Source organism: Kitasatospora sp. NPDC096204, from assembly GCF_044763205.1.
Taxonomy (GTDB): domain Bacteria; phylum Actinomycetota; class Actinomycetes; order Streptomycetales; family Streptomycetaceae; genus Kitasatospora.
The window spans coordinates 59,042-114,276 of sequence record NZ_JBIWFT010000012.1 but is presented as its reverse complement, the minus strand read 5'-3'; the positions used below and the strand labels follow the sequence as shown (position 1 = coordinate 114,276).

53 protein-coding genes and 1 riboswitch (1 of these 54 cut by a window edge) are annotated in these 55,235 nt (G+C 74.5%); of the genes, 26 read left to right on the top strand and 27 right to left on the bottom strand.

The features are described 5' to 3' along the window. Window positions 1-2, top strand: a 2-nt sliver of a protein-coding gene (locus ACIQ87_RS15730; protein ID WP_402406296.1) for a DUF2530 domain-containing protein. The gene continues 337 nt to the left of window position 1, outside the view; a 2-nt sliver of its 339-nt coding sequence is all that appears in the window; its start codon lies off the left edge, out of view; the stop codon is cut by the window's left edge — 2 of its three bases fall inside, at window positions 1-2. A 52-nt stretch (window positions 3-54) separates the two neighbouring features. Continuing rightward, on the top strand, window positions 55-2,514 hold the full coding sequence (locus ACIQ87_RS15725) for an HAD-IC family P-type ATPase (RefSeq protein ID WP_402406294.1): 2,460 nt from the start codon (window positions 55-57) through the stop codon (window positions 2,512-2,514). Between the two features lie 57 nt (window positions 2,515-2,571). Here the strand turns inward: ACIQ87_RS15725 and ACIQ87_RS15720 are convergent, their stop codons facing one another. Both ACIQ87_RS15720 and ACIQ87_RS15715 read right to left on the bottom strand, forming a co-directional pair. Further along, a complete protein-coding gene (locus ACIQ87_RS15720) occupies window positions 2,572-5,868 on the bottom strand; it encodes a sacsin N-terminal ATP-binding-like domain-containing protein (RefSeq protein WP_402406291.1) in 3,297 nt (1,098 codons plus the stop codon). Between the two features lie 205 nt (window positions 5,869-6,073). Continuing rightward, entirely contained in the window at window positions 6,074-6,955 is an 882-nt protein-coding gene (locus ACIQ87_RS15715) for a DUF3027 domain-containing protein (RefSeq protein ID WP_402406496.1), read from the bottom strand. 528 nt (window positions 6,956-7,483) lie between these two features. On the opposite strand from ACIQ87_RS15715, the gene ACIQ87_RS15710 reads away from it, so the two are divergent. The 4 genes from ACIQ87_RS15710 (at window position 7,484) to ACIQ87_RS15695 (ending at window position 11,134) form a co-directional block, all read left to right on the top strand. Then, window positions 7,484-8,884, top strand: coding sequence for an MFS transporter (locus ACIQ87_RS15710; protein WP_402406494.1), 1,401 nt, complete (start codon window positions 7,484-7,486; stop codon window positions 8,882-8,884). A gap of 73 nt (window positions 8,885-8,957) precedes the next feature. Beyond that, window positions 8,958-9,488, top strand: a complete 531-nt coding sequence (locus tag ACIQ87_RS15705; protein ID WP_402406289.1) for a hypothetical protein — start codon at window positions 8,958-8,960, stop codon at window positions 9,486-9,488. A 10-nt stretch (window positions 9,489-9,498) separates the two neighbouring features. Next, the gene (locus tag ACIQ87_RS15700) at window positions 9,499-10,290 is read left to right on the top strand and encodes a futalosine hydrolase (protein WP_402406286.1); all 792 of its coding nucleotides are present in this window, start codon (window positions 9,499-9,501) and stop codon (window positions 10,288-10,290) included. Next, window positions 10,283-11,134, top strand: coding sequence for a 1,4-dihydroxy-6-naphthoate synthase (locus ACIQ87_RS15695; protein WP_402406283.1), 852 nt, complete (start codon window positions 10,283-10,285; stop codon window positions 11,132-11,134). The genes ACIQ87_RS15700 and ACIQ87_RS15695 overlap by 8 nt, the downstream gene beginning before the upstream one ends. 28 nt (window positions 11,135-11,162) lie before the next feature. On the opposite strand, the gene ACIQ87_RS15690 is transcribed toward ACIQ87_RS15695, so the two are convergent. Then, on the bottom strand, window positions 11,163-11,546 hold the full coding sequence (locus ACIQ87_RS15690) for a cold-shock protein (protein ID WP_360348240.1): 384 nt from the start codon (window positions 11,544-11,546) through the stop codon (window positions 11,163-11,165). A 469-nt stretch (window positions 11,547-12,015) separates the two neighbouring features. Here ACIQ87_RS15690 and ACIQ87_RS15685 point away from each other — a divergent pair, with 469 nt between their 5' ends. Then, window positions 12,016-12,255 carry a hypothetical protein gene (locus tag ACIQ87_RS15685; RefSeq protein ID WP_402406282.1) on the top strand — a complete coding sequence of 80 codons (240 nt, stop codon included), beginning with the start codon at window positions 12,016-12,018 and terminating at the stop codon, window positions 12,253-12,255. Between the two features lie 21 nt (window positions 12,256-12,276). On the opposite strand, the gene ACIQ87_RS15680 is transcribed toward ACIQ87_RS15685, so the two are convergent. Continuing rightward, entirely contained in the window at window positions 12,277-12,909 is a 633-nt protein-coding gene (locus tag ACIQ87_RS15680) for an HAD family hydrolase (protein WP_402406279.1), read from the bottom strand. A 99-nt stretch (window positions 12,910-13,008) separates the two neighbouring features. On the opposite strand from ACIQ87_RS15680, the gene ACIQ87_RS15675 reads away from it, so the two are divergent. From ACIQ87_RS15675 to ACIQ87_RS15660, 4 genes are all read left to right on the top strand, one after another. Beyond that, the gene (locus tag ACIQ87_RS15675; protein ID WP_402406277.1) at window positions 13,009-14,052 is read left to right on the top strand and encodes a FecCD family ABC transporter permease; all 1,044 of its coding nucleotides are present in this window, start codon (window positions 13,009-13,011) and stop codon (window positions 14,050-14,052) included. Further along, window positions 14,049-15,095, top strand: a complete 1,047-nt coding sequence (locus tag ACIQ87_RS15670) for a FecCD family ABC transporter permease (protein ID WP_402406274.1) — start codon at window positions 14,049-14,051, stop codon at window positions 15,093-15,095. The genes ACIQ87_RS15675 and ACIQ87_RS15670 overlap by 4 nt, the downstream gene beginning before the upstream one ends. After that, complete coding sequence (locus ACIQ87_RS15665; RefSeq protein ID WP_392882489.1) at window positions 15,095-15,913, top strand: ABC transporter ATP-binding protein; 819 nt, start codon at window positions 15,095-15,097, stop codon at window positions 15,911-15,913. Before ACIQ87_RS15670 ends, ACIQ87_RS15665 begins: the two co-directional genes overlap by 1 nt. Window positions 15,914-15,996: 83 nt before the next feature. Beyond that, the gene (locus ACIQ87_RS15660) at window positions 15,997-16,983 is read left to right on the top strand and encodes an ABC transporter substrate-binding protein (RefSeq protein ID WP_402406271.1); all 987 of its coding nucleotides are present in this window, start codon (window positions 15,997-15,999) and stop codon (window positions 16,981-16,983) included. A gap of 3 nt (window positions 16,984-16,986) precedes the next feature. Here the strand turns inward: ACIQ87_RS15660 and ACIQ87_RS15655 are convergent, their stop codons facing one another. After that, entirely contained in the window at window positions 16,987-17,841 is an 855-nt protein-coding gene (locus ACIQ87_RS15655; RefSeq protein ID WP_402406269.1) for a DUF6597 domain-containing transcriptional factor, read from the bottom strand. Window positions 17,842-17,906: 65 nt separating this feature from the next. On the opposite strand from ACIQ87_RS15655, the gene ACIQ87_RS15650 reads away from it, so the two are divergent. Beyond that, window positions 17,907-18,494: a TIGR03086 family metal-binding protein gene (locus tag ACIQ87_RS15650; protein WP_402406266.1), complete on the top strand. Its 588-nt coding sequence runs from the start codon at window positions 17,907-17,909 to the stop codon at window positions 18,492-18,494. Window positions 18,495-18,620: 126 nt separating this feature from the next. Here ACIQ87_RS15650 and ACIQ87_RS15645 read toward each other — a convergent pair whose 3' ends face one another. After that, a complete protein-coding gene (locus ACIQ87_RS15645) occupies window positions 18,621-19,496 on the bottom strand; it encodes a LysR family transcriptional regulator (RefSeq protein WP_402406263.1) in 876 nt (291 codons plus the stop codon). A gap of 99 nt (window positions 19,497-19,595) precedes the next feature. Here ACIQ87_RS15645 and ACIQ87_RS15640 point away from each other — a divergent pair, with 99 nt between their 5' ends. Continuing rightward, a complete protein-coding gene (locus ACIQ87_RS15640; protein WP_402406260.1) occupies window positions 19,596-19,955 on the top strand; it encodes a nuclear transport factor 2 family protein in 360 nt (119 codons plus the stop codon). Between the two features lie 246 nt (window positions 19,956-20,201). Here ACIQ87_RS15640 and ACIQ87_RS15635 read toward each other — a convergent pair whose 3' ends face one another. The 4 genes from ACIQ87_RS15635 to ACIQ87_RS15620 all read right to left on the bottom strand — a co-directional run bounded on the left by ACIQ87_RS15635 (window position 20,202) and on the right by ACIQ87_RS15620 (window position 24,414). After that, window positions 20,202-21,002, bottom strand: coding sequence for a hypothetical protein (locus ACIQ87_RS15635; RefSeq protein ID WP_402406258.1), 801 nt, complete (start codon window positions 21,000-21,002; stop codon window positions 20,202-20,204). A gap of 200 nt (window positions 21,003-21,202) precedes the next feature. Then, window positions 21,203-22,333, bottom strand: coding sequence for a fatty acid desaturase family protein (locus ACIQ87_RS15630; protein WP_402406255.1), 1,131 nt, complete (start codon window positions 22,331-22,333; stop codon window positions 21,203-21,205). A 486-nt stretch (window positions 22,334-22,819) separates the two neighbouring features. Next, the gene (locus ACIQ87_RS15625) at window positions 22,820-23,452 is read right to left on the bottom strand and encodes a TetR/AcrR family transcriptional regulator (protein WP_402406253.1); all 633 of its coding nucleotides are present in this window, start codon (window positions 23,450-23,452) and stop codon (window positions 22,820-22,822) included. A gap of 188 nt (window positions 23,453-23,640) precedes the next feature. Then, on the bottom strand, window positions 23,641-24,414 hold the full coding sequence (locus ACIQ87_RS15620; protein ID WP_402406251.1) for an SDR family NAD(P)-dependent oxidoreductase: 774 nt from the start codon (window positions 24,412-24,414) through the stop codon (window positions 23,641-23,643). A gap of 177 nt (window positions 24,415-24,591) precedes the next feature. Between ACIQ87_RS15620 and ACIQ87_RS15615 the strand changes: the two genes are divergently transcribed. Beyond that, a complete protein-coding gene (locus ACIQ87_RS15615) occupies window positions 24,592-25,227 on the top strand; it encodes an NAD(P)-dependent oxidoreductase (RefSeq protein ID WP_402406248.1) in 636 nt (211 codons plus the stop codon). A 77-nt stretch (window positions 25,228-25,304) separates the two neighbouring features. Here ACIQ87_RS15615 and ACIQ87_RS15610 read toward each other — a convergent pair whose 3' ends face one another. Beyond that, complete coding sequence (locus ACIQ87_RS15610) at window positions 25,305-26,240, bottom strand: hypothetical protein (RefSeq protein WP_402406246.1); 936 nt, start codon at window positions 26,238-26,240, stop codon at window positions 25,305-25,307. Window positions 26,241-26,408: 168 nt separating this feature from the next. Here ACIQ87_RS15610 and ACIQ87_RS15605 point away from each other — a divergent pair, with 168 nt between their 5' ends. Beyond that, complete coding sequence (locus tag ACIQ87_RS15605; RefSeq protein WP_402406244.1) at window positions 26,409-28,910, top strand: helicase-associated domain-containing protein; 2,502 nt, start codon at window positions 26,409-26,411, stop codon at window positions 28,908-28,910. 11 nt (window positions 28,911-28,921) lie between these two features. On the opposite strand, the gene ACIQ87_RS15600 is transcribed toward ACIQ87_RS15605, so the two are convergent. Continuing rightward, window positions 28,922-29,176 carry a hypothetical protein gene (locus ACIQ87_RS15600; RefSeq protein ID WP_402406242.1) on the bottom strand — a complete coding sequence of 85 codons (255 nt, stop codon included), beginning with the start codon at window positions 29,174-29,176 and terminating at the stop codon, window positions 28,922-28,924. A gap of 125 nt (window positions 29,177-29,301) precedes the next feature. On the opposite strand from ACIQ87_RS15600, the gene ACIQ87_RS15595 reads away from it, so the two are divergent. After that, on the top strand, window positions 29,302-30,939 hold the full coding sequence (locus ACIQ87_RS15595) for a DNA repair helicase XPB (RefSeq protein WP_402406240.1): 1,638 nt from the start codon (window positions 29,302-29,304) through the stop codon (window positions 30,937-30,939). Between the two features lie 6 nt (window positions 30,940-30,945). Here ACIQ87_RS15595 and ACIQ87_RS15590 read toward each other — a convergent pair whose 3' ends face one another. Beyond that, on the bottom strand, window positions 30,946-31,107 hold the full coding sequence (locus ACIQ87_RS15590) for a hypothetical protein (protein ID WP_402406238.1): 162 nt from the start codon (window positions 31,105-31,107) through the stop codon (window positions 30,946-30,948). Between the two features lie 335 nt (window positions 31,108-31,442). On the opposite strand from ACIQ87_RS15590, the gene ACIQ87_RS15585 reads away from it, so the two are divergent. Beyond that, entirely contained in the window at window positions 31,443-33,494 is a 2,052-nt protein-coding gene (locus ACIQ87_RS15585) for a HelD family protein (RefSeq protein WP_402406235.1), read from the top strand. Window positions 33,495-33,549: 55 nt separating this feature from the next. Here ACIQ87_RS15585 and ACIQ87_RS15580 read toward each other — a convergent pair whose 3' ends face one another. The 3 genes from ACIQ87_RS15580 to ACIQ87_RS15570 all read right to left on the bottom strand — a co-directional run bounded on the left by ACIQ87_RS15580 (window position 33,550) and on the right by ACIQ87_RS15570 (window position 35,721). Beyond that, complete coding sequence (locus ACIQ87_RS15580; protein ID WP_402406233.1) at window positions 33,550-34,236, bottom strand: copper homeostasis protein CutC; 687 nt, start codon at window positions 34,234-34,236, stop codon at window positions 33,550-33,552. 136 nt (window positions 34,237-34,372) lie between these two features. Beyond that, entirely contained in the window at window positions 34,373-35,341 is a 969-nt protein-coding gene (locus ACIQ87_RS15575) for a hypothetical protein (protein WP_402406230.1), read from the bottom strand. Continuing rightward, entirely contained in the window at window positions 35,338-35,721 is a 384-nt protein-coding gene (locus ACIQ87_RS15570) for a PadR family transcriptional regulator (RefSeq protein WP_402406228.1), read from the bottom strand. The genes ACIQ87_RS15575 and ACIQ87_RS15570 overlap by 4 nt, the downstream gene beginning before the upstream one ends. Window positions 35,722-35,786: 65 nt before the next feature. Here ACIQ87_RS15570 and ACIQ87_RS15565 point away from each other — a divergent pair, with 65 nt between their 5' ends. Continuing rightward, on the top strand, window positions 35,787-36,419 hold the full coding sequence (locus tag ACIQ87_RS15565; protein WP_402406225.1) for a hypothetical protein: 633 nt from the start codon (window positions 35,787-35,789) through the stop codon (window positions 36,417-36,419). Here ACIQ87_RS15565 and ACIQ87_RS15560 read toward each other — a convergent pair. The 5 genes from ACIQ87_RS15560 to thrC form a co-directional block, all read right to left on the bottom strand. Further along, window positions 36,416-36,772 carry a hypothetical protein gene (locus tag ACIQ87_RS15560; RefSeq protein WP_402406222.1) on the bottom strand — a complete coding sequence of 119 codons (357 nt, stop codon included), beginning with the start codon at window positions 36,770-36,772 and terminating at the stop codon, window positions 36,416-36,418. The two genes, ACIQ87_RS15565 and ACIQ87_RS15560, sit on opposite strands and share 4 nt — an antisense overlap. 113 nt (window positions 36,773-36,885) lie before the next feature. Further along, window positions 36,886-38,508: a chaperonin GroEL gene (gene groL, locus ACIQ87_RS15555; RefSeq protein ID WP_316526858.1), complete on the bottom strand. Its 1,623-nt coding sequence runs from the start codon at window positions 38,506-38,508 to the stop codon at window positions 36,886-36,888. A 323-nt stretch (window positions 38,509-38,831) separates the two neighbouring features. Next, window positions 38,832-39,035, bottom strand: a complete 204-nt coding sequence (locus tag ACIQ87_RS15550) for a cold-shock protein (RefSeq protein WP_030289665.1) — start codon at window positions 39,033-39,035, stop codon at window positions 38,832-38,834. A gap of 534 nt (window positions 39,036-39,569) precedes the next feature. Then, window positions 39,570-39,848, bottom strand: coding sequence for a MoaD/ThiS family protein (locus tag ACIQ87_RS15545; protein WP_392882536.1), 279 nt, complete (start codon window positions 39,846-39,848; stop codon window positions 39,570-39,572). Window positions 39,849-39,875: 27 nt separating this feature from the next. Further along, entirely contained in the window at window positions 39,876-41,156 is a 1,281-nt protein-coding gene (gene thrC, locus ACIQ87_RS15540) for a threonine synthase (RefSeq protein WP_402406220.1), read from the bottom strand. A gap of 16 nt (window positions 41,157-41,172) precedes the next feature. Further along, window positions 41,173-41,307, bottom strand: a riboswitch (SAM riboswitch). 111 nt (window positions 41,308-41,418) lie between these two features. Here thrC and ACIQ87_RS15535 point away from each other — a divergent pair. Further along, window positions 41,419-42,456, top strand: coding sequence for a glucosyl-3-phosphoglycerate synthase (locus tag ACIQ87_RS15535; protein WP_402406218.1), 1,038 nt, complete (start codon window positions 41,419-41,421; stop codon window positions 42,454-42,456). A 38-nt stretch (window positions 42,457-42,494) separates the two neighbouring features. Beyond that, entirely contained in the window at window positions 42,495-43,961 is a 1,467-nt protein-coding gene (locus tag ACIQ87_RS15530; RefSeq protein ID WP_402406216.1) for a trehalose-6-phosphate synthase, read from the top strand. Here the strand turns inward: ACIQ87_RS15530 and otsB are convergent. Next, window positions 43,948-44,787: a trehalose-phosphatase gene (gene otsB, locus ACIQ87_RS15525; protein WP_402406213.1), complete on the bottom strand. Its 840-nt coding sequence runs from the start codon at window positions 44,785-44,787 to the stop codon at window positions 43,948-43,950. The genes ACIQ87_RS15530 and otsB overlap by 14 nt on opposite strands. A 101-nt stretch (window positions 44,788-44,888) precedes the next feature. Further along, a complete protein-coding gene (locus ACIQ87_RS15520) occupies window positions 44,889-45,116 on the bottom strand; it encodes a DUF3263 domain-containing protein (RefSeq protein ID WP_392882548.1) in 228 nt (75 codons plus the stop codon). 102 nt (window positions 45,117-45,218) lie between these two features. On the opposite strand from ACIQ87_RS15520, the gene ACIQ87_RS15515 reads away from it, so the two are divergent. Continuing rightward, window positions 45,219-45,569 (top strand): cupin domain-containing protein, encoded by a 351-nt coding sequence (locus tag ACIQ87_RS15515; protein WP_402406210.1) that lies wholly within the window; start codon window positions 45,219-45,221, stop codon window positions 45,567-45,569. A 57-nt stretch (window positions 45,570-45,626) separates the two neighbouring features. On the opposite strand, the gene ACIQ87_RS15510 is transcribed toward ACIQ87_RS15515, so the two are convergent. Next, a complete protein-coding gene (locus ACIQ87_RS15510; protein ID WP_402406208.1) occupies window positions 45,627-46,907 on the bottom strand; it encodes an extracellular solute-binding protein in 1,281 nt (426 codons plus the stop codon). 324 nt (window positions 46,908-47,231) lie between these two features. Between ACIQ87_RS15510 and ACIQ87_RS15505 the strand changes: the two genes are divergently transcribed. Beyond that, a complete protein-coding gene (locus tag ACIQ87_RS15505) occupies window positions 47,232-48,179 on the top strand; it encodes an ROK family protein (protein ID WP_402406207.1) in 948 nt (315 codons plus the stop codon). Further along, window positions 48,176-49,372 (top strand): N-acetylglucosamine-6-phosphate deacetylase, encoded by a 1,197-nt coding sequence (gene nagA / locus ACIQ87_RS15500; protein WP_402406206.1) that lies wholly within the window; start codon window positions 48,176-48,178, stop codon window positions 49,370-49,372. Before ACIQ87_RS15505 ends, nagA begins: the two co-directional genes overlap by 4 nt. A 72-nt stretch (window positions 49,373-49,444) precedes the next feature. On the opposite strand, the gene ACIQ87_RS15495 is transcribed toward nagA, so the two are convergent. Both ACIQ87_RS15495 and ACIQ87_RS15490 read right to left on the bottom strand, forming a co-directional pair. Then, window positions 49,445-50,443, bottom strand: a complete 999-nt coding sequence (locus ACIQ87_RS15495) for a hypothetical protein (protein ID WP_402406205.1) — start codon at window positions 50,441-50,443, stop codon at window positions 49,445-49,447. A 170-nt stretch (window positions 50,444-50,613) separates the two neighbouring features. Continuing rightward, a complete protein-coding gene (locus ACIQ87_RS15490; protein WP_402406203.1) occupies window positions 50,614-52,401 on the bottom strand; it encodes a diguanylate cyclase domain-containing protein in 1,788 nt (595 codons plus the stop codon). A 371-nt stretch (window positions 52,402-52,772) separates the two neighbouring features. Between ACIQ87_RS15490 and ACIQ87_RS15485 the strand changes: the two genes are divergently transcribed. Beyond that, window positions 52,773-53,300: a flavin reductase family protein gene (locus ACIQ87_RS15485; protein ID WP_402406202.1), complete on the top strand. Its 528-nt coding sequence runs from the start codon at window positions 52,773-52,775 to the stop codon at window positions 53,298-53,300. Between the two features lie 26 nt (window positions 53,301-53,326). Here ACIQ87_RS15485 and arfB read toward each other — a convergent pair whose 3' ends face one another. Then, window positions 53,327-53,761 (bottom strand): alternative ribosome rescue aminoacyl-tRNA hydrolase ArfB, encoded by a 435-nt coding sequence (arfB, locus tag ACIQ87_RS15480; protein ID WP_402406200.1) that lies wholly within the window; start codon window positions 53,759-53,761, stop codon window positions 53,327-53,329. Between the two features lie 135 nt (window positions 53,762-53,896). On the opposite strand from arfB, the gene ACIQ87_RS15475 reads away from it, so the two are divergent. Both ACIQ87_RS15475 and ACIQ87_RS15470 read left to right on the top strand, forming a co-directional pair. Continuing rightward, window positions 53,897-54,394 (top strand): hypothetical protein, encoded by a 498-nt coding sequence (locus ACIQ87_RS15475; protein WP_402406199.1) that lies wholly within the window; start codon window positions 53,897-53,899, stop codon window positions 54,392-54,394. Between the two features lie 134 nt (window positions 54,395-54,528). After that, window positions 54,529-55,104: a TerD family protein gene (locus ACIQ87_RS15470; RefSeq protein WP_402406198.1), complete on the top strand. Its 576-nt coding sequence runs from the start codon at window positions 54,529-54,531 to the stop codon at window positions 55,102-55,104. Window positions 55,105-55,235: the final 131 nt, after the last annotated feature.

The following is a 55,235-nucleotide window of genomic DNA, read 5'->3' as shown; positions in this document are numbered from 1 at the left end:
GAATAGTCCTTTAGTAGCACGCACCGGGCATAAGGCACCCGTAGAGTCGGTGCCATGACGCAGCCTGCCCAGCCAGCGGAAGAGCGGCCGAGCGACCGAGACCGCCCGGACGGAGCGCACCCCCTCGGCCTGCTGCCCGGCCGGCGCGGCGGCCTGACCGCCGCCGAGGTGGCCGAGCGGGTCGCGCAGGGCCGGGTCAACGACGTCCCCGTGCGGTCCAGCCGGTCCACCAGGGAGATCGTCCGGGCCAACGTCTTCACCCGCTTCAACGCCATCATCGGCGTGATGTTCGGCATCATCCTGATCGTCGGTCCGCTCCAGGACGGCCTGTTCGGCCTGGTCATCGTGGCCAACACGGCGATCGGCATCATCCAGGAGCTGCGCGCCAAGAAGACCCTGGACAGCCTGGCCCTGATCGGCGAGGCCCGCCCGCAGGTCCGCCGGGACGGCGCCGTCCAGCAGGTCGGCGTCTCCGAGATCGTCCTCGACGACACCGTGCTGCTCGGCATCGGCGACAAGGTGATCGTGGACGGCGAGGTCACCGAGGCGGACGGCCTGGAGATCGACGAGTCGCTGCTGACCGGCGAGCCCGACCCGGTCCTCAAGCAGCCCGGCGACCACGTGATGTCCGGCAGCTTCGTGGTGGCCGGCGCCGGCGCCTTCACCGCCACCAAGGTCGGCCGCGAGGCCTACGCGGCCCAGCTCGCCGAGGAGGCCAGCAAGTTCACCCTGGTGAAGTCGGAGCTGCGCACCGGCATCGACAGCATCCTGCGGATCATCACCTACCTGCTGATCCCCACCGCCCTCGGTCTGATCATCAGCCAGCTGGCCGTCGAGGGCCGGGACTGGCGGGAGGCCGTACGGCGCATGGTGGCCGGCATCGTGCCGATGGTCCCCGAGGGCCTGGTGCTGCTGACCTCGGTCGCCTTCGCGATCGGCGTGGTCCGGCTCGGCCGCAAGCAGTGCCTGGTCCAGGAGCTCCCGGCGATCGAGGGCCTGGCCCGGGTGGACACCGTCTGCCTGGACAAGACCGGCACCCTCACCGAGGGCGGCATGGACGTGATCGACCTGCGGGTGCTCTCCGACGGGGAGCCCGCCGCCGTCGCCCCGGAGACCGTCAAGCACGCGCTGGCCGTGATGGCCGGCGCCGACGCCCGGCCCAACCCGTCCATGCAGGCGGTCATCGACGCGTACGGGCGCGGCGACGCCGACGCCTCCTCGGGCCGCGACGGCTGGCGGGTGATCGAGGCGATGCCCTTCTCCTCCGCCCGCAAGTGGAGCGGGGTACAGCTGCTGGAGCCACAGGGCGGCGAGGCCAGCTGGCTGCTCGGCGCGCCCGACGTGCTGCTGCCCGCCGGGCACCCGGCCCTGGCCGAGGTGGACGAACTGGGCGCCCGCGGCCTGCGGGTGCTGCTGCTCGGCCGCACCACCGTCCCGCTGGACGCCCCCGACCCGGCCGCCGACCTCACCCCGCTCGCCCTGGTGGTGCTCCAGCAGCGACTGCGCTCGGACGCCGCCGAGACCCTGCGCTACTTCGAGGGCCAGCGGGTCCGGGCCAAGGTCATCTCCGGCGACGCGGCGGTCTCGGTCGGCGCGGTGGCCGGCCACCTGGGCCTGCCCGGCGCCGACCACCCGTTGGACGCCCGCACCCTGCCCGCCGACCCGGAGGAGCTCGCCGAGACCGCCGACCGGACCAGCGTCTTCGGCCGGGTCACCCCCCAGCAGAAGCGCCAGCTGGTCGGGGCGCTGCAGTCCCGCGGCCACACCGTCGCGATGACCGGCGACGGCGTCAACGACGTGCTCGCGCTCAAGGACGCCGACATCGGCGTGGCGATGGGCACCGGCTCGGACGCCACCAAGGCGGTCGCCCAGATCGTGCTGCTGAACGACTCCTTCGCCTCGCTGCCGTCCGTGGTCGCCGAGGGCCGCCGGGTCATCGGCAACATCGAGCGGGTCGCTTCACTCTTCCTGGTGAAGACCGTCTACTCCGTCCTGCTGGCCCTCCTGGTGATCTTCACCCATTCGCCGTACCCGTTCCTGCCCCGGCACTCCACGGTGCTGTCCTCGCTGACCATCGGCATCCCGGCGTTCTTCCTCGCGCTCGCCCCCAACAACGAGCGGGCCCGCACCGGCTTCGTGAAGCGGGTGCTGCGGCTGGCGATCCCCGGCGGCGTCATCGCCGGCACCGGCACCTTCGTCGCCTACACGCTCGCCCGCACCGACCACGCGACCGACCTCAAGGCCGACACCAGCGTGGCCACCCTGACGCTCTTCCTGATCGCCATCTGGGTCCTCGCCATCGTCGCCCGCCCGTACAACTGGTGGCGCCTGCTGCTGATCGGCAGCATGTGCGGCGCCTTCGCGCTGGTGCTGGTGGTGCCCCCGCTGAAGACCTTCTTCGACCTCTCGCTGGTCGGCTTCCGCGACCCGCTGACGGGCGTCGCCATCGCGGTGGTCTGCGGCATCGCCCTGGAGATCACCTGGCGCGTCATGAAGCGCCGCGGCATGGAGTGACGCCGCACGCGGTGCCCCCGCGGGCCCGCCGCTCGGGGCGGGCCCGCGGGGCGCGGCTCAGCCCTCGAAGTCCCGGGCGGCCGACAGCTCGTAGGCGCGGTCCGGCTCGCTGAGGGCGGCCAGCACCTCGAAGCGGCGGTGCCACTGCCCGACCGACCAGGCCAGCCCGGCGGCGAGGCCCTCCGGGGTGGCCGCGTGCAGCAGCCCGGGCACCGGCGGCACCTCGAACTCGTCGTCCTCGTCGCCGGCCTCGGCCAGCTCCGGGTCGTACGGCGGCTCCGGGGCCCGCGCCCCGGTGTCCCAGCGCCAGTCCACCGCCGCCTCGCCGCCGTCCGGCCCGACGACCAGCAGCTCCTCGTGCTCCTCGTACGCCACCGGGCAGCCGGGCAGCAGCTCCCGCACCACCGCCGGCACCCGGTGCAGCGCGCCCTCGGACAGCACCCGGCCGCCCGCCACCTCGCTGGCCAGCGACACGTGCAGCCGCTCGGCGAGGTCGGCGGCCAGCGCCGGGGCGACCGGCAGCAGCGGGTACGGGTGCAGCAGCTGGACCAGGTCGGGGGCGTCGGCGACGACCGCCTCGGCGGCGTCCACCACCACGGTGTGGGCCGGCCGGCGCCCGGTCTCCGGGTCCAGCGGCGGCAGCGCCCGCACCACGTCCAGCGGCTCGATCCGCTCGCGGTCCACCCGGGCCAGCGCGGTGTGGATGCCGTGCAGCTGGCGGTGGCCGACCTCGGCGTCCGGGTCGGTCATCCGGTCCAGCACCTCGTCGGGACCGTGCGGCTCGGCGAGCAGCGCGGCCAGCGTGGTGCGCACCCCGAGCGCGTGCAGGAACTGCTCGTCCAGGGTGGTGCGGGCCTCGTCGTACAGGCCGCGCAGCAGCGGGTCCGCCCCGGCCGCGCGCAGGCCGGCCGGCTCCCGGCCCGCCAGCACCGGGTGGTCGCGCAGCCACCACGCGGTGTACGGCGGCAGGTCGGCGTACGAGCCGTCCGGCAGCAGGGTGCGCACCGGGCCGACCACGGCGTCCCGATACGGCGGGCGGGCCAGCGCGGCGAGCGCCTCCGGCCAGGCGTCGTCGTCCACCAGGTCGAGGTCGCGCACGGCCAGCAGCTCGGCGGCCACCGGCGGGACGCCGATCGCCTCGTCGGCCTGCAGCGCCTCCAGCGCGTCCTCGGCCCACTCGGCGAGCCCGTCCGGGGCCTCGTCCAGCAGGCCGGTGGGGTGGCCGCCGGCCGCGCGGTCGGCGGGCGCGGTCGGGTCGAGCCGCTCCAGGTCGTCCGGGTCGAGCACCACGTCCTCGGCGCGCACCAGCACGAAGTCGGCCAGCACGCCGACGGCGGCGAGCACCTCCGGGCCCCAGCGCTCCAGCAGCTCGTCGTCCACCCAGCCGGCGTCCTCCTCGCGGGCGAGCGCGGCGAACGGGCTTCCGGGCAGCACGAGTTCGCCGGCCCGGGCGGGCTCGCCCTCGTCGTCGAGCAGCGCCAGCCGGGCCAGCCACGGGTGGGCGCCCGGCTCCGGCGCGGCGACCTTCACCAACGCCAGGACGGCGTCGGCGAGTTCCAGCGCCGCGTCCAGGTCGTCCTCGGCCAGCTCGTAGGAGCGGGCGACGGCGGCCCGCACCTCGGGGGTGTCCAGCACCCCGGCCGGGGTGGCGGTGCCGGCGCCGAGCTTGGCCAGCAGCGGGTGGGCCGCCTCGGGGTGGGCCAGGCGCAGGTCCAGCGCGGCGAGCGCGCCCGCCAGCGACTCGGGGTAGCCCGGGAAGGCCGCCCAGTCGGCGTCCTCGGAGGGCAGCAGGACGCGCCGCGGCCCGGTGACCGTCCGCCCGTCGGCCAGCGGGACGGGCAGCGCGCCGAGCGCCTCCGGGTCGGCCGCGCCGAGCGCCGCGTAGAGGTTGCGCCACCACGCGGGTTCGCGGTCCAGGCCGCCGAGCTGGTCCACCACCTCGGCCAGCGGCACCCGGCGCACGTTCAGCACCCGCAGCTCGGTGCGGCGCTCCAGGCCGGCCGGCAGCAGCCCGGGGAAGATCGGCGAGAGCGCCTCGACCACCGAGCCGTCCGCGCCCTCCAGCAGCGTCGCGTCCCGGGGCCGCAGCGCGGGCGTGCCCTCCTCGACCGGCGCCGGGTGCGGCAGGAACGGCGTGCCGGGCAGCCGGGACAGCACCGCGGCGCGCAGCGCGTTGTCCAGCGCGCCCTGGCCGAGCGGGACCGGAACGAGACCGAGGGAGCCGAGATCGGCGCCGCGGGCGCGCAGCAGCTCGGCGTAGCTGTCGGCGGCGCGCTCGGTGAGGAAGTCGGCCAGCGGGCCGGGGGCGACGTGCCGGCGGGTGGAGTCCAGCGGGTAGGAGGCGATCAGCAGCGCGGGCAGACCGACCGGCTCGTCGCTGGGGGTCGGCGCGTGCAGCACGGAGGCGATCGCGGGCCGCTGCGGGGCGCCGTCCGGGCCGACCGGGACGGCCCAGGTCACCGTCCAGTACGGGCGGGAGCGTTCCTCGGTGGGCCGGTCGAGCAGCAGCTCGGCCGCGAGCGTGCCGGAGGCGCCGACGGTCTGCCAGACCGTCCGCCGCGGCCGGCCGCCCGCGTCGTCGGTGACGGTGACCTCGGTGACCCCGTCCGGGCGGGCCTCGGCGGCCTCCCGGGTGAGCGTGCGGGTGCCGTCCGGGGTCTCCACCACGACCTCGCGCAGGCCGGGCAGGGTGAGCAGCAGCGCGTCGTCGATCCCGGCCAGCAGACGGCGGGTCAGGTCCTCGGCGGCGGCGTCCCGCAGCGGCAGTACCACCACCGTGTCGTAGCCCGCCGGGGCCGGCCCCTCGGCCGCGAACGGCAGCCGCAGCAGCGGCACGTGGCCGTCCCGGCGGCGCAGCTCGTCGGCCAGCTCGGGCTGGGCCCCGGCCAGCGCCCGGGCCTCGCCGAGCGACCAGCGCACCCCGCCGGTGGCGCTCAGCACGGCGGGCTCGTCGGTGACGGCGAGGACGGCGGCGAAGCCGACCCCGAACCGGCCGACGGCGGGCTCCTCGCCGCGCTTGGAGGAGGCGCGCAGGGTGGACAGCGACTCGACGGCGGCCTCGTCCAGCGGGGCGCCGGTGTTGGCGGCGGCGAGCACGCCGTCGGCGAGGGTCAGCCGCAGCCGGCCGGGGCCCTGGCCGGCCCGGACCGCGGCGTCGGCCGCGTTCTGTGCCAACTCGACCACCAGGCGGTCCCGGTAGCCGCCGAGTGCCAGCTCCTCCTCGGCGTTGGCGTCCTCCCGGAACCGGGCCGGCGAGGCGGCCCAGGCGGCCAGCACCCGTCGGCGCAGCGCGGCGCTGCCGAAGGGGTCCGCGAGGTGCTCGTCCGTGCCGCTGCCGATGATCCGAGGTTCCACTGGACCTGCCGCCTTCCGCTGCCCTGTTCGTCGTAGGGCATTCTTCCCTGCCCCACTGACTGCTCCCGACCACGCACCCCGCCGTCGGCGGCCCCGGCGGCCCTCCCACCGCCCGAATAGCACCTCCGCCCGGAAAACACCGCCGCCCGGAAAACACCGCGGCCCGCGCCGGTCGGTGACCGGGCGGGCCGCGGAGGGCACGGGCTCAGGAGTGGCCGAGCTCCTCGGCGGGGGCGTCGGGCTCGACGGAGCCGGAGGCGCGGTCGGGGTGCAGCGGCAGCGGCTCGACCACCAGCTCGTCCAGGATCAGCTCGGACGGCGCCGGCGGGGCCGGGATCACGGCCGCCTCGGAGTGCCCGCCACAGCCGTACGCGAAGGAGACGATCTGGCCGTCGGCCGGGCCGAACTCGTTGCCGCACACGCCGAAGGCCTGCCCGAGCGAGCCGCCGATCGGAACCAGGAAGCCACAGCTCGCGCACGAGGCCGGGGCGGCCTGCGCCATCGCGGTCTGCGGGCCGTGGGACTTCTCCCAGCGCTCGGCGGCCAGGTGCATCCCGAGCCGGGAGAGCACCCGGCTGCGGCCCAGGCCCAGTTCCTCGGCGACGGCGTTGATCCGGGCGCGGGCCGGGGCGGGCTGGACGTGCGGGTCGGTGACGACCATGTCGTCCTCGTCCGCCAGAACGGCCGCGGAGTTCGGCGCGGGCTCGTCCTCGCCCGTCCAGCCGGGCTCCAGCCGCAGGTCGTCGGCGCCGGTGGGCAGCAGGTCGCCCGGGCCCATGTCGCCGGGGCGCAGCCGATCGCTCCACGGCACCCACTCCGGGGCGAGCACCGCGTCGTCGCCGGGCAGCAGCACGACCTCGTCCAGGGTGACGTTCTTGGCGCGCGGCGCACGCGCGACGGTGACCGCCCAGTGCCAGCCGCGGTAGGCCGCGTCAAGGCACTCGAAGGTGTGGGTGACGACGCGGTCGGCGTCCGCCTGGACACCCAGGTGCGGCCCGACGGCCTCCGCACCGACGGCCTCCTCGGCGGCCTGGCGGGCGAGTTCGACGGCCTCGGCACAGAGCCGGTCGGGGGTACGGCTTCGCATCGCAGCACTCACGGCGTCGATTCTCTCCCAGTTCTTCTGTCGCCCACGGCGTGTTGCCTGTTCCGTCGCGGCTAGGTGTCCCTCGTCCATTCTGCGCGACCTGGAGCCCCCTCGGGTACCGGCCGCGCCGCTCGACCGGCCTGCCGGCGCCCCGGCGCTCCGGCGGGTCGACCCTGGGCAGGCTACCCGCCGGTCGGTGCCCCGGCACAGTCCGGGGCGGACACGGCCGTTTCCGGGCCGCGCCGAGCGGGGCCCGGTCCCGCGTCGACTCGGCGATTCTGGGGCAGGATGGGGCTTGTGGCGGACCCCGAACCGTCGCAGCACGTACTGCGTGTCCCGCAGGCCGGCAGCCCCGACCAGACGGACGCCGTGCCGCGGCAGCAGCCTCCGGTCCCCGGCGCGGGCGAACCGCCGCCGGCGGACGGCGCCGAGGCGTCCGCCGAATCCGCGGCCCGGTCCGCGGCCGGGCCCCCCGACACCCTCGACGCCCTCGACCCGGCCCCGGCGGAACCGCGGGAGCCTGAGGAGCTGGAGGAGCCGGAGGAGCCGGAGACCCCCGAGCCCCGCCGGCACTTCCTGGTCCGCACCGCCTCCGCCGCCGGCTCCCGCACCGGCAAGGTGGTGCACGGCACCGGCCGCCGGATCCGCCGGGCCACCGCCGCCGAGGGCGCGGGCGAGTCCGGCCTCGCGAAGCTGATCGAGCTGCACGCGCTCAACTCCTTCGGCGACATGCTGATCACCGTCGCACTGGCGTCCACCATCTTCTTCTCGGTGCCCACCGCCGAGGCCCGCGGCCGGGTCGCGCTCTACCTGCTGATCACGATGGCCCCGTTCGCGCTGCTGGCGCCGGTGGTCGGCCCGCTGCTGGACCGGCTGCCGCACGGCCGCCGGGCCGCCATGGCGACGGCCATGCTGGCCCGGGCCGTGCTGGCCTGGACGATGGCAGGGGTGATCGCGGGCGGCGGCATCGCGCTCTACCCGGAGGCGCTCGGCGTGCTGGTCGCGTCCAAGGCGTACGGCGTGGTGCGCAGCGTGGTGGTGCCCCGGCTGCTGCCGAGCCGGCTGTCCCTGGTGAAGGCGAACTCCCGGGTAACCCTGGCCGGGCTGCTGGCCACCGGCGTGGCGGCCGCGGTCGGCGGGCTGCTGCACCTGCTCGGGCCCGGCTGGCCGCTGCGCGGGGCCTTCCTGGTGTTCGTGATCGGCACCCTGATGGCCTTCCACCTGCCGCCCGCGGTGGACTCGGCCAAGGGCGAGCAGCGCGCCGTCCTGCACGCCGAGGTGCACGGCGAGGGCTCGCACCTGATCCCCCACAGGCCGCCGCCGGTCAAGGCCTCGCTGCGCACCGTCGGCCCCTCGGTGATCCTGGCGCTGCGGGCGATGTCGGCGATGAAGTGGCTGGTCGGCTTCCTGGTGATGTTCCTGGCCTTCCTGCTGCGGGAGGAGCCGATCGGCGGGCTGCGGCCGACCGCGGCGCTGGGCCTGGTCGCACTGGCGGCCGGGACGGGCAACGCGCTGGGCTCGGTGCTCGGCTCCTGGCTGCGCACCCGGGGCCCGGAGGCGACGGTCACCGCGATGCTGCTGCTGGCGACCTGCGTCACGGCGGCGGCCGCGCTCTGGTACGGCGTGGTGACGGTGGTTCTGGTCGCCGGGACGGCCGGGACGGCGGCCTCGCTGGGCAAGCTGGCGCTGGACGCGCTGATCCAGCGGGACGTCCCGGAGGCGGTGCGGACCTCGGCGTTCGCCCGTTCGGAGACCCTGATGCAGCTGTCCTGGGTGGCCGGCGGCGCGGTCGGCATCCTGCTGCCGCTGAACGGGAAGCTGGGCCTGTCGATCGCCGCCGGGGTGGTCGGCGTGGTGCTGCTGTGGACGCTGCGCTCGCTGTTCCGGGTGGGCCTGCGGCGGCACCCGGCGGCGCCCCGGGTGGCCTGACCGGGGCCCGGTGACAACACGCGGTGCCGACCCCCGCGTCGCGTGATCGGCCAGGCCCGGTAGATTCTGACGCATGAGCCTCAATTCCCGTGCCATCGCCGCCCTCGGCGCCGTCGTCGTGGTCGGCGCCGCCACGGTGGGCACCTCCGTCGCCATCGCCGCCGGCCAGACCGAGCACAGCTCCCACCGTGCCACCCTCACGGTCGGCAACTCCTCGATCGTCGCGGACCCGCTGTGCTGGAACGGCGGCAGCCCGATCACCGAGGACCTCCAGGAGCAGTGCCAGGACAAGGCCACCGAGGCCCTCAAGAACGGCACGCTGCCCACCAGGGACGTGGTGGGCAGCGACCGGGTCGGCGTCGGGGTCTCCCCGAACGTGGCCGAGACCGGCTGGTGGGCCTTCACCAACGGCGGCTCGACCGGCCAGGGCGGGCGCTTCAGCCTGTTCTCGTACGCCAAGGGCCCGACCTGGTCGGGTTCCCAGCAGGCGAACAAGGTGCTGAACGCCAGCGGCAAGACCCTGGTCACCGTGGTCGAGGGCGACAAGAACTCGGACAACCCGGTCGCCGTCTGGTACTTCCAGCTGAACACCCAGGACAGCTGACGGTCCTGCGATGACCGCGCACGCCGTCACCGACGGCCAGGACGAGCAGTCGGGCCCCGCGCGGGCCCGGCTGCTCGTCGTCGTCGCGGTGGCCGCCGAGGCCGAGGCCGTGCTCCGCGGCCTGCCCGGCGGGTCCGCCGCGCTGCCGCTGCCCGGCGGCACGCTGCACCGGGCCGAGCGGGTGCCGGTGGACGTGCTGGCCGCCGGGGTCGGCCCGGCCGCCGCCGCGGCCGGCGCCGGCGCCGCGCTGGCGGCCCACCCGTACGCCCTGGCCGTCTCGGCCGGGATCGCCGGCGGCTTCGCCCCGCTCGCCCCGGTCGGCGCCACCGTGCTGGCCGACGCGATCGTGGCCGCGGACCTCGGCGCCCAGACCCCCGACGGCTTCGCCGACGTCACCGAGCTGGGCTTCGGCACCGTCCGGCACACCCCGCCCCCGGCCGCCGTCACCCTGGTCGCTCGGGCGCTGGGCCCCGGCCTCGCCGTCGGCCCGGTGCTGACCGTCTCCACCGTCACCGGCAGCGCCGAGCGGGCCGCCGAGCTGGCGGCCCGCCACCCGGGCGCCGCCGCCGAGGCGATGGAGGGCTTCGGCGTGGCCGAGGCCGCCGCCCGGTACGGCGTGCCGGCCCTCGAACTGCGCACCGTGTCCAACCCGGTGGGCCCGCGCGACCGGTCCGCCTGGCGGATCGGCGAGGCGCTGGCCGCCCTGGAACGGGCCTTCGCCGCGCTGCCCGTCCGGGAACTGGCCGCGGCGCACGAACCGGCCGCGCGGCACGAACCGATCAAGGAGGCCGGCCGTGGCTGAACGGCTGAGCATCGCGTACTCGCCCTGCCCGAACGACACCTTCGTCTTCCACGCCTGGGCGCACGGCCTGGTGCCGGGGGTGGACGCCCCCGAGGTGACCTTCGCCGACATCGACGTCACCAACGGCCAGGCCGAACGCGGCGAGCTGGACGTGCTGAAGATCAGCTACGGCGCGCTGCCCTGGGTCCTGGACGAGTACACCCTGCTGCCCTGCGGCGGCGCGCTGGGCCGCGGCTGCGGCCCGCTGGTGCTCACCCTGCCGGGCGTGGACTCCCCCGCCGACCTCGCCGGGAAGACCGTCGCGGTGCCCTCCGAGCGCTCCACCGCCTACCTGCTGTTCCGGCTCTGGGCGGCGCGGGCGGTGCCGGGCGGGTTCGGCGAGATCGTCGTCCTGCCGTTCCACGAGATCATGCCCGCCGTCCGGGACGGCCGGGTGGACGCCGGCCTGGTGATCCACGAGGCCCGCTTCACGTACCGGCAGTACGGCCTGCACAGCCTGGCCGACATGGGCGAGGCCTGGGAGCGGGAGACCGGCCTGCCGATCCCGCTGGGCGCGATCGTCGCCAGGCGCTCGCTCGGCGCCGAGCGGCTGCGGGAGATCTCCGACGCGATCCGCGCCTCCGTCCGGCAGGCCTGGGCGGACCCGGCGGCGAGCCGCGAGTACGTGCTGGCGCACGCCCAGGAGATGGACCTGGCCGTCGCCGAGCAGCACATCGAGCTGTACGTCACCGAGTTCTCCGAGGACCTCGGCGAGGAGGGCTACGCGGCCGTCCACGCGCTGCTCACCCGGGCCGCGGCGGAGGGGCTGGTGCCCCCGCTCGACCCGGGTGCGCTCGCGTTCTAGCCGGCTCGCGTTCCCGCGTGCCCGTCGGTCAGACGTCGAACTGGTCGGCCACCGCGCGCAGCAGGCCGGCCAGCTTCTGGCCGGTCGGCTTGGCGGGGTAGCGCCCGCGCTGCAGGCCGGGCAGCACCGCGTCCAGCGTGGTGATCAGGTCCTGGACGATCGGTGCCATGTCGTCGGCGCTGCGGCGCTGGGCGGCGGCCACCGAGGGCAGCGCGTCCAGCAGCTGCACGGCCATCGCCTGGTCCCCGCGGTGGCCGGCGACCACGCCGAACTCGACCCGCTGACCCGGCTTCAGCGACGTGACACCGGCGGGCAGCGCCTTGGTGTGGACGAAGACGTCGCCGCCGTCGTCGCGCGACAGGAAGCCGAAGCCCTTCGTCTCGTTGAACCACTTGACCTGGCCGGTGGGCATCTCGAACAGTCCTCGAATGGGTGTGAGGGATCCCGGCCCTGGCCGGGGATCACTGGGTGGTGGGGAAAGGCGACCGACCCCGCTTCGGCGCCCGCGGGCGCTCGTGGTCGGTCGCGGTCAGGAGCAGACTAACCGTCCGTCACTGCCTCATCCGCGTTCCGCGAGGGATCCGCGTTCCGAGGCCCGGTCGGGGCGGCGGGAACGGGATCTCGCGGTCACGGGCAACCCGGCGTCGGCACGGCCGTGGCGCGGCTCCGCGCGGTCCATCGGCTCACACCCCCGGGTCTGAGGACGCGGGGCGCACCTGTAGCGCCCCTCGGCATCCCGTGCATACCCCCGCTCAACAGGGATCAAAACGTTCAGCTGCCGGGAAACTGCGCAACGTGACCGACCCGCTCCGGTGGACCCGCCCGCGGGCCGCTCTGCCAGACTGGGATCAGTCCCGACCGGCCCGGAGGAGTGAGCAGACGTGAGCAGCCAGAGCGCCGACCCCGGTGACGTATACGTCAAGGCCGGGGCGATCGTCTTCGGCCTCGGGACACTCGCCACCCTGGTCACCTTCGTCCCGCTGTTCCTGCACCTGACGCCGCTGCCGACGGCCGCGTACTGGCTGAGCATGCTGATGCCGGCCGGCTTCCTGGCCGCGCTGACCGGGCTGCTGCTGAACGCCCGGGCCCAGCGCCGCCGGACCGGGCCCGTCGGCTCCTGACGGCCGCCGCGGGCCCGCGCGCTAGCCCCGCTCGGCCAGGTGCCCGGCGAGCCAGTCCGGGAAGCCGGTGAGGTCCGCCAGCACCACGTCCGCCCCCGCCTCGCGCAGCTCCCGCGCGTTGTACGGGCCGGTGGGCACGCAGACCGCGAGGGCGTCCGCGAACCGGGCGCCCCTGATGTCGCCGAGGTGGTCGCCGACGTAGACGCTCGCGCCGTGCTCGCGCAGCGCCACGCCCTTGGTCTCCGCCCACAGGTCGCCGATCACGGTGTCCGCGGCCAGCCCGGCGTGCTCCAGGTGGAGGCGGGCGTTCGGCTCGTACTTGCCGGTGATCACCGCGACCCGGCCGCCGTGGGCGCGGACCGCCTCGACGGCGGCGTGCGCGCCGGGCAGGGCCACGGTCGGCGCGAAGGCGTGGTCCCGGTAGAGCTCGCGGTAGCGGTCGACGGCCCGCTCCACCTCGTCCTCCGGGAACCAGTTGCGCATCTCGTCCAGCAGCGGCGGGCCGAGCCGGGTGACCACCAGGTCGGCGTCGATGTGGGTGCCGGTCTCGGCGGAGAGCGCCAGGTAGGTGGCGCGGATACCCGGCCGGGTGTCCAGCAGCGTCATGTCGAGGTCGAAGCCGACGGTGAGCGGAGCGGGTGAGGTCGCGGGCATGCCGTCAGGCTACCCAACGGGGGCCACGGGCCACGAGGCAATTTGCCCGGGCTTCACGGGGGAACTTAGGTTTACCTGAGTTGTCTGCGGAGAGGGCCCATGACCGACACCAGCGCACCGCCCGGCGCGCCCCGCGCGCCGTACCGCGCGCCGCGGCGCCGAACACTGTGGTTCGCCGCCGCACTCGCCGTCCTGGCCGCCGCGGTGCTGCTCAGCCTGGCGGTCGGCAGCCGGACCATCCCGTTCGGCGGCACGCTGGACGCCCTGCTGCACGGCGGCGACACCGCCGACGCCGTGGTGGTCCGCGAGCTGCGGGTGCCGCGCACGGTCGTCGGGCTGGCCGTCGGCGCGGCACTCGGCCTGGCCGGGGCCGTCATGCAGGGCCTGACCCGCAATCCGATCGCCGACCCCGGCATCCTCGGCGTCTCCCAGGGCGCGGCGGCCGGTGTGGTGGTCGCCATCTCCGGCTTCGGCGTCTCCACCCTCACGGGGTACGTCTGGTTCGGCTTCGCGGGCGCGGTGATCGCCACCGTGCTGGTGTACGGGCTCGCCGGGCGCGGCCGGGGCGGGGCCACGCCGATCAAGCTGGCGCTGGCCGGCTCGGCCGCGTCCGCCTTCATCGCCTCGCTCAACACCCTGGTGCTGACCACCGACGCGGCCACCATGGACCAGTTCCGGTTCTGGCACGTCGGCTCGCTCTCCGGACGGACCTCGGACGTGGCCTGGCAGCTGCTGCCGTTCCTGGCCGTCGGCACAGTGCTGGTGGTCGCGGTGGCGCGCGGGCTGGACGCGCTGGCGCTCGGCGACGACACCGCCAGGGGGCTGGGCGCCAGGACCGGCCTGACCCGGGCGGTCGGCGCGCTCGGCGCGACCGTCCTGACCGGCTCGGCGGTCGCGGCGGCCGGCCCGATCGCCTTCGTCGGCCTCGCCGTCCCGCACGCGGCCCGCGCGGTGGCCGGCGCCGACCACCGCTGGATCCTCGCCTTCTCCGCCGTCCTCGGCCCGGCGCTGCTGCTGCTCGCCGACACCCTCGGCCGGGTCCTGTTCCCGCCGTCCGAGGTCCCGGCGGGCGTGATGACGGCCCTCGTCGGCGTCCCGGTGCTGGTGGCCCTGGTCCGCCGCCGGAAGGTGGTGGCGGCATGACCTCGGTGTCGCTGCGCGGCTACTCGACCGTCCGGGCCGGGCGGGCGTCCTTCCTGGTGCACCGGCGCTCGGTGGCCGTCACCGTCGGGCTGCTGGTGGCGCTGGCGGCGACCGCGGTGGCCTCGCTCTGCCTGGGCGAGTCCACGGTGGCGCCGGGCGAGGTGGTCAAGGTGGTGCTCGGGCAGCCGAGCCCGCACGAGCTGGTGGTCGGCGAGTTCCGGCTGCCCCGGGTGGTGGTCGGACTGCTGGTCGGCCTGGCGCTCGGGCTGGCCGGGGCGCTGATCCAGACCGTCGCCCGCAATCCGCTGGCCAGCCCCGACGTGGTGGGCGTGACCTGGGGCGCCACCGCGACCGTGGTCGGCCTGACGGCGTACGGCGTGGTCGGCTCGACCGGCCAGGCCCCGTACGCGGCGGTGGCCGGCGGTCTGGTGGCCGGGCTGCTGGTGTACGCACTGGCCTGGCGGCGCGGCCTGCACGCCCAGCGCTTCGTGCTGATCGGCATCGGCGTCAGCGTCGCGCTGTCCTCGCTGACCTCCGTCTTCCTCACCAAGGGCGACGGCTTCCAGGCCCAGGCCGCCAAGGTCTGGATGACCGGCAGCCTGAACGGCGCCGGCTACGACCAGGCCGACCGGCTCGCCTGGGTGCTGCTCGCGGCCCTGCCGGTCGCACTGTGGGCCGCCCGCGCCCAGCGGTCGATCTCCTTCGACGACGCCACCGCCGTCGGCCTCGGCCTGCGCCTGGACCGGATCCGCCTCGGCATGGCGCTGCTGGGCATCGTGCTGGCCTCGTGCGCGGCCGGGGCCGCCGGGCCGGTGGACTTCGTCGCGCTGATGGCCCCGCAGATCGCGCTGCGGCTGGCCCGCTCGGCGCAGGTCCCGCTGTTCTGCTCGGCGCTGACCGGCGCGCTGGTGGTGGTCCTCGCCGACCTGGTCGCCCGGCGGCTGCTGGCCCCGACGGAGCTGCCGGTGGGCGTGGTGACCGGCCTGGTCGGCGCGCCGTACCTGATGTGGCTGCTGATCCGATCCCGACGTGGAGGTTCCTGATGTCCGATCACCGCCTGGAGGCCCGGGGCCTCACCCTGGCCTACGAGGCGCGCACGGTCGTCGAGGGCCTGGACGTGAGCGTCCCGGACGGGCGGGTGACGGTGATCGTCGGCCCGAACGCCTGCGGCAAGTCGACCCTGCTGCGGGCCCTCGGCCGGCTGCTGAAGCCGGTCCGGGGCGCCGTGCTGCTGGACGGCGAGGAGCTGGCGCGGATCCCGACCAAGCGGATCGCCCAGCGGCTCGGCCTGCTGCCGCAGTCGCCGACCGCCCCCGAGGGCATCTCGGTGGCGGACCTGGTCGCGCGCGGCCGCCAGCCGCACCAGAGCTGGTGGCGGCAGTGGTCGCCGGAGGACGAGGCGGCGGTCGCGGAGGCGCTGGAGCGCACCTCCACCGCCGAGCTGGCCGAGCGGAGCATGGACGAGCTGTCCGGCGGCCAGCGCCAGCGCGCCTGGATCGCGATGGCGCTCGCCCAGGGCACCGACATCCTGCTGCTGGACGAGCCGACCACCTACCTGGACATCGCGCACCAGGTGGAGGTGCTGGACCTGGTCCGCCGGCTGAACGTCGAGCGCGGCCGGACCGTCGTCGCGGTGCTGCACGACCTCAACCAGGCCGCCCGGTACGCGGACCACCTGGTGGCGATGCGGGACGGCCGGGTGGTGGCGCAGGGCGCGCCCGGGGACGTGGTGACGGCCGAGCTGGTGCGGGAGGTGTTCGGGCTGGACTCGGTGGTGGTGCCGGACCCGGTGACCGGCACGCCGCTGGTCGTGCCGGGAGCCCCGTGGTCGGCGCTCACCCCGGACGGTGCTCCCGCCTGACGGCGTCCTTAACAGCACTTCAGCTGCCATTTCGGACATAATCGACGGCACCCCGACCCCGCCGCGACGCCAGAGGACCGCCGATGCCCCGGATCTCCCGCCGCACCCTCCTCACCGGCCTCGGCGCCGCCGCGCTCGCGACGGCCACCGGCTGCACCGACCGCCACCCGGCCCCGGCGGCCACGGAGGGCCTCGCCCCCGGCGCCACCCCTTCCCCGGCCCCGCTGCCGCCGGTGACGGTGGACGCCGCCACCGGGCCGGTGGTGGTGCCGGGCGCGCCGATGCGGGTGGTCGTGCTGGACACCGACGTGCTCGACTCGGCGCTGACCCTCGGCATCACCCCGGTCGGCGCCGCACTGCCGGCCCGCAACACCAGCTACCCCGGGTACTGGCCGGCCTCCCGGACGGCCGGGATCCGGCTGGTCGGCCCGGCGGGCGCACCCGACCTGCCGACCGTACGGGCGCTGCGGCCGGACCTGATCCTCTCCAACCAGGCCCGCGACGGCGACCGCTACGAGCAGCTGCGGGACATCGCCCCGACCGTGCTCACCCAGACCGCAGGGGCGCCGTGGAAGGCCGACTTCCAGCTGCACGCCGAGGCGCTGAGCCGGGAGGCGGCCGCGGCGGCCTTCGCCGGCTCGTACCAGAGGCACGTCGGGCAGGTGGTGCAGGCGCTGGCGGCGGCGAAGCTGTCGGGACGCAAGGTGAGCCTGGTGCGGTTCGTGGAGGGCGGCGGCATCCGGCTGTTCGGCCGGCAGAGCTTTCCCGGCACGGTGCTCGCCGACGCCCAGGTGGGCCGGCCGGACGCGCAGAACGTCGACCAGTCGGACTTCGAGATCCCGGCGGACCAGATCGCCAGGGCCGACGGCGATCTGCTGCTGTACGCGACGTACGGCGATCCGGGGCTCTCGGGCACCAGCGCGGTGCTGGCGAGCCCTGGTTGGCAGGCGCTGGGGGCGGTCAGGGGGCACCGGGCGTTCCCGGTGAACGACCAGCTGTGGTTCCAGGGGATCGGGTACACCGGCGCCAACTACATGCTGGACGAGCTGCAGCGCTTCCTCGGCGCCTAGACCCTAGGGCCGGCGCGCCCCCGCGTAGCGGGCCGGGGAGACGCCGACGGCGGCGGTGAAGTCCCTGGTGAGGTGCGCCTGGTCGGCGTAGCCCAGCTCGGCGGCGAGCCCGGCCAGGTCCAACCCGCCGTCCGCGGCGGCGCGTTCGGCGGCCTCGTGGAGGCGGGCGCGGCGCAGCACCCACTTCGGGGAGGCGCCGACGTACTCGGCGAACAGGCGCTGGAGGCGGCGGACCGTCAGGCCCAGCTCGGCGGCCAGCTCGTCCACCCGGCGGAGGTCCGGTGTGCCGGTGATCCGGTCCACCATCGCGGCGACCTCGGCGGCGGCCGGGTCGGGCGCGGGCAGCCGGGGGCGGAGGAAGGCGTCGGCGAGGGCGGCGAGGGCGGCGGGGCCGTCGGGCTCCCCGAGGATCTCCGCGTTGAGCCGGTCCGCCCCGGGCCCGAAGTACTCGGCGGCGGGCACCGAACGGTCGGCCAGGTCGCTCACCGGGTGCCCGGCGAGGGCGCGGAAGGCGCCGGCCCGGAAGCGCACGCCCAGTACGTGCCCGGCGCCCTCCAGGCGGCGGACGAAGAGCGAGCGGTCCACCCCGTAGACGCGTGCCCGCGGGGCCTCGAAGACCAGGTGGACGTTGGGGTGGGAGAGCACCTTCTGCTCGTACGGGGGCAGGCCGTGCAGGTCCCACCGGACCAGCCAGTAGTACTCGACGGACCGCGCCACGGCCGGGTCGGGCGCGAGCCGGTCCACGGTGATCAGCTCGGCCGCCCGGGCGGGGTGGAGCACCCCGCGGCCGAGGCCGGGAGCGTCCGGGGTGTCCGGGGAGTCCGAGGGTTCCGGGGAGTCCGGGGAGTCCGTGCCCATGCCGCCAGGCTAGCCGTCGCGTTTCTTCAAGACCGGCCGGCGCGGTCCGGCCCAGAATCGGCGCCATGAACGTCCACCCGATGCACCCGTTCCTCGCCCGCGCCGCCTCCCTCGCGGCCGGTGTCGCCGCCGCCGTCCCGGCCGACCGGCCGCTGGACGCACCGACGCCCTGCACGGAGTTCGACACCCGTGCGCTGATCAACCACTGGGTGCTCTACACCTCGCACGGCCTGGAGCACCGGGCCCGGCGGATCGAGCTGCCCGAGGAGCTGGGCTCGCGGGACTTCACCGCCGACGCCGACTGGCGCTCCGCCTACGCGGCCCAGCTGGAGCGCGCGGTCGCGGCGTGGGCGGACCCGGCCGCCTGGGAGGGGGACGTCGACCTCGGCGGCTCCCCGGTGCCGGCGGTCGGGATCGCCCGGATGCTGCTCCTGGAGCTGCTGCTGCACGGCTGGGACGTGGCCAGGGCGACCGGCGGGCGGATCGCGGTCGACGAGGAACTCGCCCTGCTGACCGGGGAGATCGTGGCGGAGAACGCCGAGCTGTACCGCCGGTACGCGGGCTTCGCCGAGTCGGTGGCCCTGCCGCAGGACGCCTCCGCGTGGGACCGCGCGCTGGCCGCCTCGGGGCGCGATCCGCGCTGGAAGGCCTGAGCCGCGACACCGGGCCCGCCCGTCGGCACTGCCGGCGGGCGGGCCCGGTGCGCGTGGGGGTGGGGCGTGTGGAGATGGGGCGTGTGGAGGTGGGGCGGGTTCCGTCAGGGAAGGGTGCCCGCGAGCTCACGCGAAGCTGAGCGCCGCCCGCAACCTGGCCACCAACAGCCGTACGGCCGGGGAGGGTTGGTCGTGACGGACGACCAGGCCGAGCCTGGCGCGGGTGGCGGCGTCGACCAGCGGGACGGCCCGCAGCCCGGCGCCCCCGGCGGAGGAGGCGCTGAGGACGGCCACGCCCGCGCCGCGCTCGGCGAGCCTGAGCAGCGCGACCGGGGAGCTGGCCTCGATGTCCACCCGCGGGTCCAGGCCGAGCAGGCGGCAGGAGTCCCGGTAGGCGGCGCGGATGCCGGTGCCCGGGGAGAGACAGAGGATCTTCTCGCCCCGCAGGTCGGCCAGTCGGAGCCGCGCCCGGTCGAGGGGGTGCCCGGCGGGCACGACGGCGGCGATCGGCTCGTCGACGGCGACGGTGGCCTCCAGCCCCGGGGAGACCTCGCCCGCGTAACCGATCAGGGCCAGGTCGAGGGAGCCCGCCAGGACCTGCGCCTGGAGGTCCTCGGAGTGCCCCTCGTGCAGGCTGAGTTCGATGCCGGGATGGCTGCGGCCGAGGTCGGCGACGGCGTCCAGGAACGGCGGGATCGAGCAGCCCGTGATCATGCCGAGCCGGACCCGGCCACGGACGGCGTCGGCGAACTCGGCGGCGGTGTGCCGGATGGCGTCGAGGGTGGCCAGGGCGTTCTTCGCCAGCGGGAGGACCGCCACCCCGGCCGGGGTGAGCCGCACCTGCCGGCCGGCCCGGTCGAGCAGCTGCTGGCCCAGTTCGCGCTCCAGCTTGGCCACCTGGGTGCTGATGCCGGACTGGCTCACGTGCAGCCGGGCCGCGGCCGCGGTGAAGGTGCCCTCGTCGACCACGGCGGCGAAGTAGCGCAGCTGGTGCATCTCCATGACAGCCGACGATATTCGACGGGACCCATAACTCGAAGAGATGGACACCATCCGATTCATCTGTTGGACGGATGGATGCGGGGCTCGGAGGATGGAGACATGACGACGAACACCGCGCGTGAGCTTGCCGAGACCTACTTCGCCGCCTGGGAGGCGGGCGACTTCGTGACCGTCCGGGGCCTGCTGGCCGACGACGTCGACTTCGTCGGCGCGCTGGGGACGGCCTCCGGAGTGGAGGAGGCGCTGGCCGGCCTGAAGGGGCTCGGGCAGGTGCTGGAGAAGATCGACGTGAAGGTCCGGGTGGCCGAGGGCGACGAGGTGATCACCTGGTTCGAACTGTGCACGAGCATCGCGCCGCCGGCGCCGACCGCGAACTGGATGCACGTCGAGGACGGGAGGATCACCCGGATCCGGGTCACCTTCGACCCGCGCGGACTGCTGGCCGGCTTCGGCGGCTGAGACGACTCACCCGAGCGGTCATCCCCCGCGGGCGACGCACGGTGGGGCGCGCTGCCACTGGAGTGAAGGACCCAACCGTTCCACTCCCCCTTCGGGAGCCCCACCACAGCGCATCGCGCTGTTCGGCGGCGAGCTGACCGCCTCGCCCTACCGCTCGGGCTTCCGGGTCACCGCCACCCTGCCGCTCTCGCCGCCGCCCGGCGCGAGGGGCTGACCGCCCCCGGGAACGGGACGGCCCGGCGGGGGCTACGGCGTTTCCCGCTTCTCCACGTACCTGGTGGTGAAGCCGAGGACCGCCACGTACCGCCCCTCGGCCGGCCTGGTGACCTCGCTCGGCCGCACGGGCTGCCAGGTCAGGTACTCGGACCGCTGCCCCTCGTCGTTCCGGTAGCGCCGGCTGCCGTACTTCTCGTACCAGTAGTCCTCGCCGGAGGTCAGGCGTTCGGGCCCCGGCGGCCGGGCGACGCTCACGACCAGCTCCGTCCGCACCGCCTCGTCCGTCGCCGCCTCGAACTCCACGGACGGGGTGATCGGCCTGGCCGCCGCTTCCTGCGCCTCCTCCGGGGCCGGGTCGGCGGGCGGCAGGCGGTCGTACTCGTCGGCCGCGACCAGGCCCTTCCACCGCTGCGAGCTCCGCCAGCCCTGGCCGTCCAGGTAGCCGTCCAGATCGGCCAGCCGGGCGCGGACGTCGGCCCCGTCGAAGGCCAGGTACACGTTCACGGTCCGCTCGCAGGCCGTCGGCAGCCACTTGCCCCGGATCCAGAGGTCGCCGCGGTAGTCGGTCCGGCACACGTCGACCGTGGACCGCCCCAACCCCTGGGCCCACGGCAGCAGTTCCGGCAGCCGGTCGATCCGGTCCGCCATCCGCTCCTCGGCCGCCCGGCGGGCCTCGGCGGTGTCCGCGGCCCGCGCCAGGCCCGGGACGTCCGGCGGGGCCGGAATGGCCGTGGCGCGGTAGAGCCGCCACCCCGCCCAGCTGCCGAACACGGCTGCCGCCCCGAGGACCGCGACCAGCACCCACCTCAGCCAGAACCGAACCACACCCACCCCCGGCGTCCGCCCACCCCCCACTCGGGCATCGTACGGGCGCGAACGCGCGCGCGGACGGGCGGTGCCGCCGGAAGCTGTCCCGCACGGGAAGTCGGCGGATCCGACTTCCCGTGCGGGACAACGGTGTTCAGGACCTCAGGGCCGCAGAATCTCAGGGCCTCAGAGCCTCAGAGCCTCAAGCCGCGGAAGCGGGGCCCTCACGCGCCCGGACCGGAACCGGCGCCCGAGCCGGAGCGGATCGGCTCACCCGTCCGGTGCAGGTGGGCGAAGATCTCCCGGTAGGAGCGGAACAGGCCCGTCTCGTAGTACGGGACGCCCTTCTCGGCGCAGAACTCCCTGGTGATCCGGGCCGCCCGCCCGAGGGCCGGGGTCGGCATGCTGGGGAACAGGTGGTGCTCCACCTGGTAGTTGAGGCCGCCCATCACCGAGTCGACGACCGGCCCGCCCCGGACGTTGCGCGAGGTGAGCACCTGGCGGCGCAGGAAGTCGAGCCTCATCCCGGGCGTCACCATCAGCATCCCCTTGTGGTTCGGGGCGAAGACGGAGCCCAGGTAGACGCCGAGCAGCGCCTGGTGCACGGCGAGGAAGGCGACCGCCTTGCCCGCCGGGAGCGCCGCGAACACCAGGCCGAGGTAGCCGGCGAAGTGGACCACCAGCAGCACGCCCTCCAGCACCGGGCGCTTCATCACGGGGCTGCGCAGCGCCCGGAAGCTGTTGAAGCTGAGGTTGAGGCCCTCCAGCAGGAGCAGCGGGACGAACAGGTACGCCTGCCGGCGGCCGATGAACCGGGCGAGGCCGCTCGCCTGCCGGGCCTGCCGCCCGGACCACACCAGGAGATCGGGGGCGACGTCCGGGTCCCGCTCCTCGTGGTTCGGGTTGGCGTGGTGGCGGGTGTGCTTGTTCATCCACCAGCCGTAGCTCATGCCCATCAGCAGGTTGGCGGCGATCCGGCCGCCGATCTCGCTCGGCACCCGCCGATCGAAGACCTGACGGTGCGCCAGGTCGTGGGAGAGCAGACCGATCTGGGCGAAGACGACGGCCATCGCCGCCGCCAGACCGAGCTGCCACCAGGTGTCGCCCAGCGCGAACAGGGCGCACCAGCCGCCGAGGAAGGCGGCGAGCACCAGGCCCGCGCGGACGGCGTAGTAGCCGGGGCGGCGGTCGAGCAGGCCCTCGGCGGCTATCCGGCGGGTCAACTCGGCGAAGTCGCTGCCGCCGCTCCCCGGCCGCGGGGCGGCGCGGGCGTCGGGCGCTCCAGGTACTTCGCGGACTTCGCGGACTTCGGGTGCTTCGGGTGCTTCGGGCGTCATCACGGGCTGCGCGGGCATGCCCAGAGTCTGGCCGTGACCGGCCGGCCCGCAGAACGGGGAAAGCACCCGTCCCGTACGGGTGTTAACCCCCTGCCCGCACGGGGTGCCAGCCCGCCGCGCCGCTCCGATGGCGGCCCGGCGGCCGGGCTGATCCGGCCTCCCGGTAATCGGCGGCGGCCGGACACGCCGGTCGTTCACGGGAAGTTCCCGCGCGCCGGCCGGGGACATCGGGCTCCCAGGGAAGCCTCCTGCATGACGGCCGCTCGATCAGAGCGGCCGCAGCACAGCACGGAGCCCCCCTCGTGCTCCCCTTCCCGCGCTTCGCCGCGCTCGCCGGCACGGCGATGCCCCTCGCCGCGCCGGTCGGCCCGGCGCCCACTGCCGTCGCCGGCGCCGCCGACACCAGGCCGTCCTGCGGCGCCGGGGACGGCCGGTTCCGGCTCGTCCAGCTGCTCTCGGGCGTCAAGGCGCTCCCCCTGAACCGAGACCCGCGGGCCTCGCCCCCTACAGCACGTCCCCCGGCCCGCCCAGGGCGGCGCGGACCAGGCGGATGACGGCCCCGGTGGCCACCGTCAGGTCGCCGGTGCCGCCCGACGTCCCCTCCTCCGCCTGCGCGATCTCCGCCTCCGTCGCCAGCGCGTCGTAGGTCTCGAAGGCGGTGAGGACGAACAGCAGGCTCGCCGCGTCCGGCGGGGCGGCGGACAGGCGGCCGACCAGGACGGCGGCTCCCTGGCGGCGGCGGGCGTCACGGTCGGCGATGACCCGGCCCACCTCCTCGTCGAGCGCGGCGAGCGCCCGAAGGCGGCGGGTGCAGACCCGGTCGAACGCCCAGAAGCCGCCCATCACCTCGACGAAGCGGTCCACCGCCGCCCAGGGGTCGGCCAGGGTGAAGGCCTCGGCGAGCCGGGCCATGCCGCCCTGCTCGGCGAGGGCGTCGCAGACCGCCTCCAGCAGGCCCGCCTTGGAGCCGAACTGGTAGTAGACGGTCGCCCGGGCGACGTCCGCGCGGCGGGCGACCGCGTCCAACGAGACCCCGCCGGTCTCGGCCAGGTGCGCGCGGGCGGCCGCGACGATCCGGGCGCGGGTCTCGTCGACCTCCGCCTGCCGCTGTCCCATCCGGTAGGACCGGGGGCTCATCCCGCTCGCCTCCACTCGTTCCGCGTGAACTGGCAGTATCGCCGATCGGTTCACCCGGACCGGGCCGCGCCCGCATCCGACCCGGCCGCCCCGGCGTCGGGTACGGCGCCCGCACCGGAGCCCGCACCGGAGCCCGCACCGACGCCCGGCCCGGCCGCACCGGGCGCCCGGCGGGACGGCCCCGCGGCTCAGAGCATGATCCTCCCGCCGCTGACGTCCAGGGTCTGCCCGGTGATCCAGGAGGACGCGTCGGAGGCCAGGAAGAGCGCGGCCGAGGCGATGTCCACCGGCTCGCCGAGCCGGCCCAGCGGGTGCGCGGCGGCGACCGCGGCCTGCACCTCGGGCGGCATCCGCGCGGCGGTCCGCTCGGTGCGGACGGCACCCGGCGCGACGGCGTTGACCCGTACGCCCTCGTCGGCGACCTCCAGCGCGAGGTGCCGGGTGAACATCAGCACCCCCGCCTTGGCCGTGGCGTACGCCGCGGAGGATCCGCCGGGCAGCCGGCCCGCCGTGGAGGCCATGGTGACGATCGAGCCGCCGCCGCGGACCAACAGGCCGGGCAGGAAGGCCCGGACGGTGAGGAAGGTGGCGGTGAGGTTGCCGTCCAGCACGGCCCGCCAGTGCTCCTCGGTCTCGTGGACGGTCGACACCGGGTAGCCGTCACCGCCGGCGAAGGCGGCCAGGACGGAGACCGGGCCGAGGTCCCGGCCGATCCTGGCGGCGGCGGAGCCGAGCGCCGCCGCGTCCGTGCAGTCGGCGACCAGCCCGAGTGCCCGGGCCCCCTCCGCCCGCAGCTCTTCGGCCACCGCCGTCAGCGCCGCCTCGTCGCGGCCGAGGACGGCGACGGCCGCGCCCTGCCGGGCGAAGGCGCGGGCGGTCTCCGCACCGATGCCACGGCTGCCGCCGGTGATCACGACCACCCGGCCGTCCAGATCGGGGTACTGAGCCTGTCGAACTCCCATGTCCCATCGCTCCTTTGGGCTTGCGCTCGGGATGTGCTGTGGTTCACTTGATTTCATTCATACAGCCCGTCTGAATGAATGACAACCACCGCCGGACCGGGGCCCGAGCCCAGGCCCGAGCCGAGCCCGAACCCCGAGCCCGAACCCCCGAGTCCCGGGCATCCCCAGGAGGAACCGATGAGGATCGCAGTCGTGGGAGCCACCGGGCGCACCGGCCGCCTGGTGGTCGACCTCGCGCTGGCCGCCGGACACACCGTGACCGCCGTCGCCCGCGACCCCGCCCGGCTGCCGGCCTTCCCGCACGGCACCCCGCTCACCGCACGGGCCGACGTCGGCCGGCCGGGCTCCCTGCACGGCCCGCTGAACGGCCAGGACGCCGTCGTCGCCACCCTCGGCACCACCGGTCGCCGGGCCACCTCCGTCTTCTCCGACGGCGCCCGCGAGCTGACCGCGGCGCTGCGGGACGGCGGCGCCGGACACCTGGTGACGATGAGCTCGGCGGGCCTGGACACCAGCCGGCTCCCGTTCGCCCAGCGGATGGTGGCCACGCTGGTGGTCGACCGGCTGTACCGGGAGATCCACCACGACCTCGCCCGGATGGAGTCAGTGCTCGCCGGGTCCGACACCGCCTGGACGGTGGTCCGGGTGCCGATGCTCAAGGACGGCCCGCCGGCCCCGGGCCCCCAGGTCTCGTACGACCGGCCGCTCCCCCGCGCCGGCACCGTCACCCGCGCCACCGTCGCCCGGTGGATCGTCGGCCACCTCGGCGACCCGGAGACCTTCCGCCGCCTCGTCCACCTCGCCGACGACTGACCCGGCCGCCGACTGGAGCATCACGGCGTCGGCTCAGGCTCCGACCGGCCTGGGAGGACCGCCGCTACGGCCCCGGCTCAGCCCTCCTGCGGCGGGCGGCGGCGCATGGCGAGCAGCAGCAGGACCACCGCCGACAGCACGGCGGACACCCGCAGCACGGTCGGGGCCGACGACCAGCTGATCTCGCCCAGCGGCGAGCCCGTCTGGAGGCCGCCGCCCTGTCCCCCGCCCTGCTTGGCCCGCTGCATGGAGTAGAGGGTGGTCGCGCTCATCGTGATCAGCGGAATGCCGAGGATCACGAACTTGCGCATCAGCTCGGAGATCCGGCGGGACAGGTACCCGAGGCCCCAGCCGGCCAGCATCGCCGGGAAGAACCCGGAGACCGCCCCGCCCACCAGCAGGAGGCAGGACAGCAGGATCAGCGGGGAGGGCTTGCGGGCGGACGCGTCCTTCTCCGCCACCTTGCCCTTGTCCTTGCCCCTGCCCCTGGCCTTGCGCCCGGCCTTCCCGGCCGGGGCCTGGGGCGGCACGGGGGGAGCGGCGGGGGCCGGGGCCGGCCTGAACAGGCCCCGGCGCGGCTTCTTCTTCAGGTCCGCGGGCTTCGCCGGCTCCGCCGCGGGCGCGGCCGCTGCCGCCTCCTCCTCGGCCGTGCGCTGCTCGGGGATCGGCTTCGGCCCGGGCCGCGGCCCGTCCGAGAAGTCGAAGAGCGTCATCGTCCACGGGCCGGTGCTCGACACCGTCGGCGGCGGGATCGCGTCCGACCGCTCCTCGACGGCGGCCAGGTCCGGCAGGTCCAGCGGCACCGACGGGATACCGGCCGCGCTCGGCGCCGGCGGGTCGTACACGCTGTCGGGGTCACGCTCCGGGGCGGGGGCGGACGGTGCCTCCGGGGCGGCGCCGGGCGCGGTCTCGCCCGGGCCGGCGTCCGGACCGGCCGCCGGACGGTCGGCCGAACCGCCGCCGGAACGCTCGCTCCACGGCCCGCTCTTGCGCCACCACTCGCCGTCCGTCACACCGACCACCCCGCCTCGCCCGTACCGGCCGCCACCGAACCGCCCTCGGCGTGACGCTACCCACCCCGCCCCCGCCCGCGCGAGTCCGTCCGCGCCCCCGGCGGTGCGTCGGAGGTACGGCGGCCGAGGGACACCGCGCCGTCCTCTCGCCCGACTAACCTAGGTCGAATGACCACACAGCAGGGCCCTCAACGCCGGGGCAGGTCCGCCACCGGCCCGCGCACCCTCGCCGAGGAGCTGCGCTCCCGTCCCGACGACGCGCTCGCCGCCCTGCTCCGCTCCCGCCCCGACCTGCTGAACCCCGTCCCCGGGGACCTCACCCAGCTGTCCGCCCGGCTCTCCTCGCGCGCCTCCGCACTGCGCGCCCTGGAGCGGCTCGACCGCTTCACCCTCCAGGTCGCCGAGGCGCTGGCCACCGCCCCGGACGGCACCTCGCTGAGCACCGTCCGCACCCTGCTGACCGGCCCGGCGAAGGTCAAGCCGCACCCCGGCGCGACCCCGCTCACCCCGGCCGACCGGTCCGCCGTCGCCACCGCCCTGCCGCGCGCGATCGCCACCCTGCGCGACCGGGCGCTGCTCTGGGGCCCGGACAACGGGCTGCGGCTGGTCCTCGCCGTCCGCGAGGCGCTCGCCCCGACCGCCACCAACCCGGGCCGCACCGGACTCGGCCCCACCCTCGCCGACGCCACCGTCGGCATGTCCCCGGCCCGGCTGCAGCAGCTGCTCGCCTCGGCCGGGCAGCCCGCCACCCCGGACCCGGTCAGCGCCATCGCCGCGCTCACCGCGCTGCTCACCGACCGCACCCGCTGCGCCGCACTGCTCGCCACCGCACCCGAGGCCTCGCTGCGGCTGCTGGAACGGCTGGTCTGGGGCCCGCCCACCGGCACCGTCCCGGACGCCACCCGCCCGGTCACCGCCGAGGACGCCCAGAGCCCGGTCGAATGGCTGCTCGCCCGCGGCCTGCTGCTGCCCACCAGCCCCGGCAGCGTCGTCCTGCCCCGCGAACTCGCACTGCACCTGCGCGGCGGCCGCACCCACCGCACCGTCGAACCGGTCCAGCCCGAGCCGGCGCCCGCCGCCGCCCCGCGCGACCCCCGGGCCGTGGACGGCGCCGCGGCCGGCCAGGCGCACACCGCGGTCAAGACCGTCGAGGAACTGCTGGACGGCTGGGGCCTCACCCCGCCGCCGACCCTGCGCGCCGGCGGCCTCGGCGTCCGCGACCTCAAGCGCACCGCCCAGGCCCTGGAGAACACCGAGCAGCAGACCGCCTTCTGGCTCGAACTCGCCTACACCGCTGGGCTGCTGGCCCCCGACGGCGAGGTGGACGAACACTGGGCCCCCACCCCGGGGTACGACGCCTGGCTGCACCTGGACACCGCCGAGCGCTGGTCCGTACTGGCCACCGCGTGGCTCGCCGCCACCCGCGTCCCCTCCCTCACCGGCACCCCGGACGGCCGGGGCAAGCCGCGCGCCGCCCTCGGCCCCGAACTCGACCGCACCCTCGCCCCGTCCGTCCGCCGCGCCGCCCTCGCCCTGCTCGCCGAACTCCCGCCCGGCACCCCGGCCACCGCCGAGGAACTGCTCCCCACCCTGCGCTGGCAGCGCCCGCTGCGCGGCGGCCCCACCGGCCCGGACGGCCGCGAACTGCGCGACGAGCTCACCGCCTGGACCCTCGACGAGGCCGAACTCCTCGGCATCACCGGCCGCGGCGCCCTGGCCGCCCCCGCCCGCGCGCTGCTCACCGCCGAGTCCGACCCGGCCGAGGTGCTCGCCCCGCTGCTCCCGCAGCCGCTGGACCACGTGATCCTCCAGCCGGACCTCACCGCGATCGCCCCCGGCCCGCTGCTCACCCCGCTCGCCCAGGCCCTCGCCCTGTGCGCCGACATCGAGTCCAAGGGCGGCGCCACCGTCTACCGCTTCACCCCGGCCTCGGTCCGCCGCGCCCTCGACGCCGGCCGCACCGCCACCGACCTGCGGACCTTCCTGGAGCAGCACAGCCGCACACCCGTCCCGCAGCCGCTCGCCTACCTGATCGACGACGTCGCCCGCCGGCACGGCATCCTGCGGGTCGGCGCCGCCTCCTCCTACCTGCGCTGCGACGACCCGTCACTGCTCGGCGAAGTGCTCGCCGACCGCCGCTCCGCCGACCTGCGGCTCCGGCTGCTCGCCCCCACCGTCCTCGCCGCCCAGGCCGCCCCGGACGTCCTGCTCGCCGCCCTGCGCGCCATGGGCTACGCCCCGGCCGCCGAGTCCGCCGAAGGCGACGTGCTGATCACCCGCCCGGACAGCCACCGCACCCCGCCCCGGACCGCCCCCGTGCCCGTCCCCGACGGGCCACCCACCCCCGACGACACCCTGCTCGCGGCCGCCATCAAGGCCATCCGGGCCGGCGACCGCGCCGCCACCGCCACCCGCCGCGAGCCCACCTCCGACCCGCGCCACCTCCCCCGCACCGCCGCCGCAGAGACCCTGGCCGCCCTCCAGACGGCCGTCCTGCTCGGCGAACGCATGTGGATCGGCTACCTCAACGCCGAGGGCATCGCCAGCCAGCGGATCATCGACCCGGTCAAGGTCGAAGGCGGCTTCGTCACCGCCTTCGACCACCACGCCGACGAACTCCGCACCTTCGCCCTGCACCGCATCACCGGCGTCGCGGAACTCGACGAGTGACCCCGGGGCGCTCAGTGCCCCTGCTGCGCCTCCTTCATCTTCTCCTGGACGGCCTGGTCCGCCAGGCTGCCGATCTGCCCCTGCCCGACCGGCATCGCACCCCCGGTGACGGTGTCCGCCAACAGGAACCCGGGCGCCGCGAGCAGCCCGCCGGGCCCCTCCCCGATGCCCGCGAGGGCATGCGCCGAACCGGCCGAGGACGCGGTGGCCGCGAAGGCCGAGCCCATCAGGGCGAGGGCGGTGAGAACACGCTTCGACTTCTTCATGGCCCGCTCAACGAGCGAGCACGCACCGTGGTCACTCCGAGCGGCCTCCCACGCAACCCCCGCGATGCGCGACACTGGAGGGTCTGCGTCAATCCACCCTGTCAGCCAGTGGAGGGCTCCCCCGCGTGAACGACGGACCGCTCATCGTCCAGAGCGACAAGACTCTGCTCCTGGAGATCGACCACCCCAAGGCCGCCGACTGCCGTCGCGCCATCGCGCCGTTCGCCGAGTTGGAGCGGGCGCCCGAGCACGTGCACACATATCGGGTGACGCCGCTCGGGCTGTGGAACGCGCGGGCGGCCGGGCACGACGCCGAGCAGGTGGTGGACGCCCTGGTGACGTACTCGCGCTACCCGGTGCCGCACGCGCTGCTGGTGGACGTGGCGGACACCATGGGCCGGTACGGGCGGCTCCAGCTGGTCAAGCACCCGACCCACGGGCTGGTGCTCACCACTACCGACCGGCCGGTGCTGGAGGAGGTGCTGCGCTCCAAGAAGATCGTCCCGCTGGTCGGCGCCCGGGTCGACCCGGACACCGTGGTGGTCCACCCCTCCGAGCGCGGGCAGATCAAGCAGGTGCTGCTCAAGCTCGGCTGGCCCGCCGAGGACTTCGCCGGGTACGTCGACGGCGAGGCGCACCCGATCCACCTGGAGGAGGACGGCTGGCAGCTGCGCCCGTACCAGGCGCATGCCGTCGAGGGGTTCTGGCACGGCGGCTCGGGCGTGGTCGTGCTGCCCTGCGGCGCCGGCAAGACGCTGGTCGGCGCGGCGGCGATGGCGCACGCCAAGTCGACCACGCTGATCCTGGTCACCAACACCGTCTCGGCCCGCCAGTGGAAGCACGAGCTGGTCAAGCGCACCTCGCTCACCGAGGACGAGATCGGCGAGTACAGCGGGACGCGGAAGGAGATCCGCCCGGTCACGATCGCCACCTACCAGGTGATGACGACCAAGCGGAAGGGCGTCTACGCCCACCTGGAGCTGTTCGACGCCCGCAACTGGGGCCTGGTGGTCTACGACGAGGTGCACCTGCTGCCCGCGCCGGTGTTCAAGTTCACCGCCGACCTCCAGGCCCGCCGCCGGCTCGGCCTGACCGCCACGCTGGTGCGCGAGGACGGCCGCGAGGGCGACGTGTTCAGCCTGATCGGCCCCAAGCGCTTCGACGCGCCGTGGAAGGAGATCGAGGCGCAGGGCTACATCGCCCCGGCCGACTGCTGCGAGGTGCGGGTCACCCTGACCGACTCCGAGCGGCTCGCCTACGCGACCGCCGAGCCGGAGGAGCGCTACCGCTTCTGCGCCACCACGGCGACCAAGCGGCGGGTGGTGGAGGCGCTGGTCAGGAAGCACGAGAAGGACCAGACGCTGATCATCGGCCAGTACATCGACCAGCTGGACGAGCTCGGCGAGGCCCTGGACGCCCCGGTGATCAAGGGCGAGACCAGCAACGCCCAGCGCGAGAAGCTCTTCGACGCCTTCCGGAACAAGGAGATCGGCGTCCTGGTGGTCTCCAAGGTCGCGAACTTCTCGATCGACCTGCCCGAGGCCACCGTCGCCATCCAGGTCTCCGGGACCTTCGGCTCCCGCCAGGAGGAGGCCCAGCGCCTCGGCCGGGTGCTGCGTCCCAAGGCGGACGGCCACGCGGCGCACTTCTACTCGGTGGTCGCCCGGGACACCGTGGACCAGGACTTCGCCGCCCACCGGCAGCGCTTCCTGGCCGAGCAGGGCTACGCGTACCGGATCATCGACGCGGACGACGTGCTGTAGGGCGCGTCAGTACCGGACACCGTCGCGCCCGAGGAAGATCACGCGCGCGGCGGTGTCCAGGGCGATGCCGACGTTGCGGACGGCGGCGCTGAGCGGGTTGCGGTGACGCCCGGAGACGGCGGTGGCGCCGGACGGGCCGGATCGGGGGGTTCGGTTCGTGGTGCTCATGTCTTCAACGGTAGGCACCCGGACGGCCGTCGGCATCACTCCAAAGGCCGTATCCGCAGGTGCGCGGGTCGTCCTGCGGATGTAGGGCGGACCCCGGGACCGGGGTAGGGCGAACCCCGAGGCCCTCACGGCCGGAACCCCGGGAGGGGCACGGCTGGAACCCCGGGGCGGACGGGTCTAAGATCGTCCGTCTGCCCCCTCCCGAACCGTGGTACCTGCTGAAGTCCCGCAGGCAGCCGGGGGAGGTGCCGACCGCACGGCAACCGGTCGGCGTGCCCACCGTGAGCTCCTACGATCCGCTGCACCCGCCACCGGGGCAGCCGGGAAGGTTCGCTGTGCCCGCCACCCCCACCACCGACCCCCTCCAGCGCGAACGCGACCACCTGGCCGCGTCCCGGGCCGCGCTGCGCGCCATGCGCGCGGACGTCGAGTCGCTCGACATCCGCGACGTGACCGGCAGCTGGGTCACCACCCTCGTCCTGCAGAACCAGATCGAGGCCAGGATCGCCGCACTGGCCGACCTCTCGCACACCCCGCTGTTCTTCGGCCGCCTCGACTACCTCCACGCGATCAGCGAGGAACTGTCCGAGGGCAGCGGCGGGGAGAGCTTCTACATCGGCCGCCGGCACGTCCACGACGCCGACGGCGACCCGATGGTGATCGACTGGCGCGCGCCGGTCTCCCAGCCGTTCTACCGGGCCAGCCGCACCGAGCCGATGGACGTCGAGCGCCGCCGCCGCTTCGGCTACACCGGCGGCGAGCTCACCGCCTACGAGGACGAGCACCTCACCGACCCGGCCGAGACGGAGCAGACCTCCGCCCTGCTGGCCGCCGAGATCGAGAAGCCCCGCGTCGGCCCGATGCGCGACATCGTCGCCACCATCCAGCCCGAGCAGGACGAGATCGTCCGCTCCGACATCACGGGCACCATCTGCGTCCAGGGGGCGCCCGGCACCGGGAAGACCGCCGTCGGCCTGCACCGCGTCGCGTACCTGCTGTACGCGCACCGCGAGCGGCTGGCCCGTACCGGCACCCTGGTGATCGGGCCGAACAACGCCTTCCTCTCCTACATCGAGCAGGTGCTCCCGGCCCTCGGCGAGCTGGACGTCGCCCAGGCCACCGTGCAGCAGCTGGTCGGGCACGTCGAGGTGAGGGGCGAGGACACCCCGGAGGCGGCCCGGCTGAAGGGTGACGCCCGGATGGCCGAGGTGCTGCGCCGGGCCGTGCGCTCGGGCATCTCACTGCCCACCGAGCCCTGCGTGGTGGTCCGCGGCTCCCGCCGCTGGCGCGTGCCGGTGTCCGAACTGGTCGAGATCATCGAGGAGTTGAAGGGCCGCGAGGTCCGTTACGGCGCCTCCAGGGACGCCCTGCCGCAGCGCATCGCGCACGCCGTGCTGCTGAAGATGGAGCAGGGCGGCGAGGCCCCGGACGACCGGGTGCAGGACGCGGTGGCCCGCAACAGCGCCGTCAAGGCGGTGGTCAAGGAGTGCTGGCCGGCCGTCGACCCGGCGAAGCTGGTCCTGCGGCTGCTCTCCGAGCCGGAGTTCCTGGCCGAGTGCGCCGAGGGCGTGCTGACGCCCGAGGAGCAGCTGGCGGTGCTGTGGCCCAAGCCCGGCCGCTCGGTGAAGACGGCCCGCTGGACGGCGGCCGACGCCGTCCTGGTGGACGAGGCGACCGACCTGGTGCAGCGCACCCCCTCGCTCGGGCACGTGGTCCTGGACGAGGCCCAGGACCTCTCCCCGATGCAGTACCGCGCGGTCGGCCGCCGCTGCACCACCGGCTCGGCGACCGTCCTCGGCGACCTCGCCCAGGGCACCACCCCGTGGGCGACGGCGAGTTGGCCGGAGGCGCTGCGCCACCTGGGCAAGCCGGAGGCGCACATCGAGGAGCTGACCAAGGGCTTCCGGGTGCCGGAGGAGGTCATCGCGTACGCCTCCCGGCTGCTCCCGGCGATCGCCCCCGGCCTGGCCCCGGCCTCCTCGGTCCGCGAGGCGCCCGGCTCGCTGACGATCCGTCCGATCCCGGACGGGGACGGCACGGAGGCGGTCCTCGCAGCCTGCCGGGAGGCACTGGAGCACGAGGGCTCGACCGGACTGATCGCCGCCGACGCCCGCATCCCGCGGTTCGCCGAGGCGCTCACCGCGGCCGGCCTGCCGTACCTCTCCCCCGGCACCGAGACCAGCGCGGAGGCCCGGCTCACCCTCGTCCCGGCCTCGCTGGCCAAGGGTCTGGAGTACGACTACGTGGTGCTGGACGAGCCGGCCGCGGTGATCGCCGGGGAGCCGGACGAGCGGACCGGACTGCGGCGGCTGTACGTGGCGCTGACCCGCGCCGTCTCCGGGCTGACGGTGCTGCACGGCGAGCCGCTGCCCGAGCAGTTGCGGTAGCGGCCCGGCCCGCCCGCAGGGGCCGGTCCTCGGGCCGGCCCCTGCGGGCCCGCGCTCAGGCGTCGATCAGCGCCCGCCACTCGGCGACCCTGGCCGCGTCCACCGGCGTCCGCCAGCCGTCGACCCGCACCGCGCCGCCGACGTGGAAGGCGTCGAAGCCCTCCGCCCGCAGCTCCTTCAGGTGCTCGGCCCGCAGGCCGCCGCCGATCAGGATCCGCTGCCGGTACCCGGGCTCGCCGGCCCGGGCCAGCTCGGCCGACAGCACCTCGCGCCCGGCGTCCACCCCGGCGGCCGCGCCGGAGGTGAGGAAGGTGTCCAGGCCGGGCAGCCCGCCGACGGCGGCCCGCAGGGCGGCCCGGTCGGTGCTGTGGTCGATCGCCCGGTGGAAGGTCCAGCGGCAGCCGGCGATCGCCTCGGCGACGGCGGTGGTGGCGGCCAGGTCGACGGCGCCGTCGGCGTCGAGGAAGCCGAGGACGAACTCCTCGGCACCCTCGGCCCGCAGCGCGGCGGCCCGGGCGCACAGCCCGTCCACGTCGCCGGGGGCGAAGCCGTCCCGGATCCGCAGCATGACCCGCAGCGGGATGCCGACGGCGGCCCGGATCCGGCCGAAGTCCTCGACGGACGGGGTGAGCCCGTCGGCGGCCATGTCGGTGACCAGTTCGAGCCGGTCGGCGCCGCCCGACTCGGCGGCCTGGGCGTCCTGGGGCGTCAGCGCGATGACTTCGAAAATTGGTCTAGACATATTCGACAGACTGCCACATCCGGCGGAGCCCGGCGACCCCCGGTGACTCCCGGGGGACCGATCCGGTCACGCCGGAACGGCCCCCGGAGCCGCCCGGTCCGGCCACCCCGCCCCACCGCCCCTCACACCGCCGCCGTCACGCCGCCCTGTGGACCGCCCCGTGGACCGCCCCGACCGTCTCCCGCCGCCCGGACCGGTGCACCACCACCGCCACCAGCACCAGCAGCGCCACCGTCGGCGCCGCCACCGGGAGCAGGTGCGAGAGCCCCCGGGACTCACGCCAGATGTTGAACAGGCAGCCCGGCCCGGTCAGCACCAGCACCGCCACCCCCGCGGCCGCCGGGGCCGCCCGCCCGCGCAGCCCGGCGAAGGTCAGCAGCAGCGGGACGACCAGCATCGCGACGACCCACGGCAGGTCCAGCGGGAAGGTGGTGTCGTCCCAGTTCTGGGCCGTCTCCAGCAGCCCGCCCACGACCGCCGACGCCGACACCAGCCCGCCGGTGCGCCAGGTCGACCGGGCCAGCAGGTCGGTCGGCGCCGCGGCCAGCAGCAGCGCGGCCAGCACCAGCGGCAGCGAGGCCATCCCGATGTAGCCACTCCACCACGCGTCGAAGGAGGAGACCCACACGGCCTCCACCAGCTCGTACAGCCCCACCGCGCCCAGGACCAGCGCACTGCCCCGCACCGCCGTCCACCGCCCGAGGAGCGCCGCCACCAGGAGCAGCGCGGCGGCCACCGGCCGGGAGAGCAGCTCGGCGTACGTGCCGTACGAGCCGTCCCAGGAGAGCCGGTTGGCGACCCGGTTCGCGGTGGCCACCCAGGCCACCAGCGTGGCGCCGGCCACCGCGCCGGCGAGCAGCGGCGCGACCAGCGCCAGCAGCCGCCCGGCCGGCGAGGCCCCGGTCAGCCCGAGCCGCACCCGCAGCCCGTACACCGCCAGGCCGAGGAGCTCCCGGGTGACCGCCAGGCGGCCACCCTCCGCCGTCGTGTCGGCGAACACCTCGGCCAGTTCATCGCCGCGCTCGCGACGGTACCCCTCCGGGTAGAACCGGAGCGCGGTCCGCAGCGCCACCGAGGGCCCCGCGCCGAACGCCGGTGCGCTCATGAGAGGCCTCCCCCCGCCGCGGGCCGCCCCTGCGACCCGGTCCCGCCCGGCAGCACCGACCGGAGCTTGGCCAGTCGGCGCTCGGCCTCGGTGGCGACCGCCCGCAGCCGCTCCGCCTCGGCGCCCAGCGCGTCCCGGCCGGCCCCGGTCAGCGCGTAGCTGCGCCGGGCCCGACCGTCCACCACCTCCTCGGCGGCGACCTCGATCAGCCCCTGGCCGAGCAGCCGGTCGAGCGCCCCGTAGAGCGTGCCGGTGCGCATCTTGACCCGGCCGTCCGAGATCGCGGCGACCTCCTGGATCAGCGCGTAACCGTGTCTGGGCGCATCGGCCAGGGCGGTGAGCAGCAGCAGCGTGGGCTCCTGCATGGAGCGTTCAGTCATACGACTACATATATCGCCAACCTACCTATAGGTCCAGCGTCGGGCCCGTCCGCCACAATGTGCCCATGCCGACCGAGGACCTGCTCACCGCCTGGACCGCCCTGCTGCACCGCTGCGGCGCCGCCGTCGACCCCGAGCCGTACGGCCGGGAGCTGCTGCGCCGTTGGTCGGAGCCGCAGCGCCGGTACCACACCGTCGCGCACCTGCGCGCGGTGCTGCGGCACGTCGACGAGCTGGCCGGGCACGCCGCCGACCCGGAGGCCGTCCGCCTCGCGGCCTGGTTCCACGACGCCGTCCACCGCCCCGACCGCACCGAGAACGAGGAGCGCAGCGCCGCCCTCGCCGTCCGCGCGCTGACCGCCGCCGGGCTGCCGGCCGAGCGGGTCGCCGAGGTCGAACGCCTCGTGCTGCTCACCGTCGGCCACGACCCCGCCCCTGGCGACCGCAACGGCGAGGTGCTCTGCGACGCGGACCTCGCCGTCCTCGGCGGCACCCCCGAGGCGTACGCGGCGTACGCGGCCGCCGTCCGCGAGGAGTACGGCTTCGTCCCCGCGCCGGACTTCGCGGCCGGCCGGGCCGCCGTACTGCGCCACCTGCTCGCACTGCCCGGGCTCTACCGCACGCCCGCACGCCCGCGCGCCCAGCGGCCGGCAGCCCCGCACGCGCCGCCCGTCAGCCGCGCCGCGCGCCCGCCCTAGGAGAGCTCCCCCACCGGAGCCACCACCGCGCCCTGCTTGCCGCACACCCAGTGCGGCTCCGGCCCCAACTCGGGCTCCACGCTCAGCGCGTGCGGATCCCCGTCGGCCGCGCAGCCGGTGCACAGCGGCCAGCGGCCGTACGCCTCCAGCAGCGCGTCCTGGATGTCCTGGGCGACCAGTCCGAGCACGTACTCGGTGCCGTCCGGCCACTGCTCCAGCCACCAGCGGCGGTGCGTCACGGCCTGTTCCACCAGCGAGACGACGGCGGCGTCCGCCACGTCCCGCGCGGTGAGGTCGGCCAGGATCAGTGCCCGCGCGTTGTGCAGGGCGGTCTCGATGTCGTCAGCAGCCATCCGTCCATCCTCTCCTCAACTCCCCCGAACGCCGAAACGCCGCGTGGGCGGCCCCCCGAAGGGAGCCGCCCACACGGACGGGGAACCAACCGATCCGATCGAAGCGATCAGGATCAGAAGTCCATGTCACCGCCCGGCATGCCGCCGCCGGCGGCCGCGGCGGCCTTCTCCGGCTTGTCGGCGATGACGGCCTCGGTGGTGAGGAACAGCGCCGCGATGGAGGCGGCGTTCTGCAGCGCGGAGCGGGTGACCTTGGCCGGGTCGATGATGCCCTCGGCGACCAGGTCGACGTACTCGTTGGTGGCGGCGTTCAGGCCGTGACCGGCGGGGAGGTTGCGCACCTTCTCCACCACGACGCCACCCTCCAGGCCGGCGTTGGTCGCGATCTGCTTGATCGGGGCCTCCAGCGCGACCTTGACGATGTTGGCACCAGTGGCCTCGTCGCCGTCCAGCTCCAGCTTGTCGAAGGCGACACCGGCCTGCAGCAGGGCGACGCCACCACCGGCGACGATGCCCTCCTCGACGGCGGCCTTGGCGTTGCGGACGGCGTCCTCGATGCGGTGCTTGCGCTCCTTGAGCTCCACCTCGGTGGCCGCGCCGGCCTTGATGACGGCCACGCCGCCGGCCAGCTTGGCGAGGCGCTCCTGGAGCTTCTCGCGGTCGTAGTCCGAGTCGCTGTTCTCGATCTCGGCGCGGATCTGGTTCACGCGGCCCGCGACCTGCTCGCTGTCGCCGCCACCGTCGACGATGGTGGTCTCGTCCTTGGTGATGACCACCTTGCGGGCGGTGCCCAGCAGGTCGATGCCGGCGCTCTCCAGCTTCAGGCCGACCTCCTCGGAGATGACGGTGCCACCGGTGAGGATGGCGATGTCGCCGAGCATGGCCTTGCGGCGGTCACCGAAGCCCGGGGCCTTGACGGCGACGGACTTGAAGGTGCCACGGATCTTGTTCACAACCAGGGTCGACAGGGCCTCGCCCTCGACGTCCTCGGCGATGATGACGAGCGGCTTGCCGCTCTGCATGACCTTCTCCAGCAGCGGGAGCAGGTCCTTGACCGAGCCGATCTTGGAGTTGGCGATGAGGATGTACGGGTCCTCGAACGTCGCCTCCATGCGCTCCAGGTCGGTGGCGAAGTAGGCGGAGATGTAGCCCTTGTCGAAGCGCATGCCCTCGGTGAGCTCGAGCTCCAGGCCGAAGGTGTTGCTCTCCTCGACGGTGATGACGCCTTCCTTGCCGACCTTGTCCATGGCCTCGGCGATCAGCTCGCCGATCTGGGTGTCGGCGGCGGAGATGGAGGCGGTGGAGGCGATCTGCTCCTTGGTCTCCACGTCCTTGGCCTGGGCCAGCAGCTGGTCGGAGACGGCCGCGACGGCCTTCTCGATGCCGCGCTTCAGGGCCATCGGGTTGGCGCCGGCGGCGACGTTGCGCAGACCCTCGCGAACCAGGGCCTGGGCGAGCACGGTGGCGGTGGTGGTGCCGTCACCCGCGACGTCGTCCGTCTTCTTGGCGACCTCCTTGACGAGCTCCGCACCGATCTTCTCGTACGGGTCCTCGAGCTCGATCTCCTTGGCGATGGAGACACCGTCGTTGGTGATCGTGGGGGCGCCCCACTTCTTCTCCAGCACGACGTTGCGACCCTTGGGGCCGAGCGTGACCTTCACTGCGTCGGCGAGCTGGTTCATGCCACGCTCAAGGCCGCGGCGAGCTTCCTCATCAAAGGCGATGATCTTGGCCATCAGAAGTGGTCCTCCGGGACACGGTCGACTGCTCGGACCAAGGGGTGCCCGCGACGGACGGCCCTGGTGCGCGGAGGTCCATTCCCCTGCCGCTCCCGGGGGCCTCACCGACCCGGTCCGCTGTCACTCTCACACTGTGAGTGCTAACGCCAATGATTAGCACTCCGGGTGGTCGAGTGCAAGCCCAATCGGCAATCCGCGAGCCGCCGCGGGAGCCGCCCGGGAACGCCGACGGGCCCGTGCGACACACGTCGCACGGGCCCGTCGAGAAGCGAGAGGTCACCAGCCGTGGGGCCGCGCCGAGCTCCTGGGGTCGGAAGAGGTCAGACCGCCGCGCGGACCATGTCCGCCTGCGGGCCCTTCTGTCCCTGGGAGATCTCGAACTCGACCCGCTGGCCCTCCTCGAGGGTGCGGTAGCCGTCCATCTGGATCGCGCTGTAGTGGACGAAGACGTCCGCACCACCGTCGACCGCGATGAAGCCGTAGCCCTTCTCCGCGTTGAACCACTTGACGGTGCCCTGAGCCATTCCGAACTCCCCTAGTGCTGTGCTGGCCCTTCACGCGCCCGCAGGTCGCGGGCCCGGATTGGTTGAAGGCCGGCCCGGGGAACCCCCCCTGGGCGCAGCCGTGCACGCCGCAGCCCTCCGCACAGGACGCCAGGCGGCTTCCGGCGAGCGGGTGATTGCGTCGACCGCCGCTGAATGTATCCGGATCGACGCCCTCTGCAACAGGGCCAACCGCCGGTAATTCCGACATGGCGTCAGGGGACAGGACGGACCGAATCGGGATGTTCTCGGCATTTCACGCCGGACATAGCGGACGAATTACCCAAATGCCTGCGGGAATTCTGACATCCGCCTGACAGGTTTCACGAGCCGGTCTCATCGGCCGGACGCCCCGGGCCGAGCACTGCGGGGCCGAAAGGGAAACTCTGTTCCCAGCCGAGCGACACTCTACTCCGACTCGACCCGGAAATATTCCCGCAGGAATGCGAGCGGTCGCCCGCGCATACGGACAGTGGAATTCCGTACGCGCGGGCGACCGCGGGTTCTCCTGCGGGCTCAGCAGCCGCCGGCCACCGCCGGGATGATCGAGATGCTGGCGCCGTCCCCGATCTCGGTCGCCAGGCCCTCGGCGAAGCGCACGTCGTCGTCGTTCACGTACACGTTCACGAAGCGGCGCAGCTTGCCCGTGTCGTCCAGGATGCGGGCCGAGATGCCCGCGTGGTTCTTCTCCAGGTCGGCGACGACCTCGGCCAGGGTGGCGCCCTCGGCGGTCACCTCTGCGGCGCCGGAGGTGTAGGTGCGCAGGATGGTGGGGATGCGGACGTTGGCGCTCATGACTTCTCCTTGCGGGGGGCGGGTGGTTCAGGCGGACACGAGGCCGGCGGCGCGGAACGAGTCCAGCGTCGGGCGGATGACGGCGGTCATCCCGGCGTCGGAGACGGCGTCCAGGGTCTTCAGGCCGTCGCCGGTGTTGATCGCGACGGTCTCCTTCGACGGGTCCAGCTGCCCGGTCTCGACCAGCTTCTTCAGCACGCCGACGGTCACCCCGCCCGCGGTCTCGGCGAAGATCCCCTCGGTCCGCGCCAGCAGCCGGATCGCCGCCACGACCTCGGCGTCCGTGACGTCCTCCACCGCGCCACCGGTGCGGCGGGCGATGTCCAGCACGTACGGGCCGTCGGCCGGGTTGCCGATCGCCAGCGACTTGGCGATGGTGTCCGGCTTGACCGGCTTGATCACGTCCCGGCCGGCCTTGAACGCGGCCGACACCGGCGAGCAGCCCTCGGCCTGGGCGCCGAAGATCCGGTACGGCCGGTCCTCGACCAGCCCCAGCTTGATCAGCTCCTGGAGACCCTTGTCGATCTTCGTCAGCTGGGAGCCCGAGGCGATCGGGATCACGATCTGCTCCGGCAGCCGCCAGCCGAGCTGCTCGCAGATCTCGTACGCCAGCGTCTTGGAGCCCTCGCCGTAGTACGGCCGGAGGTTCACGTTGACGAAGCCCCAGCCCTCGCCGGCCGGGTCGCCGATCAGCTCCGAGCAGAAGCGGTTCACGTCGTCGTAGTTGCCCTCGATGCCGACCAGCTCACCGCCGTACACCCCGGCCATGACGACCTTGCCCTGCTCCAGGTCGTGCGGGATGAACACGCAGGACCGGAACCCGGCCCGGGCCGCCGCCGCCCCCACCGCGCCGGCCAGGTTGCCGGTGGAGGAGCAGGACAGCGTGGTGTAGCCGAACGCCCGGGCCGCCTCGATCGCACACGCGACCACCCGGTCCTTGAAGGAGTGCGTCGGGTTCCCGGAGTCGTCCTTGACGTGCAGCTGGGCGGTGAACCCGAGCTCCCGGCCCAGGTTGTCCGCCTTCACCAGCGGGGTCCACCCCGGGTTCAGGTTCGGCTTCGAGGCCACGTCGGCCGGAACGGGCAGCAGCGGCGCGTACCGCCAGATGGACGCCGGACCGGCCTCGATCCGCTTGCGCAGCTCCTCGGCGCCCTCGCTGCCGAACTCGTAGGCGATCTCCAGCGGGCCGAAGCACTCCAGGCAGGCGAAGCTGGGGCCGAGCGGGAAGCGGGTGCCGCACTCGCGACAGGACAGCGCGGCGGCGGGGCCGAGGTCGACGGAAACGGGTGCGGCGGTGTCGATAGCCATGATGGCGAGGCCTCTCTCCTCATCTTCCCCGTGACGCGGTCGCGCACGGGCCGGAATTGGCACCTGTCCCGCCTGGGCCTGTCGACGACAGCCGCGCGAGAAGGTTGCCGGGACGTCAACGGGCCGTTCCCTCAGTCCCTCTGGATGAGCTTGTGAAATTGTGGTGCTGCTCAACGGCGACCCCGGCGTGCAAAGGTCCGACCGCTGTACGAAGACTGTATCCGAAGGCGTCAATCCTGAACGGGACCGTCCGCCACGCGAGATGACAGATTCCACCGACCCCGCCGAGGAGACCTCCGTGCCCGCCGAACCGACCCCCGAGCTCCTCCCGCAGGCGGCGTCCTGGCTCCACCGCCGCTCCTGGAGCGCGGCCGACCGGCCGGTCCACACCCTCCTCGCCGCCAAGGAACGCACCGGCCGCACCGTCAGCGTGGTCCTCCCCGCCCTGGACGAGGAGGCCACCGTCGGCGACATCGTCCGCACCGTCCGCCGCGAGTTGATGGAACGCCTCCCGCTCGTCGACGAACTCGTCGTCGTCGACTCCGGCTCCACCGACGCCACCGCCGCCGTCGCCGCCGAGGCCGGCGCCCGGGTGGAACACCGCGACCGGATCCTCCCCCGGCTGCCCGCCGTCCCCGGCAAGGGCGAGGTGCTCTGGCGCTCCCTGCTGGTCACCCGCGGCGACATCGTCTGCTTCGTCGACGCCGACCTGCGCGAGTTCGACCCGGCCTTCGTCTCCGGCATCGTCGGCCCGCTGCTCACCGACGAGTCCATCCAGCTGGTCAAGGCCATGTACGACCGCCCGCTGGAGTCGGAGGGCGCCGTCCTGCCCGCCGGCGGCGGCCGGGTCACCGAACTCGTCGCCCGCCCCCTGCTCAACCTCCACTGGCCGGAACTCGCCGGCTTCGTCCAGCCGCTCGGCGGCGAGTACGCGGCCCGCCGCTCACTGCTCGAACGGCTGCCCTTCCCCACCGGCTACGGCGTCGAACTCGGCCTGCTGGTCGACGCCCTGGAAGTGGCCGGCCTCGACGCCCTGGCCCAGGTGGACGTCGGAGTCCGGCACCACCGCCACCAGGACGGCCAGGCCCTCGGCCGGATGGCCGCCACCATCTACCGGACCGCCCTGGAACGCCTCGACCGCACGCACCGCCTCAAGGCCTCCGCCGACCTCGTCCACCCCCACCTCACCCAGTTCACCCGCGACCCGGAAACCCGCGCCTTCACCGCGCACACCCACCCGGTGACCGCCCTGGAACGCCCCCCGATGCACACCGTCCCGGAATACGCCGCCCGTCACTGACGGGTTTGCCACGCCGAGCCCCCGGCAAGATGCCAACCATGGGCGATCTCACGACCAACCGTTCGAACGCGACCGGCACCGCCCCCGTCCTGGTGGCCTCCAACCGGGGACCGGTGTCCTTCAGCACCTCCGACGACGGCACGCTGACCCTGCGGCGGGGCGGTGGCGGCCTGGTCTCCGGCCTCTCCGCGATCGAGGACCCGAACGCCGTCTGGGTCTGCGCCGCCCTCGACGACTCCGACCGCAGAGCCGCCGCCGAGGCCCCCCGCGGCCGCCTCGACCTGGCCGGCCACGAGGTCGGCGGCCAGGCCGTACGGATGCTGGACCTGGACCCGCAGACCTTCGCCCGCGCCTACAACGGCGTCGCCAACTCCACCCTCTGGTTCGTCCATCACCTGCTCTTCGCGACCCCCACCGCCCCCGCCTTCGACGCCGGCTTCCGCACCGAGTGGGCCGCCTACCGGGCCTACAACGAGGCCTTCGCCGAAGCCCTGGCCGCCGAAGCCGCCCCGAACGCCGCGGTGCTCGTCCAGGACTACCACCTCTCCCTGGTCCCGGCCCTGCTCCGGGAGACCCGCCCCGACCTGCGGATCGGCCACTTCTCGCACACCCCCTGGGCCCCGCCCGACTACTACCGGCTGCTGCCCGACGACGTCGCCCGGGCCGTCCTCACCGGCATCCTGGGCGCCGACCGGGCCGGCTTCCTCACCGAGCGCTGGGCCCGCGCCTTCGCCGCCTGCTGCGAGGACCTCCTCGGCGCCACCGTCGACCACGACGCGCTCCGCGTCACGTTCGACGGCCGAACCACACGCCTCGGCGTGCACGCCCTCGGCGCCGACGCCGACTTCCTGCGCGAGCGCGCCCACCGCCCCGACGTCGACGAGCGCCTCGCCGCCCTCCGCGCGGCCGTCGGCGACCGCCGCACCATCGTCCGGGTCGACCGCACCGAGCTGAGCAAGAACATCGTCCGCGGCCTGCTGGCCTACCGGCACCTGCTCCGCACCCGCCCGCAGTGGCACGACCGGGTGGTGCACATCGCCTTCGCCTACCCGTCCCGCACCGACCTCGCCGAGTACCGCGACTACACGGCACGGGTCCAGGAGCTCGCCGAGGCGATCAACGCCGAATTCGCCACCCCCACCTGGCAACCGCTGATCCTGCACGTCGACGACGACTTCCCGCGCTCCCTCGCCGCCTACCGGCTGGCCGACGTCGCCCTGGTCAACCCCATCCGCGACGGCATGAACCTGGTCGCCAAGGAGGTCCCCGTGGTCTCCGACCGCGGCTGCGCCCTCGTCCTCTCCCGCGAGGCCGGCGCCCACGCCGAACTCAGGGACGACGCCCTCACCGTCAACCCCTACGACGTCATCGCCACCGCCGACGCCCTCCACGCCGGCCTCACCATGAGCCAGGAGGAGCGCGCCGACCGCACCAAGCGCCTGGCGGCGGTGGCCACCGCGCTCCCCCCGCAGCAGTGGTTCCTGGACCAGCTCAACGCGCTGTGAGCGCGTCCCCCAACGCCCCCAACAGCTCCACCACGCCCTCCGGCCCGGCGACCACCAGGTCCGCCCGGTCGGCCAGCTCCCGCACCGGCGCGTCCCCCACCGTGCCGGCGCACACCAGCACCCCCGCGACACCCTCGCCGCGCAGCTTCTCCACCGCGGCGAAGGCCGCCACGTCCCCCAGGTCGTCCCCCGCGTAGAGCACCGAACGGGCCCCCCGCTCCCGCAGGAAGCCGGTCAGCGCCGTCCCCTTGTCCACCCCCGGCGGCCGCAGCTCCAGCACCAGTCGACCGGGCTCCACCACCAGCCCGTACTCGGCCGCCAACTCCCCCACCGGCGCCCGCAGCAGCTCCAACGCCTCCTGCGGCGCCGCCGTCCGCCGGGTGTGCACGGCCACCGCCCGTCCCTTGTCCTCCACCCACGTCCCCCCGGGCGCCCCCACCCGCTCCAGCACCCCCGGCAACTCCTCCCGCACCCGCGCCACCCCCGGATGCGCCTGCGGCGCCGACAGCTCCCCGCCCTCCCACCGCTCGGCCCCGTAGTGCCCCAGCACCACCACCCCCGGCAGCCCCGCGAGCCCCCCGTACTCCACCGCCACCCCGGCCGGCCGCCCCGTCACGACCACCACGCCCCCCACCACCGGAGCCAGCCGCCGCAGCGCCCCCACCACCCCCGGATGCGCCCGTGCCTGCTCCGGATCCGCCACGATCGGCGCCAACGTCCCGTCGAAGTCCAACCCGATCACGGCGTCCCCGGGCGCCGCCAGGACGGCCCGCACCCCGTCCCGCCCAGCCCCGGTCGCCGGTACGAACATCTCTTCAAAGCCCATACCGAAGCCCTACCCCGGAGCACCCCCTCCGCACGCCCCCGGCCCGCGGGCGCGCGCAGGAGCCCCCGCCCACCAGAGCCCCCCGTCGATCACCGAGCCGATCAGCGAGCCCCCCGCCGGGCCTCCCGGACCCGCCGCAGCCGGTTCACCAGCACCGGCGCGTGCGCCAGCGCCTCCTCCCGGTCCAGCAGGGCGTTCAGCACCTGGTAGTACCGCGTGGAGGAGAGCCCCAGCTCCTCCCGGATCGCCCGCTCCTTGGCCCCCGCCGTACGCCACTGCCGCCCCTCCAGCGCCAGCACCGCCCGTTCCCGCTCACTCAGCTCGCCCACCGCGCACACCTCCGCCCGCCACTACGGAGTGTCATTCTCCCGCGCGACCCCGACACACACTGCTCGCCCCACCGTCCCCCCGCCCGCACTAACGTCACCCCCATGACCACGCCCAGCTTCGCCCTGCACATCCCGACCGCCGACCTCGACCCCGACCCGCTGGACCCCTCCCAGATCGTCTCCGGCGCCCCCGAGGTCACCGGCAAGGTGCTGTCCGAGTCCGCCGACGGCCGCCACCTGCGCGGTCTCTGGCAGATCACTCCCGGCGTGGTGACCGACGTCGAGGCCGACGAGATGTTCGTGGTGCTCAGCGGCCGGGCCACCATCGAGATCGAGGGCGGTCCGACCCTGGAGGTCGGCCCCGGCGACTGCGCGGTCCTGCGCGAGGGCGACCGCACCACCTGGACGGTCCACGAGACCCTCCGCAAGGCCTACGCCATCACGCTCCCGTAGGAGAGCCGGACGACCCGCCTGGGCCGGGGCCGGTCCCCCGGCCCAGGCCCAGGCCCCCTACTTGCGGACCGCCGCCGCCTCCTTCACCGCCGCGTCCTGCAGTCCCCCGAGCACCTGCTTCGGATCCCCCGTCACCGCCTGCCCGATCCCCGCCTTGATCCGGTCGCTGACCTCGCCCCAGGCCGGGTCCCCGAACGGGTAGAAGCTCGCGTTGGTCAGCCCGACCGCGAACTGCTTGAGGTCCTCGTGCTTCGGGTCCGTCGACATCTGCGCGAACGCGTCCTGGGTGACCGGCAGGAGGTTGTACTGCTCGTCGAACTTCAGCTGGTTGTCCTTGTCGTAGACGAACGACAGGAACTTCTTGATCTCGTTCTTGTGCCCGTTCGCCTTGAACGCCATCATCCAGTCGGCGACCCCGAGGCTCCCGGTGCGCCCGAGCCCGTCCCGCTTCGGGATCGGCGCCGTCCCGAACTCGACCTTCCCGGCGGTCGCCATCCGCAGCAGCGTCGGATGCCCGTTCAGCATCGCCACCTTCCCCGCGGCGAAGTCCTGGAACACCGGGGTGCGGTTCATCTTGCCCGGGTCCGGGTACGTCAGCCCGGTGGCCACCAGGTTGCTCTTCAGCCAGCCGAAGGTCGCCTGGTTCTGGGAGCTGTCGATGGTGTAGTTGCCGACGTCGTCGGAGATGCTGCCGCCGCCGCTCAGCGTCCACAGCATCGACTCGGCCGGCGCCTCCTCCGGCCCCAGCGGCAACCCGTACGGGGTCACCCCCGGCACCTTGGCCTTGATCTTCTCCGCGTCCTGCCGCAGCTCGTTCCAGGTGGCCGGCGGCTGGGCGATCCCGGCCTGCCGGAACATCGCCTTGTTGTAGAAGAGCACCCGCGACGAGGAGACGAACGGGATCCCGTACTGCGTCCCGAGCACCTGCCCGGCGTGCGCGAAGGTCTCCAGGAACCTGGCCTGGGTCTCCACCGAGAGCACGTCGGACGCCGGGTAGAGCCGCTCGGCCGCCACCTGGTCGGCGAAGCCGCCGGTCTGCAGCAGGTCCGGCGACTTGCCGGCCGCGATCATGTCCTCGACCTTCTTGCCGATCTCGGTCCAGCTGTCCACCTCGACGCTGACCCTGATCCCGGGGTTGGCCGCCTCGAAGTCCCTGGCGACCGCGTCCCAGTAGTGCTGGGAGTTGGTCTCGGGGCTCTCCCCGTAGTCGGCCGCGACCAGCTTGAGCGTGACGGGCCCGTCGTCCTGCCCGGCGCAGGCACTGGCCGCGGTGAGGACCAGTGCTCCGGCCAGCACACCGCCGAGCACACGGGTGGGAACGTGGACGCGCCTGTTCAACGCGGGTACCGCCTTCGGGGGGATGAATCGGCCGGAACGGTGGATTCCGGCAGGGGACGCGCCACACTGCCAAACCCGCCGACCGCCGGTCCACACCACCGACCGGGCCCGCCCGAGTAGTTATCGAAGTGCTCTGAGTCATTGCACAATGCGCAACGAAACCCCCGCGCACCCCGGTCCGCACCCGCCCCGGCACCCGGCCCCGCTCCCTGACGCAAAGCCCCGCACACCCGCGCAGCTGCGACAAAGCTCACCCAGTATGGACCAGACCAATCCGACAACTGGACTAGACCTCTTCTACCCGCCCAAGGGAAACTGTCCTCCGTGAAGCACGTCATCGCACTCGATGTAGGCGGCACCGGCATGAAGGCCGCGCTGCTCGCCCAGGACGGCTCCGTGCTGTTCGAAGCACGCCGACCGACCGGGCGGGAGCACGGCACCGACGCCGTCGTCACCGCCATCCTCGACTTCGCCACCGATCTGGCGGACGAGGGCCGCAGCCGCTTCGGCGTCGCCCCGCTCGCGGCCGGTGTCGCCGTCCCGGGCACGATCGACGAGAAGAACGGCATCGCGGTCTACTCCGCCAACCTCGGCTGGCGCGACCTCCCGCTGCGCAAGCTGCTCGGCGAGCGCCTGGCCGGGCCGCAGGGCGGCGCGATGCCGGTGGCCCTCGGCCACGACGTGCGTTCCGGCGGCCTGGCCGAGGGCCGGATCGGAGCCGGCCGGGGCGTCGACCGCTTCCTGTTCATCGCCCTCGGCACCGGCATCGCCGGCGCCATCGGCATCGACGGCCGGATCGAGGCCGGCGCGCACGGCTACGGCGGCGAGATCGGCCACGTCGTGGTCCGCCCGGGCGGCCCGCTGTGCGGCTGCGGCGCCCGCGGCTGCCTGGAGACGCTGGCCTCCGCCTCCGCCGTCTCCCGCGCCTGGGCCGAGGCCAGCGGTGACCCCGACGCCGACGCGGCATCCTGCGCCGCCGCGGTGGACGCCGGGGACGACCGCGCCGTCGTGGTCTGGCAGCGGGCCGTCGACGCCCTGGCGGACGGCATCGTCCTGGCCCAGAGCCTGCTCGACCCGTCGACGGTGATCGTCGGCGGCGGGCTGGCCGAGGCCGGCGACACGCTCTTCACCCCGCTGCGTGCGGCGGTCGCCGAGCGACTGACCTTCCAGATGCCCCCGCAGGTCGTGCCCGCCATGCTCAAAGACACCGCCGCTTCCCTGGGCGCGGGCCTGCTCGCCTGGGATCTGCTCTCCTTGGAGGTGACCGCGTGACCACCGCGGACCGTGACCGTACTGCCCTGGCCGGCGCCCGACTGGTCCTGCCCGGCGGCGTCGTCGAGGGCGACCGCCTCGTCGTCGACGGCGAGCGCATCGCCGCCATCGGGGGTGGGACGGGCGGCGGCGACACCGAGCCCGGCGATCTCGACCTGACCGGGTACACCGTCGTGCCCGGCTTCGTCGACCTGCACGTCCACGGCGGCGGCGGTGCCTCGTACACCTCCGGCATCGCCGAGGAGGCGCTGCTGGCCGCCCGCGCCCACCTGGAGCACGGCACCACCACCACGGTGGCCTCCACCGTCACCGGCGAGATCGACGAGGTCGCCCGCCAGGCGCACGTCCTCTCCGAACTCGTCGAGGACGGCGTCCTGGCCGGCATCCACTTCGAGGGCCCGTTCATCTCGCACAACCGCTGCGGCGCCCACCGCCCCGACCTGCTGCGGGATCCCGACCCGGCGCTGGTGCGCAAGCTGGTCGACGCCGCCCGCGGCCACGCCAAGATGGTCACCCTGGCCCCCGAACTGCCCGGCGGCCTGGACTCGGTGCGGATGCTCGCCGACCTCGGCGTGATCGCCGCCGTCGGCCACACCGACTCCGACTACGCCACCACCCTGGAGGCGATCGAGGCCGGCGCCACCGTCGCCACCCACCTGTTCAACGCCATGCCCGGCATCGCCCACCGCGCCCCCGGCCCGATCGTGGCGCTGCTGGAGGACGAGCGGGTCACCGTCGAACTGATCAACGACGGCGTGCACCTGCACCCCTCCGTACTGGACCTCGCCTACGGCACCGCCGGCGCGCGGCGGGTCGCCCTGATCACCGACGCGATGGGCGCGGCGGGCATGGGCGACGGCCTCTACCCGCTCGGCCCGCTCCAGGTCGAGGTCAAGGACGGCGTGGCCCGGCTGGTCGAGGGCGGCGCGATCGCCGGCTCCACCCTCACCCTGGACGTGGCGTTCAAGCGCTCGGTCGCCGTCAACGGGCTGAGCCTGAACCAGACCGTCGAGTCGCTGTCCGCCACCCCGGCGCGGCTGCTCGGCCTGAGCGACTCGATCGGCTCGCTGGAGGCCGGCAAGCTCGCCGACCTGGTCGTCGTCGACTCCGAGAGCTACGACCTGGTCGCCGTGATGCGCCGCGGCCGGTGGGTCCTCGGCGGCGAGCGGTTCCGGCCGGTGAAGACCGACTGACCGGAGCCCGCCGACACGACGGCCGCCCGCCCCCGGGAGGGGACGGGCGGCCGTGTCGCGTCCGGGGCGGTGTCAGCCGCTCGGCTCGATGGTGATCTGGTCGATCAGGATCGGCCCGGAGGGCACCGTGAAGGTCACCGAGTTCGTCCCGGCCTGGAACTGCGGGAGTATCCAGGTGGAGAACCAGGCGGAGGTCTGGTCCTTGGGGGGCGCCCCGTAGATCTTGTAGGTCACCCCGCTCGGCCAGTCCTTGCCGTTCACCACGGCGCTGCCCTTGATGTCGGCGCCCGTGTAGTTGTAGTGCACGGACAGCTTGTACGTCCCGGCCGTGGCGATCTCGCCGGTCCAGGTCACCGAGCCGCCCGGCTGGAGCGTCAGGTAGCTGCCGTCGGCCGACTTGGCGCCCTTGACGCTGTTGCCCACCGGCGCGTTCTGCGCCTGGAACTGGCCGGCGTCCACGTTCGTCGGGCCGGTGATCGCGGCGGCGCTCGCCGACGGGGCGGCGCTCGCGGACGTGGCCGTCGGAGTCGGGGTGGCGGGGGCCGGCGGGGCGGAGGTCGCGGTGCCGCCCTTGCCGCTCTTGTCGCCGTCCGGGTCCCCGGTGGAGAGCGCTATGCCGGCCCCGATCGCTATCGCCGCGACCACGGCCACCGCGCCGATCACCGCGCCCTTGCTGCGGCCGCTGCTGCGGGGCTCCTCCCCCGGCTGCGGCCGGGAGTGCTCCGCGTAGCGGGTCTGCTGGGTGGGCACGGCACCGTACTCGGGCTGCTGCGGCTGGCCGGGCTGGCCGCCGTACGGGGCCTGCGGCTGGCCGCCCGGGTACCCCTGCGGCTGACCGCCCTGCTGGCCGTACGGCTGCTGTTGCTGCTGTGCCCTCGGCGGGTAGCCGTACTGCGCGCGCCCGACCTCCATCGGACGGCTGTACGGCGTGCGCGGGACCCCCTGCTGCGGCTCGGCCGGCTGCCCGGTGGAACCGTCGGCCGGGCGGTAGAGGTAGCCGAACGGGTCGTCGTCCTGCGGGGCACCGCCCCCCTGGCCCTCGGGCACTCCGTTGCTGCCGGCGGTCGTCACGGTGGTCTGCTCCCCCATCCGATGCGCCGCCGGCTGCGGGCGGCACAGATCATGGACGCTGTCGTACCGGGAACCCTACCTGCCGTACGTGACAGCGGGAAAAGACCCCTTGACAACTCATGGGTAACCTGGCGGGACCGGGGCCCGCACCCGCGGTGCTCGGCGCCCGCTCAGCCCGCGCGCCGGTGCGAGCGCTCGCCGCGCGCCCCGCGCACCGCCCCGCCCCGGGCCCGCTTCTCGTCGTACATCCGCTCGTCCGCCGTGTGCAGCACCTCCTCGATGCTCATCCCGCAGCCGGCCCAGCCGACCCCGAGGCTCACCCCCACCCGCATCGCCCGGCCGTCGATCCGCATCGGCGGGATGATGGCGCCCCGCAGCCGGTGGGCGAGGTCCTTGGCCTCCTCGCGGCCGATCCCGTCGGCCAGCACCACGAACTCGTCACCGCCGAGCCGGGCCACCGTGTCGCCGTCCCGGACGGCCTGGCTCAGCCGCTGGGCGACCTCGACCAGCACCGCGTCGCCCGCGTTGTGACCGAACCGGTCGTTGATCGACTTGAAGCCGTCCAGGTCGCAGAAGAGCACCGCGAGCCCCTTCTCCACCGCCGCCGCGCCGCCGGAGCGGAACGGCACCGACCAGGCCTCGCCGCCCGGCCCGTACTCGGCGGGGACGACCGCGTGCACGTGCTCCCCGTAGCCCGGGCCGATCCCGCCCGGCACGCCCTCGGACGGCCCGTAGCCGTGCACCGACCCGGCGTACGGGTCCGCGCCCTGCGCCCCGGCGTACTCCCTGTGCACGGCGTGGGAGTCGGCCGGGTAGCCGTACGGCTGGGGGTAGGCCACCTCGACCTGGCCGGCGGCGGCGCCGACCGGCTGCGGCTGGGCGCAGAGCCGGCGGGCCAGCCTGGCCTTGAGCTCGGCGCCGTTCGGCAGCCCGGTGAGCGCGTCGTGGCTGGCCCGGTGGGCGAGCTGGAACTCGTGCCGCTTGCGGTCCTCGATGTCCTCGACGTGGGTCAGCAGGAAGCTCGGGCCCTCGGCCGCGTCCGCGACGATCGAGTTGCGCAGGCAGACCCACTGGTAGCCGCCGTCCCGCCGGGACAGCCGCAGCTCGGCGCGGCCGCTCTCGGCGCTGGTGCGCTCCAGCAGCGCCCGGTCCTCGGGGTGCACGAGGTCGGCGAAGCTCTGCTGGCGCAGCACCGCCCGGGGCCGGCCGAGCAGCCGGCAGAGCGCGTCGTTGACCCTGGTCAGCTGGCCGCGCCCGGCGCCGTGCAGCTCGGTGATCGCCATCCCGCTGGGCGCGTACTCGAACGCCTGGCGGAAGCTCTCCTCGCTGGCCCGCAGCGCCTGCTGCTCCTTCTCCAGGCGGGCCAGCGCCCGCTGCATCTCGGCCCGCAGCCGGGCGTTGCCGATCGCGATGGAGGCCTGCAGCGAGAACATCTCCAGCGCCTCGCGGGTCCACGCGCCGGGCCGCTTGCCGCTGCGCGGCCGGTCCACCGACAGGACGCCGAGGAGGTCGCCGCCGGCGCTGTACATCGGGGCGAGCAGCCCGTCGGCGGGGTGCCAGTCGTTGGCGTACACCGGCTGCGGACCGTCCCCGATCCAGCGCGGGATGTCGCTGGCGACGGCCCAGCCGCGGTCGTACGGCAGGAAGCGCAGGGTGCCCCAGTGGTCGCTGACGCCGAGCAGCCGGTCCCAGGACTCCCGGGAGCCGACCTGGCCGAGCAGCACGGAGGGGCCGCCCATCGGGCTCTCCTCCAGCTCCCAGACGGCCGCCACCACCAGGTCGCCGTCCGGCCGGACCAGGCTGACCGCGGCGGCGTCGAAGCCGAGCCCGTGCACCGCGCCTTCGACAACGGCCTGGAGCGTGCCAGCGAGGCTGCGGGCAGCGTTGAGGTCCGCCACGACCCGGTGCAAGGTGCGGAGGGTCGCGAGACGGACGTACGGCTCCGACTCGGCTTCCATGCGGGGGCTCCCCGGCTGCTTCGGATAGTTCTTGATTGGTTATCGTCCGATTGCCAGAAGAACTGAATCACAGGGAGCACAGCGCTCGGCACGCTCGGTCAGCAATAGGCCATCACTTGTGACTTAAATCACACGACACTAATGCGCCCTTAATCAGTTCATCTGTCCCATAGCTGGACATAAAGCGCCATCGGAACATTTCTCGTGGTCGACCGCATTGGCCGCGGGCTGAAGCCCCGTGCGCCCGCCACTCCGGCCGCTTCACTCCTGCGGGTGAGTTCGGCCACCGAGCGCAACCCTTCGGCCTGACCTCCGGTCCTACGACCAAGGCCCGATGCCGTTTCTCCCAGGTGACGACTACCGTGCGGTACGTGTACCCGTCCCCGCAGCCCGAAGCTGCCCCCCACGCCACGCCCGACGAGTTCCGGGCTGCCCTCTCCCAGCTCGCCGCCGGCGTGAGCCTGGTGACCGTCCACGACCCGGAGGACGGCGAGGACGTCGGCATGACCGCCACGTCCTTCCTCTCGGTGTCGCTGGAGCCGCCGCTGGTGCTGATCTCGGTCCGCGAGGACTCCCGGATGGACGACGTGCTCTCCCGGGCGGACACCTGGGCGGTCTCGGTGCTGACCGAGGGGCAGAAGACGCTCGGCTCCCGGTTCGCCATGAAGGGCCGGCTCAGCGACCGGCTGCTGTTCGCGGACACCCCGCACCACCGCGGCCCGCACACCGACGCCCCGCTGATCACCGGCGCGCTGGCCACCGTCGAGTGCCGCACCGAGCAGCGGATACCGGCCGGAGACCACACCCTGCTGCTCGGCCGCGTCCTGGAGGCCGTGGTGCCCGACCCCGGCGGCCGCCCGCTGCTCTACTTCCGCGGCGGCTACCGCACCCTCGGCTAGGGCCCGTCCGCCCGCCCAGGGCGCGTCTACTCGCCGCCCCGCGGCGCCCGACGGCCCTGCTTCAGCTCGGAGCGGTGCCGCTTGTTGTCCAGCCGCCGCTCGACCATCCCCCGGCTCGGCCTCGTCGCCCGCCGGGCCTTCGGCGGCGGTGCGCACGCCTCGCTCAGCAGCGCCGACAGCCGGGCCGCGGCCGCCTCCCGGTTGCGCCACTGCGAGCGGAACTCCGAGGCCTGGACCACCAGCACCCGGCCGTCCACCAGCCGACCGGCCAGCCGCTCCAGCGCGCGCTCGCGCCAGACCTCGGGCAGCGCCTTGGTCGACGCCAGGTCGAAGCGCAACTCGGCCTTGGAGTCGGAGGTGTTGACGTGCTGGCCACCGGGGCCGGAGGAACGCGAGAAGCGCCAGACGAGCTCGGCGTCGGGGACGACCACCGACCCCCGTACGCGGATGGGCTCGGACATGCGTCCATCATCCCGCGCACGGCCCACCCGGTCACGCCGTTATTCGCCCGCGCCCCTCCGGCTCCGGGCGGCGCGGCCCGCGGGCCCCGTCGCCCGTCCGGCCCCGGTTCCCCCCGGGCGTCCGGAGCCCCGACAATGGCGTACGTGATCGAGCTCGGCTACTCCCTCTCCAACCGTTTCCCCGACCCCCCGCAGACGGACTACCGCACCACGTCCGTGCACGCCCTGCGGTACGACCTGTTCTGCGGCGACGTCTACCTGGACGGCGAGGGCTCGGAGCTGTCCACCGCCTGGGGCTGGGTGCCGGTGCTCGACTTCGCGTGGGCGCTGTGCGACATCGCCGAGCTGCTGGACCGCGACCCGGACGGCGTCCGGGCCGCCCGGGTGCAGACCGCCGACCTCGACTTCACCCAGAACACCGAGCTGCTGCGCTTCGCCCGCCGCTTCAACTGGGTCGAGGTCACCGCCACCTGGCTGCCGGACGAGCCGCCGGTGGTCGTCCGCCACGGCGAACTGCGGCGCGAGGCCAGGGACTTCCTCCAGGACACCCTGGCCGACCTCTTCGACATGCACCCCGAGCTGGCCGACAACCCGAACATCTGGACGCTGCAGGGACGGTTCCGCCGGATCTGACACCGGCTTTGCCGGGGCTTTGCCAGCCGATTGGCGCCCACGAAGAATTCACGGACTCTGCGGAACCAAGCCCCCGGAGTATTGCGTTGTCCCGGGAAATAGCGAACGAAAGCAACGAAGGGACTGCAATCGTCATGCCAGTGAGCCTCTCCAAGGGTGGCAACGTCTCGCTGACCAAGGAGGCCCCCGGCCTGTCCGCGGTCTCCGTCGGCCTGGGTTGGGACGTCCGCACCACGACCGGTGCCGAGTTCGACCTCGACGCCAGCGCGATCGTCCTGAACGCGGACGGCAAGGTGCTGTCCAACGCCCACTTCGTCTTCTTCAACAACACCAGCACGCCGGACAACACCGTCGTGCACACCGGTGACAACCGCACCGGCGAGGGCGCGGGCGACGACGAGTCGATCAACGTCAACCTGGCCGGCCTGCCGGCCGAGGCCGTCAAGATCACCTTCCCGGTCACCATCTACGACGGCGTCGCCCGCGGCCAGAACTTCGGCCAGGTCCGCAACGCCTACATCCGCGTGGTGAACGCGGCCGGCGGCTCCGAGATCGCCCGCTACGACCTCTCCGAGGACGCCGCCACCGAGACCGCGATGATCTTCGGCGAGCTCTACCGCAACGGCGGGGAGTGGAAGTTCCGCGCCGTCGGCCAGGGCTACGCCTCCGGCCTGGCGGGCATCGCCCAGGACTTCGGCGTCCAGCTCTGACGCACCCGCGGAAAACACCGCGGCGGGGGGCGTGGGGGCCCCGGGACGGCCCCGCCCCCGGGGTCGGTTTGGGGGGCGCGCGGGCCCCGCCCCCCCCCGCGCGCGGGCGGCGCGCCCGGCCCGGGTGTAGG

Bases quoted from the DNA above. Each gene is read 5' to 3' on its own strand.
- ACIQ87_RS15530 (WP_402406216.1), top strand. From the start codon at position 42,495: ATGGGCGATCTCACGACCAACCGTTCGAACGCGACCGGCACCGCCCCC.
- ACIQ87_RS15545 (WP_392882536.1), bottom strand. From the start codon at position 39,848: ATGAGCGCCAACGTCCGCATCCCCACCATCCTGCGCACCTACACCTCC.
- ACIQ87_RS15575 (WP_402406230.1), bottom strand. From the start codon at position 35,341: ATGAGCGCACCGGCGTTCGGCGCGGGGCCCTCGGTGGCGCTGCGGACC.
- ACIQ87_RS15515 (WP_402406210.1), top strand. From the start codon at position 45,219: ATGACCACGCCCAGCTTCGCCCTGCACATCCCGACCGCCGACCTCGAC.
- ACIQ87_RS15475 (WP_402406199.1), top strand. From the start codon at position 53,897: ATGGCGTACGTGATCGAGCTCGGCTACTCCCTCTCCAACCGTTTCCCC.
- groL (WP_316526858.1), bottom strand. From the start codon at position 38,508: ATGGCCAAGATCATCGCCTTTGATGAGGAAGCTCGCCGCGGCCTTGAG.
- otsB (WP_402406213.1), bottom strand. From the start codon at position 44,787: ATGGGCTTTGAAGAGATGTTCGTACCGGCGACCGGGGCTGGGCGGGAC.
- ACIQ87_RS15605 (WP_402406244.1), top strand. From the start codon at position 26,409: ATGACCACACAGCAGGGCCCTCAACGCCGGGGCAGGTCCGCCACCGGC.
- ACIQ87_RS15675 (WP_402406277.1), top strand. From the start codon at position 13,009: ATGACCGACACCAGCGCACCGCCCGGCGCGCCCCGCGCGCCGTACCGC.
- ACIQ87_RS15560 (WP_402406222.1), bottom strand. From the start codon at position 36,772: ATGGCTGCTGACGACATCGAGACCGCCCTGCACAACGCGCGGGCACTG.
- ACIQ87_RS15670 (WP_402406274.1), top strand. From the start codon at position 14,049: ATGACCTCGGTGTCGCTGCGCGGCTACTCGACCGTCCGGGCCGGGCGG.
- ACIQ87_RS15655 (WP_402406269.1), bottom strand. From the start codon at position 17,841: ATGGGCACGGACTCCCCGGACTCCCCGGAACCCTCGGACTCCCCGGAC.
- ACIQ87_RS15630 (WP_402406255.1), bottom strand. From the start codon at position 22,333: ATGCCCGCGCAGCCCGTGATGACGCCCGAAGCACCCGAAGCACCCGAA.
- ACIQ87_RS15725 (WP_402406294.1), top strand. From the start codon at position 55: ATGACGCAGCCTGCCCAGCCAGCGGAAGAGCGGCCGAGCGACCGAGAC.
- ACIQ87_RS15665 (WP_392882489.1), top strand. From the start codon at position 15,095: ATGTCCGATCACCGCCTGGAGGCCCGGGGCCTCACCCTGGCCTACGAG.
- ACIQ87_RS15660 (WP_402406271.1), top strand. From the start codon at position 15,997: ATGCCCCGGATCTCCCGCCGCACCCTCCTCACCGGCCTCGGCGCCGCC.
- ACIQ87_RS15690 (WP_360348240.1), bottom strand. From the start codon at position 11,546: ATGCCCACCGGCCAGGTCAAGTGGTTCAACGAGACGAAGGGCTTCGGC.
- ACIQ87_RS15600 (WP_402406242.1), bottom strand. From the start codon at position 29,176: ATGAAGAAGTCGAAGCGTGTTCTCACCGCCCTCGCCCTGATGGGCTCG.
- ACIQ87_RS15715 (WP_402406496.1), bottom strand. From the start codon at position 6,955: ATGCGAAGCCGTACCCCCGACCGGCTCTGTGCCGAGGCCGTCGAACTC.
- ACIQ87_RS15645 (WP_402406263.1), bottom strand. From the start codon at position 19,496: ATGGAGATGCACCAGCTGCGCTACTTCGCCGCCGTGGTCGACGAGGGC.
- ACIQ87_RS15590 (WP_402406238.1), bottom strand. From the start codon at position 31,107: ATGAGCACCACGAACCGAACCCCCCGATCCGGCCCGTCCGGCGCCACC.
- thrC (WP_402406220.1), bottom strand. From the start codon at position 41,156: ATGGCTATCGACACCGCCGCACCCGTTTCCGTCGACCTCGGCCCCGCC.
- ACIQ87_RS15620 (WP_402406251.1), bottom strand. From the start codon at position 24,414: ATGGGAGTTCGACAGGCTCAGTACCCCGATCTGGACGGCCGGGTGGTC.
- ACIQ87_RS15705 (WP_402406289.1), top strand. From the start codon at position 8,958: ATGAGCCTCAATTCCCGTGCCATCGCCGCCCTCGGCGCCGTCGTCGTG.
- ACIQ87_RS15470 (WP_402406198.1), top strand. From the start codon at position 54,529: ATGCCAGTGAGCCTCTCCAAGGGTGGCAACGTCTCGCTGACCAAGGAG.
- ACIQ87_RS15640 (WP_402406260.1), top strand. From the start codon at position 19,596: ATGACGACGAACACCGCGCGTGAGCTTGCCGAGACCTACTTCGCCGCC.
- ACIQ87_RS15650 (WP_402406266.1), top strand. From the start codon at position 17,907: ATGAACGTCCACCCGATGCACCCGTTCCTCGCCCGCGCCGCCTCCCTC.
- ACIQ87_RS15680 (WP_402406279.1), bottom strand. From the start codon at position 12,909: ATGCCCGCGACCTCACCCGCTCCGCTCACCGTCGGCTTCGACCTCGAC.
- ACIQ87_RS15565 (WP_402406225.1), top strand. From the start codon at position 35,787: ATGCCGACCGAGGACCTGCTCACCGCCTGGACCGCCCTGCTGCACCGC.
- ACIQ87_RS15490 (WP_402406203.1), bottom strand. From the start codon at position 52,401: ATGGAAGCCGAGTCGGAGCCGTACGTCCGTCTCGCGACCCTCCGCACC.
- ACIQ87_RS15550 (WP_030289665.1), bottom strand. From the start codon at position 39,035: ATGGCTCAGGGCACCGTCAAGTGGTTCAACGCGGAGAAGGGCTACGGC.
- ACIQ87_RS15570 (WP_402406228.1), bottom strand. From the start codon at position 35,721: ATGACTGAACGCTCCATGCAGGAGCCCACGCTGCTGCTGCTCACCGCC.
- ACIQ87_RS15535 (WP_402406218.1), top strand. From the start codon at position 41,419: ATGACAGATTCCACCGACCCCGCCGAGGAGACCTCCGTGCCCGCCGAA.
- ACIQ87_RS15580 (WP_402406233.1), bottom strand. From the start codon at position 34,236: ATGTCTAGACCAATTTTCGAAGTCATCGCGCTGACGCCCCAGGACGCC.
- ACIQ87_RS15615 (WP_402406248.1), top strand. From the start codon at position 24,592: ATGAGGATCGCAGTCGTGGGAGCCACCGGGCGCACCGGCCGCCTGGTG.
- arfB (WP_402406200.1), bottom strand. From the start codon at position 53,761: ATGTCCGAGCCCATCCGCGTACGGGGGTCGGTGGTCGTCCCCGACGCC.
- ACIQ87_RS15625 (WP_402406253.1), bottom strand. From the start codon at position 23,452: ATGAGCCCCCGGTCCTACCGGATGGGACAGCGGCAGGCGGAGGTCGAC.
- ACIQ87_RS15700 (WP_402406286.1), top strand. From the start codon at position 9,499: ATGACCGCGCACGCCGTCACCGACGGCCAGGACGAGCAGTCGGGCCCC.